General features: G+C 40.1%; 48 protein-coding genes (2 of these 48 running past the window's edge). 39 read left to right on the top strand and 9 right to left on the bottom strand.

Annotated features, from left to right (window positions below; genetic code table 11):
• The 15 genes from JYB65_RS00885 to JYB65_RS00955 form a co-directional block, all read left to right on the top strand.
• A protein-coding gene (locus JYB65_RS00885) for a polysaccharide deacetylase family protein (protein ID WP_206580699.1) crosses the window boundary here: on the top strand, positions 1 to 533 show its 3' portion. The gene continues 220 nt to the left of window position 1, outside the view; only the last 533 of its 753 coding nucleotides appear in the window; the start codon falls outside the window, past its left edge; its stop codon occupies positions 531 to 533.
• A gap of 177 nt (positions 534 to 710) precedes the next feature.
• On the top strand, positions 711 to 1,496 hold the full coding sequence (locus tag JYB65_RS00890; protein ID WP_206580700.1) for a basic amino acid ABC transporter substrate-binding protein: 786 nt from the start codon (positions 711 to 713) through the stop codon (positions 1,494 to 1,496).
• A gap of 215 nt (positions 1,497 to 1,711) precedes the next feature.
• The gene (locus tag JYB65_RS00895) at positions 1,712 to 2,386 is read left to right on the top strand and encodes an amino acid ABC transporter permease (protein ID WP_206580701.1); all 675 of its coding nucleotides are present in this window, start codon (positions 1,712 to 1,714) and stop codon (positions 2,384 to 2,386) included.
• Positions 2,370 to 3,092, top strand: coding sequence for an ATP-binding cassette domain-containing protein (locus tag JYB65_RS00900; RefSeq protein WP_206580702.1), 723 nt, complete (start codon positions 2,370 to 2,372; stop codon positions 3,090 to 3,092). The genes JYB65_RS00895 and JYB65_RS00900 overlap by 17 nt, the downstream gene beginning before the upstream one ends.
• A gap of 153 nt (positions 3,093 to 3,245) precedes the next feature.
• Positions 3,246 to 3,884, top strand: a complete 639-nt coding sequence (locus tag JYB65_RS00905) for a single-stranded DNA-binding protein (RefSeq protein WP_245156551.1) — start codon at positions 3,246 to 3,248, stop codon at positions 3,882 to 3,884.
• A gap of 168 nt (positions 3,885 to 4,052) precedes the next feature.
• Positions 4,053 to 5,066 carry a phosphate acyltransferase PlsX gene (gene plsX, locus JYB65_RS00910; protein ID WP_206580703.1) on the top strand — a complete coding sequence of 338 codons (1,014 nt, stop codon included), beginning with the start codon at positions 4,053 to 4,055 and terminating at the stop codon, positions 5,064 to 5,066.
• The gene (gene rnc / locus JYB65_RS00915; protein WP_206580704.1) at positions 5,059 to 5,754 is read left to right on the top strand and encodes a ribonuclease III; all 696 of its coding nucleotides are present in this window, start codon (positions 5,059 to 5,061) and stop codon (positions 5,752 to 5,754) included. The genes plsX and rnc overlap by 8 nt, the downstream gene beginning before the upstream one ends.
• Positions 5,744 to 9,295 carry a chromosome segregation protein SMC gene (smc, locus tag JYB65_RS00920; protein ID WP_206580705.1) on the top strand — a complete coding sequence of 1,184 codons (3,552 nt, stop codon included), beginning with the start codon at positions 5,744 to 5,746 and terminating at the stop codon, positions 9,293 to 9,295. Before rnc ends, smc begins: the two co-directional genes overlap by 11 nt.
• A 36-nt stretch (positions 9,296 to 9,331) precedes the next feature.
• The gene (ftsY, locus tag JYB65_RS00925) at positions 9,332 to 10,228 is read left to right on the top strand and encodes a signal recognition particle-docking protein FtsY (protein ID WP_206580706.1); all 897 of its coding nucleotides are present in this window, start codon (positions 9,332 to 9,334) and stop codon (positions 10,226 to 10,228) included.
• On the top strand, positions 10,221 to 11,549 hold the full coding sequence (der, locus tag JYB65_RS00930; RefSeq protein ID WP_206580707.1) for a ribosome biogenesis GTPase Der: 1,329 nt from the start codon (positions 10,221 to 10,223) through the stop codon (positions 11,547 to 11,549). The genes ftsY and der overlap by 8 nt, the downstream gene beginning before the upstream one ends.
• 1 nt (position 11,550) lies before the next feature.
• On the top strand, positions 11,551 to 12,183 hold the full coding sequence (gene plsY / locus JYB65_RS00935) for a glycerol-3-phosphate 1-O-acyltransferase PlsY (protein ID WP_206580708.1): 633 nt from the start codon (positions 11,551 to 11,553) through the stop codon (positions 12,181 to 12,183).
• 10 nt (positions 12,184 to 12,193) lie between these two features.
• Positions 12,194 to 13,201 (top strand): NAD(P)H-dependent glycerol-3-phosphate dehydrogenase, encoded by a 1,008-nt coding sequence (locus JYB65_RS00940; RefSeq protein WP_206580709.1) that lies wholly within the window; start codon positions 12,194 to 12,196, stop codon positions 13,199 to 13,201.
• Positions 13,202 to 13,885: 684 nt separating this feature from the next.
• Positions 13,886 to 15,262: a tRNA (N6-isopentenyl adenosine(37)-C2)-methylthiotransferase MiaB gene (gene miaB / locus JYB65_RS00945; RefSeq protein WP_280634473.1), complete on the top strand. Its 1,377-nt coding sequence runs from the start codon at positions 13,886 to 13,888 to the stop codon at positions 15,260 to 15,262.
• 57 nt (positions 15,263 to 15,319) lie between these two features.
• Positions 15,320 to 16,798, top strand: a complete 1,479-nt coding sequence (gene spoIVA / locus JYB65_RS00950; protein ID WP_206580710.1) for a stage IV sporulation protein A — start codon at positions 15,320 to 15,322, stop codon at positions 16,796 to 16,798.
• Between the two features lie 287 nt (positions 16,799 to 17,085).
• On the top strand, positions 17,086 to 17,709 hold the full coding sequence (locus JYB65_RS00955) for a hypothetical protein (protein ID WP_206580711.1): 624 nt from the start codon (positions 17,086 to 17,088) through the stop codon (positions 17,707 to 17,709).
• A 122-nt stretch (positions 17,710 to 17,831) separates the two neighbouring features.
• Here JYB65_RS00955 and JYB65_RS00960 read toward each other — a convergent pair whose 3' ends face one another.
• Positions 17,832 to 18,863 carry a hypothetical protein gene (locus JYB65_RS00960; RefSeq protein ID WP_245156552.1) on the bottom strand — a complete coding sequence of 344 codons (1,032 nt, stop codon included), beginning with the start codon at positions 18,861 to 18,863 and terminating at the stop codon, positions 17,832 to 17,834.
• A gap of 319 nt (positions 18,864 to 19,182) precedes the next feature.
• On the opposite strand from JYB65_RS00960, the gene JYB65_RS00965 reads away from it, so the two are divergent.
• The 5 genes from JYB65_RS00965 to JYB65_RS00985 all read left to right on the top strand — a co-directional run bounded on the left by JYB65_RS00965 (position 19,183) and on the right by JYB65_RS00985 (position 25,215).
• A complete protein-coding gene (locus JYB65_RS00965; protein WP_206580713.1) occupies positions 19,183 to 20,469 on the top strand; it encodes a sialate O-acetylesterase in 1,287 nt (428 codons plus the stop codon).
• Positions 20,470 to 20,520: 51 nt separating this feature from the next.
• Positions 20,521 to 21,894, top strand: a complete 1,374-nt coding sequence (locus JYB65_RS00970; protein WP_206580714.1) for an MFS transporter — start codon at positions 20,521 to 20,523, stop codon at positions 21,892 to 21,894.
• Positions 21,895 to 21,909: 15 nt separating this feature from the next.
• Positions 21,910 to 22,215, top strand: coding sequence for a DUF6506 family protein (locus tag JYB65_RS00975; RefSeq protein WP_206580715.1), 306 nt, complete (start codon positions 21,910 to 21,912; stop codon positions 22,213 to 22,215).
• A 219-nt stretch (positions 22,216 to 22,434) separates the two neighbouring features.
• Entirely contained in the window at positions 22,435 to 23,907 is a 1,473-nt protein-coding gene (cls, locus tag JYB65_RS00980; protein WP_206580716.1) for a cardiolipin synthase, read from the top strand.
• Between the two features lie 66 nt (positions 23,908 to 23,973).
• Positions 23,974 to 25,215, top strand: a complete 1,242-nt coding sequence (locus JYB65_RS00985) for a serine hydroxymethyltransferase (RefSeq protein ID WP_206580717.1) — start codon at positions 23,974 to 23,976, stop codon at positions 25,213 to 25,215.
• Positions 25,216 to 25,308: 93 nt separating this feature from the next.
• Here the strand turns inward: JYB65_RS00985 and JYB65_RS00990 are convergent, their stop codons facing one another.
• A complete protein-coding gene (locus tag JYB65_RS00990; protein WP_206580718.1) occupies positions 25,309 to 26,025 on the bottom strand; it encodes a site-2 protease family protein in 717 nt (238 codons plus the stop codon).
• A gap of 164 nt (positions 26,026 to 26,189) precedes the next feature.
• On the opposite strand from JYB65_RS00990, the gene JYB65_RS00995 reads away from it, so the two are divergent.
• Both JYB65_RS00995 and clpB read left to right on the top strand, forming a co-directional pair.
• The gene (locus tag JYB65_RS00995; protein WP_206580719.1) at positions 26,190 to 26,549 is read left to right on the top strand and encodes a LysM peptidoglycan-binding domain-containing protein; all 360 of its coding nucleotides are present in this window, start codon (positions 26,190 to 26,192) and stop codon (positions 26,547 to 26,549) included.
• Between the two features lie 253 nt (positions 26,550 to 26,802).
• Positions 26,803 to 29,394 (top strand): ATP-dependent chaperone ClpB, encoded by a 2,592-nt coding sequence (gene clpB / locus JYB65_RS01000; RefSeq protein WP_206581741.1) that lies wholly within the window; start codon positions 26,803 to 26,805, stop codon positions 29,392 to 29,394.
• Between the two features lie 86 nt (positions 29,395 to 29,480).
• Here clpB and JYB65_RS01005 read toward each other — a convergent pair whose 3' ends face one another.
• On the bottom strand, positions 29,481 to 31,511 hold the full coding sequence (locus tag JYB65_RS01005; protein WP_206580720.1) for a GGDEF domain-containing protein: 2,031 nt from the start codon (positions 31,509 to 31,511) through the stop codon (positions 29,481 to 29,483).
• 229 nt (positions 31,512 to 31,740) lie between these two features.
• Between JYB65_RS01005 and JYB65_RS01010 the strand changes: the two genes are divergently transcribed.
• Positions 31,741 to 33,246: a DEAD/DEAH box helicase gene (locus JYB65_RS01010; RefSeq protein WP_206580721.1), complete on the top strand. Its 1,506-nt coding sequence runs from the start codon at positions 31,741 to 31,743 to the stop codon at positions 33,244 to 33,246.
• A gap of 90 nt (positions 33,247 to 33,336) precedes the next feature.
• Here JYB65_RS01010 and JYB65_RS01015 read toward each other — a convergent pair whose 3' ends face one another.
• Positions 33,337 to 33,801 carry a pyridoxamine 5'-phosphate oxidase family protein gene (locus JYB65_RS01015; protein WP_206580722.1) on the bottom strand — a complete coding sequence of 155 codons (465 nt, stop codon included), beginning with the start codon at positions 33,799 to 33,801 and terminating at the stop codon, positions 33,337 to 33,339.
• A 330-nt stretch (positions 33,802 to 34,131) separates the two neighbouring features.
• On the opposite strand from JYB65_RS01015, the gene nirJ1 reads away from it, so the two are divergent.
• The 6 genes from nirJ1 to JYB65_RS01045 all read left to right on the top strand — a co-directional run bounded on the left by nirJ1 (position 34,132) and on the right by JYB65_RS01045 (position 38,277).
• Positions 34,132 to 35,316 carry a putative heme d1 biosynthesis radical SAM protein NirJ1 gene (nirJ1, locus tag JYB65_RS01020; RefSeq protein WP_206580723.1) on the top strand — a complete coding sequence of 395 codons (1,185 nt, stop codon included), beginning with the start codon at positions 34,132 to 34,134 and terminating at the stop codon, positions 35,314 to 35,316.
• Positions 35,317 to 35,352: 36 nt separating this feature from the next.
• The gene (gene nirJ2, locus JYB65_RS01025) at positions 35,353 to 36,348 is read left to right on the top strand and encodes a putative heme d1 biosynthesis radical SAM protein NirJ2 (RefSeq protein ID WP_206580724.1); all 996 of its coding nucleotides are present in this window, start codon (positions 35,353 to 35,355) and stop codon (positions 36,346 to 36,348) included.
• 6 nt (positions 36,349 to 36,354) lie between these two features.
• On the top strand, positions 36,355 to 36,813 hold the full coding sequence (gene ahbA / locus JYB65_RS01030) for a siroheme decarboxylase subunit alpha (protein WP_206580725.1): 459 nt from the start codon (positions 36,355 to 36,357) through the stop codon (positions 36,811 to 36,813).
• Positions 36,814 to 36,889: 76 nt separating this feature from the next.
• Positions 36,890 to 37,354 (top strand): siroheme decarboxylase subunit beta, encoded by a 465-nt coding sequence (gene ahbB / locus JYB65_RS01035; protein ID WP_342366607.1) that lies wholly within the window; start codon positions 36,890 to 36,892, stop codon positions 37,352 to 37,354.
• Between the two features lie 216 nt (positions 37,355 to 37,570).
• Positions 37,571 to 38,158 (top strand): accessory gene regulator ArgB-like protein, encoded by a 588-nt coding sequence (locus JYB65_RS01040; protein WP_206580726.1) that lies wholly within the window; start codon positions 37,571 to 37,573, stop codon positions 38,156 to 38,158.
• Positions 38,143 to 38,277, top strand: a complete 135-nt coding sequence (locus JYB65_RS01045) for an AgrD family cyclic lactone autoinducer peptide (protein ID WP_206580727.1) — start codon at positions 38,143 to 38,145, stop codon at positions 38,275 to 38,277. Before JYB65_RS01040 ends, JYB65_RS01045 begins: the two co-directional genes overlap by 16 nt.
• On the opposite strand, the gene JYB65_RS01050 is transcribed toward JYB65_RS01045, so the two are convergent.
• The 3 genes from JYB65_RS01050 to dinB all read right to left on the bottom strand — a co-directional run bounded on the left by JYB65_RS01050 (position 38,269) and on the right by dinB (position 41,688).
• Positions 38,269 to 39,528, bottom strand: coding sequence for a sensor histidine kinase (locus JYB65_RS01050; RefSeq protein WP_206580728.1), 1,260 nt, complete (start codon positions 39,526 to 39,528; stop codon positions 38,269 to 38,271). The two genes, JYB65_RS01045 and JYB65_RS01050, sit on opposite strands and share 9 nt — an antisense overlap.
• A 4-nt stretch (positions 39,529 to 39,532) precedes the next feature.
• Complete coding sequence (locus tag JYB65_RS01055) at positions 39,533 to 40,285, bottom strand: LytR/AlgR family response regulator transcription factor (RefSeq protein ID WP_206580729.1); 753 nt, start codon at positions 40,283 to 40,285, stop codon at positions 39,533 to 39,535.
• A 164-nt stretch (positions 40,286 to 40,449) separates the two neighbouring features.
• On the bottom strand, positions 40,450 to 41,688 hold the full coding sequence (dinB, locus tag JYB65_RS01060; protein WP_206580730.1) for a DNA polymerase IV: 1,239 nt from the start codon (positions 41,686 to 41,688) through the stop codon (positions 40,450 to 40,452).
• A gap of 95 nt (positions 41,689 to 41,783) precedes the next feature.
• Between dinB and JYB65_RS01065 the strand changes: the two genes are divergently transcribed.
• From JYB65_RS01065 to JYB65_RS01075, 3 genes are all read left to right on the top strand, one after another.
• Positions 41,784 to 42,164, top strand: a complete 381-nt coding sequence (locus tag JYB65_RS01065; protein ID WP_206580731.1) for a universal stress protein — start codon at positions 41,784 to 41,786, stop codon at positions 42,162 to 42,164.
• Between the two features lie 44 nt (positions 42,165 to 42,208).
• Positions 42,209 to 42,745, top strand: coding sequence for an HdeD family acid-resistance protein (locus tag JYB65_RS01070; protein ID WP_206580732.1), 537 nt, complete (start codon positions 42,209 to 42,211; stop codon positions 42,743 to 42,745).
• Between the two features lie 145 nt (positions 42,746 to 42,890).
• Complete coding sequence (locus JYB65_RS01075) at positions 42,891 to 44,531, top strand: SulP family inorganic anion transporter (RefSeq protein ID WP_206580733.1); 1,641 nt, start codon at positions 42,891 to 42,893, stop codon at positions 44,529 to 44,531.
• 60 nt (positions 44,532 to 44,591) lie between these two features.
• On the opposite strand, the gene JYB65_RS01080 is transcribed toward JYB65_RS01075, so the two are convergent.
• Positions 44,592 to 45,431 (bottom strand): metallophosphoesterase, encoded by an 840-nt coding sequence (locus JYB65_RS01080; RefSeq protein WP_206580734.1) that lies wholly within the window; start codon positions 45,429 to 45,431, stop codon positions 44,592 to 44,594.
• A 330-nt stretch (positions 45,432 to 45,761) separates the two neighbouring features.
• Between JYB65_RS01080 and JYB65_RS01085 the strand changes: the two genes are divergently transcribed.
• The 5 genes from JYB65_RS01085 (at position 45,762) to JYB65_RS01105 (ending at position 51,234) form a co-directional block, all read left to right on the top strand.
• Positions 45,762 to 46,145 (top strand): BMC domain-containing protein, encoded by a 384-nt coding sequence (locus tag JYB65_RS01085; RefSeq protein ID WP_206580735.1) that lies wholly within the window; start codon positions 45,762 to 45,764, stop codon positions 46,143 to 46,145.
• A gap of 7 nt (positions 46,146 to 46,152) precedes the next feature.
• Positions 46,153 to 46,632, top strand: coding sequence for a EutP/PduV family microcompartment system protein (locus tag JYB65_RS01090; RefSeq protein ID WP_206580736.1), 480 nt, complete (start codon positions 46,153 to 46,155; stop codon positions 46,630 to 46,632).
• Between the two features lie 92 nt (positions 46,633 to 46,724).
• Positions 46,725 to 48,086 (top strand): aminoacetone oxidase family FAD-binding enzyme, encoded by a 1,362-nt coding sequence (locus JYB65_RS01095; RefSeq protein WP_206580737.1) that lies wholly within the window; start codon positions 46,725 to 46,727, stop codon positions 48,084 to 48,086.
• Entirely contained in the window at positions 48,079 to 49,608 is a 1,530-nt protein-coding gene (locus JYB65_RS01100) for an NAD(P)/FAD-dependent oxidoreductase (protein ID WP_206580738.1), read from the top strand. The genes JYB65_RS01095 and JYB65_RS01100 overlap by 8 nt, the downstream gene beginning before the upstream one ends.
• Before the next feature lie 78 nt (positions 49,609 to 49,686).
• On the top strand, positions 49,687 to 51,234 hold the full coding sequence (locus tag JYB65_RS01105) for a glycoside hydrolase family 26 protein (RefSeq protein WP_206580739.1): 1,548 nt from the start codon (positions 49,687 to 49,689) through the stop codon (positions 51,232 to 51,234).
• A gap of 118 nt (positions 51,235 to 51,352) precedes the next feature.
• On the opposite strand, the gene gpmI is transcribed toward JYB65_RS01105, so the two are convergent.
• Positions 51,353 to 52,879, bottom strand: coding sequence for a 2,3-bisphosphoglycerate-independent phosphoglycerate mutase (gene gpmI, locus JYB65_RS01110; protein ID WP_206580740.1), 1,527 nt, complete (start codon positions 52,877 to 52,879; stop codon positions 51,353 to 51,355).
• Positions 52,880 to 53,233: 354 nt separating this feature from the next.
• Between gpmI and JYB65_RS01115 the strand changes: the two genes are divergently transcribed.
• Together JYB65_RS01115 and addA are read left to right on the top strand one after the other, a co-directional pair.
• Positions 53,234 to 54,832 carry a putative polysaccharide biosynthesis protein gene (locus JYB65_RS01115; protein ID WP_206580741.1) on the top strand — a complete coding sequence of 533 codons (1,599 nt, stop codon included), beginning with the start codon at positions 53,234 to 53,236 and terminating at the stop codon, positions 54,830 to 54,832.
• Positions 54,833 to 54,883: 51 nt separating this feature from the next.
• Positions 54,884 to 57,671, top strand: partial view of a helicase-exonuclease AddAB subunit AddA gene (gene addA / locus JYB65_RS01120; protein ID WP_206580742.1) — the 5' portion only. It continues 788 nt past the right edge of the window; 2,788 of the gene's 3,576 nt are visible here — the first part of the coding sequence; its start codon is at positions 54,884 to 54,886; the stop codon falls past the right edge of the window.

Raw genomic sequence — 57,671 nt, forward strand, 5'->3', positions numbered from 1 at the left:
AATACAATGTAAAAACAACATTCTTCTTGGTAAAGTTCTGGGCGGAAACCTATCCTGCTGATGTAGCGGAGATTCATGCAAGAGGTCACGAGATCGGAAACCATTCGGCAACCCATCCGAAGATGACCGAGCTTTCGGAAGATAAGATGATTGCAGAACTTTCCGAGACTTCGCAGGCAATTGAAAAGATTACCGGGGAGAAAACCACCTTGTTCAGGCCGCCGTTCGGTGATTACAATAATACCGTAATTTCCACCTGTGAAGCGCAAGGCTATAAGGTCATACAGTGGTCTGTCGACAGCTTGGATTGGAAAAACATCTCTACGGAACAGATTGTTGATCGAGTAACCAGAGAGGTGAAACCGGGAGATATCATTTTATTCCATAACAATGCGGAAAAAGTAACGGAATATTTGCCTTTGGTTCTTGAGAATCTTCAAAAGCAGGGATTCAAAATTGTTCCGATCGGGGAATTGATTTACTATAAGGACTATAAAATGGATCATACCGGAAAGCAGTGTAAAACGAAATAAATGAAAGTTTTTATGCATACCATCCAAAAAAGATGGTATGTTTTTTTATACATATTTAAAGAAACAGTGAAAATATACAAAAAATAGTTGAAATTTTGTCCCTTAAGATGTATAGTTAGCCGTGTGACATAAATAATAATGCATATTATGAATAAAATAATAAGAGAGGTACATAAGATGAAAATGAATATGAAAAAAATAGTAGCGCTTGCTCTAGTGATGATAGTGGCGTTTACTTTTGGAGCTTGCGGCGGAGCTGATACAAACAAAGATGCAGATCAAAAACCTGTTTATAAGGTAGCGATGGAACCGACCTTCCCTCCTTTTGATACAACCGATAAGCAAACCGGCGAGCTTACAGGATTTGATGTAGATATGATGGAAGCCATTGCAGAAGATCAGGGCTTTGAATTAAAATGGGAAAATATGAGCTTTGATGGACTGATCCCTGCATTGCAGGCGGGAAATATTGATATTATTGCTTCCGGTATGAATGCAAGTGACGATAGAAGAGAGCAGGTTGATTTTTCCGATACATACTATGACTCAGGGCTAGTGGTAGCGGTAAAGAAAGGCAATACAACCATTACTTCTTTAGGGGCGATTACTGCTGATATGAAGGTAGGCGGCCAGATCGGAACAACCGGTGCAGACCTTTGCCAGAAGCTTCAAACAGAAGGCAAAGTAAAAGAAGCGAAGATCTATAACGGATTGGATGTAGCAGTTATGGATTTACAGAACGGAACAATCGATGCACTGATCAATGACCTTCCGGTGACAAAAGCATATATTGATGCACAGCCTGGCACAATCCAGATCGTTGGAGACGTGTTAAATGCTGAAGCCTATGGAATTGCAGTGAAAAAAGGAAACCAAGAGCTTCTTGATAAGATTAACGCCGGTATGAAGAACATTAAGGACAGCGGCAAATTTGACGAATTATATGCAAAGTGGTTTGAATAATTACTATTTAAAAATTTGACACGAGTATATTAAAAGGTTTGCTTTTTTAAGCAAACCTTTTATTACGCACCTAACATCATTTGCGCAAGCAAAGGTCTGGTAGGTGCTATACGGGAATTCCCCAGCTCAAAGGGCGGCTCATTTACACCTAAGTTCTAGCGGTAAGTGGCTAAAAGGCATAGCATTCACTCGAAATCTACAAGGAGGAATTAGTTTTGAGTAACTATATTGATGGAATAAAAATAGCATATAGTGGATTGGGTGTGACATTACAGATTACGCTTGTTGCGGTATTATTAGGTGTTTCGATCGGTTTGATCGTAGCGATATGTAAAATGTCTAAAAATCTAGTCTTAAGGGCAATAGCAAACGTTTATATTGAAATACTCAGAGGTACGCCGTTGCTTGTACAAGCTTTAATCATTTATAACGGTGTTCCTATGATTTTACAATCCAATGGGATTATGTTTAAATGGGAATATCCGGTTGTAGCGGGTATGATCGCTTGCGGAATTAACAGCTCTGCTTATGTGGCAGAAATTATTCGATCCGGTCTTCAAGCAATCGATAAGGGGCAGATGGAGGCGGCGCGATCTCTTGGAATGGGACATTTTCAGTCCATGCGGTTTATCATTATACCGCAGGCATTTCGAATCATTTTGCCTGCGTTGGGAAATGAATTTATTACCCTAATTAAAGAGAGTGCGGTGCTGTCCGTCATTTCAATTGTTGAAATCACCCGAAAAAGTATGCTGTGGTCATCCGCAACATTTTTGGCGTGGCCGGCTTATTTAGGTACGGCATTTGTTTATTTGACCTTGACAATTCCATTGTCAAGGGGGGTAAGCTTCTTAGAGAGGAGGATGGCACAAAGTGATCGAAGTAAATAATTTAACAAAATCTTACGGAGCCCTACAGGTTCTCAAGGGGATTACTGAAAGAGTGGAAGATGGAGAAGTGGTTTGTGTTATCGGACCTTCCGGTTCCGGAAAAAGTACTTTTCTAAGATGCCTCAACCTACTGGAAGAACCAACGAGCGGAGAAATCTTTATTGACGGAGAGCAGATCAATACGAAGAATGCAAATTTGAATCAAATGAGGCAAAAATTGGGCATGGTGTTCCAAAACTTTAATCTGTTTCCTCATATGACCACTCTTGAGAATATTACCTTGGCTCCGATTCGCGTCAAGAAAATGTCAAAGGAAGAGGCAGATAAAACAGCGAGGCAACTGCTGGACAAAGTCGGATTAGAGGATAAAGCGAATGTCTATCCAAGTTCTCTTTCCGGCGGTCAAAAACAACGTGCGGCAATAGCACGTGCCTTGGCAATGAATCCTGAATTTATGCTTTTTGACGAACCAACTTCTGCACTTGATCCGGAGATGGTAGGAGAAGTGTTAGCTGTTATGAGAGACCTTGCTGAAAAGGGAATGACCATGGTCATTGTAACCCATGAAATGGGATTTGCACGAGAAGTGGCCGATCGCATTTTATTTATGGATGAAGGCGTTATCATGGAACAGGGCACCCCTCAAGAGATTTTCAATGAGACCAAAAACGAACGAACAAAGAGCTTTTTAAGCAAAATATTATAAAATATCAACGACCCTGATGTTCCTAATATAGGAATCAAGGGTTGTTTTTTTCCCTTAGCCAAGATTTCCGCCGGAATCCATAAGAATATGAATAAATCAATTTCTTCTTAATACAATATAGAATACCAGAGAAATCAAGAGGGGGAAAAACGGATGGAAAACGGGCAGGTTAGTGTAGTAGATGAAATGAGGGGAGAAAGCAATCGAGCAGTACTGGTCGGAATTGTTTTAACTGATTTGATGTTCAGCCATAAATCCTATGGCGAAAGTTTTTACATCATCCAATTAGGTATAGACAGGAAAAGCGGATATCGAGATGAAATCAAAGTCATTATCTCTGAAAGACTGATTTGGGATTTATACATAAATATAGGGGATTGTTTGCAAGTGGAAGGACAGGTTCGTACGTATAACGAAGAAACGGAAGGACACAGCAAGCTTAATATTGTAGTTTTTGCAAGAACAATTACTTATTTGGAAGAAGAATTGCCTCATGAAAATAATATCTCACTGACAGGTTTTCTATGCAAATTGCCGATTCGAAGAACTTCTCCTCTGGGACGAGAGCTTTGTGATTTGATGCTTGCAGTGAACAGGATGTATAACAAGTCGGATTATATACCTTGTATCGCGTGGGGCCGGAATGCGACCTATGCAGGCAGTTTGGAAGTCGGAACGAGATTGTCTATTGTAGGAAGAATCCAGAGCAGGGAATATAAAAAAAGAGATGCTGACGGAAATGTGATCAGCAAAATAGCGTATGAGGTTTCCATCCTTAAAATTGAAGAATAATGCCTTATTTGTTGAAAAACACATGGTAATTGCTATATAATGGCTTCTTTTCTTGAATTTTATGCATGTTTATGATATATTATATGTTGCATAATTTTAATGATTTTTAGGTAAAACATATATATAAAAGAGGTTCCGTTAAAACGGAAGATCATACGAGGTAAAACGATGAAGATAATTTTAGATGGAATGGGTGGAGATAACGCACCTGCTGAGATAGTGAACGGAGCAATACAGGCAATCAAGGACATGCCGCATACCATTGTGATCGTTGGGGATGAAACAAAAATTCATGCAGAACTGAAAAAACATAAGTACGATCAAAATCAGATTATAGTAAAACACGCAAGTGATGTCATTACCAATGAGGATACTCCGGTAAAGGCAGTTCGTACGAAAAAAGAGTCTTCCATGGTTGTAGGAATCAACATGGTGAAGAACGGAGAGGGCGATTTATTTATTTCCGCCGGAAATTCGGGCGCCTTGATGGCAGGCGGATTATTTATATTGGGAAGAATTCAAGGGATAGATAGGCCGGCATTGGCAACTATTTATCCGATTCTTGGAGGACAGGCTTCTCTATTAGTGGATGCCGGTGCAAATTCAGAATGTAAGCCGGAAAATCTATTGGAATTTGCTACAATGGGCAGCATTTACATGGAAAAAGTATTAGGAAGAACGAACCCTTCCGTAGGCTTAGTTAACATCGGAGCGGAAGAAACAAAGGGAACGACTGTGACGAAAGCAGCCCATGAATTATTGGAAAAGAGCAACCTAAACTTTAGAGGAAATGTGGAAGCGAGAGAAATTCCTTTCGGTGCAAGTGACGTGATTGTATGCGACGGTTTTGTAGGCAATGTTATTTTAAAATTGACGGAAGGGATGGCGCTTAGCATTTATGGTTTGCTTAAAAAGAGGTTAACAGCAGGCTTGATGGCTAAAATGGGCGCAGTACTTCTTTACGATAAATTGAAGGGATTAAAGAAGGAGTTTGATTACTCTGAATACGGCGGAGCACCGATTTTAGGTGTCAAAGGACCGCTTGTAAAGATGCATGGTTCATCCAATGCAAACGCTGTAAAAAATACGATTTTGAAAGCCATACCATATGCCGAGCAAAATGTTGTACAGACCATTCAAAATTCAGTACTTGAACTGGAGGAAATTAAGATAAGTGAATAAGCTTGAATTTCAGAAAAACTTAAACTATGAATTCAAAAACACAAAATATCTCGAAAAGGCACTGACACACAGTTCTTTTGTGAAGGAGAAAAGTGAACGATGCAGTAAAAACAATGAACGGCTTGAGTTTCTTGGCGATGCTTTTTTTGATGCCATCATCAGTGAAGAACTCTATAATCGCTTAGAAGATGTGAGTGAAGGAAAACTGACTAAGTTAAGAGCATTCATTGTATGTGAGAAATCCCTAGCAGAACAGGCGAGAAATTTGCAGCTTGGACAATATCTTTTCATGGGTAAAGGCGAAGAACGCATGGGAGGACGAAATCGGGAGTCGATTTTAGCAGATGCTTTAGAGGCCGTCGTGGCAGCTATCTTTCTCGATGGAGGCTATGAAGCAACAAAAAAATTTGTTTTGGAAACCTTTGAGAAGACGATCGAAAATGCCTTGTGCGGCAAAATGAAGAAGGACTATAAAACGGAGCTTCAGGAAACCTTGCAAGCGAATGGGGATGTAAAGATTGAATATCAAATCGACAAAGAAGAAGGCCCGGATCATGATAAAACCTTCTATATGTTGCTTTTTTGCAATGGCAGTATCATCGGAAAAGGTGTAGGAAAGAGTAAAAAGGCAGCGGAGCAGAATGCTGCGAAAGATGCGTTAGAAAGTGGGGAGACAAATGTATTTTAAAAGAATAGATATGCACGGCTTTAAATCATTTGCAGAACCGGTTTCTATAGAATTTAATCATGGTATTACTTGTATCGTAGGCCCAAACGGGAGCGGTAAAAGTAATATCAGCGATGCCATACGATGGGTACTGGGAGAACAGAGTCCAAAGACGCTGCGAGGCGGTAAGATGGAAGATGTTATTTTTGCAGGTACCGCCAGCCGAAAATCAAGAGGAATGGCAGAGGTCGTTCTTGTTATTGATAATTCTACCGGCATATTGCCCATTGACTACAGTGAAGTAGCCATCACGAGGCGTGTCTTTCGATCCGGTGAGAGCGAGTATTATATCAACAATAATCAATGCAGGTTGAAGGATATTCGGGAACTCATCATGGATACAGGTATCGGGGTTGACGGATATTCTTTAATCGGACAAGGTAAGATCGCAGATATAGTAAGCAATAAGACCGAAAGCCGAAGAGAAATTTTTGAAGAGGCTGCCGGCATTGTAAAATATAGCAGCAAGAAGGCGGAAGCAGAGAGAAAACTGGAGGCCGCTAATGCGAATTTGGAGCGTGTTAATGACATCGTCGGAGAAATTGAATCCAGAATCGGCGGGTTGAAGGAAGACAGCCAAAAGGCAACCGAATATTTAGCCTTTCGGGATCAATATAAAGAGCTTGAAATCAATGTTACGTTAAAGAGCATTGAGAATATCGAACTGAGCAATGAATACTTAAAAGACGATATTGCAGAGCTTTCTTTTGAAATTGATGAATTAAAAGAAAAAAAAGTCGTATTAGATAAAGAAATTACAGAGAGCAGATCGAGAAGCGAGGCGCTTGAAACATTGAGCAATGAAGCGAGGGACAAGCTCGTTAAAAGCATGGAGGAAATCAATCTGCTGGTTCATGACGGTAAATTGAAAGAAGAAAAAATTGCTTCTATGGAAAAAGAAGAGCTGCGATTAAACAGTGAAAAGGAAGTGTTTGCTCACAAACTTGAGAAAGAAGAGCAGAACCTTCAGGAGCTGACAAAATCAAAAACTCAAATTGATCTAAAAATGGCTGAGTTGGATCAACAGTTAAAAGCGAGGGTAAAAGTTTACACAGGGCTGTTATCAAAGCAAAGCCAAGTATCAGCTCGGATCGATGAAGATAAGAATTCGTTGTTCCAAGTACATAATAATAGCAGCACAAAGAAAGCGGAAATTAACAGTTTAGAGAATCTGAAGAGCAATTTGGACAGACGAAAAGAGCAGCTGCTTCAAGAAAAAGATTCTGCAGAAAATCAGAATAATGACATCTTGGAAGTCCAGCAATCGGCGGTGAAAAACCGGGATGATTTAAAGTCATCCCTTGCCGAAATTACGGATGAAATCAAAGAGTTGAGGCAAAAGCATCAAACTGCAGTATTGAATGAAAAAGATTTAACCAAGAAGACAGAAGATAGTCGAATTTCCATCAGTCAGCTCTCTGCAAGAAAAAAGACGATTGAAGAGATGGAGAGCAATTATGAGGGGTATAATTACGCTGTTAAATATGTGATGAAAAACAGCTTTAAAGGAGTGCATGGCGTCGTTGCAGATTTGATTACCGTACCCCAAGGGTTTGAATTGGCTATTGAGACTGCGCTGGGGGCTTCGATGCAGAACATTATCTGCCAGTCGGACAATGATGCACAGCATATTATCGCTTCATTGAAAGCGAATAAAGCAGGAAGACTAACGCTGCTGCCTATCGATTCAATCAGAAGCAATCCATATGTTTGTGACAGCCAAATAAAAAATACAGTAGGCTTTAAAGGACTTGGTGTCGATTGCATTGATTTCGACCGCAGGTTCAAAGGAGTTATGGAATATCTTTTAGGAAGAGTGATTATTGTAGATACTCTTTCCAATGCCGTGAAACTTTCAAAACAAGTTTCCGGAGGTCTTCGCTTCGTAACGATGGAAGGAGAAGTCATCAACTCAGGCGGTGCGATAACGGGAGGAGCCTTTAAAAACAATACGGCAAATCTGTTAGAAAGAAAGGCAGAGATTGCTGCGCTTCAGGAGCGGCTTGAGAACTATTCTTCCGAAAAGGACAAGCTTTCTTTGGAGCTTACAGCGTTAAGAGACCAGATTGAAAACCAGTACAATAGGCTTCAAGAACTTGAAAAAGAACACAGGGAAAAGGAATTGAAGCTGCTCTCTGCTGAGAATAGTATTTCAGTATATGAAAACAGCATGAAAGAATTGACGGATGGTAAAAATAAACGTCAAAGAGAGTTTGATAATATCCAGCAGGAAAAGGATTCTGCCGATCAGATGATTGCCAAGCTCACCGATGAGCTTGAGTCCGATCAAGCGAAAATTGAAGAATTGGAAGCAAGAATTGATGAGAACCTTACTGCCTATGATCAGATAAAAGATGAAATTGAAGAGGCAAATGAGGCGATTACCAAGGCAAGAATTGATGTGACCTCTTGTGAAAGTGAGAAACGAAATGTCGATACCATTGTAGGACGAATTAATCTTACTGTTCAGGAAATAAAAGCGGATATGGAGGAAAGAGAGCACGCTTTGGACAAACTGAAAGCGGATCGTGAACTATTGAATGCTTCCGGTGATGGCGGCGAGACGCTGATAAAGGAAAAAGAAGCGGCACGGGAGAACCTGGAAAGGTATATTGAAGAGATCACCGAAGAGCGTACAAATCTTACGCATCAGCTGAATGAAAAGACAGTCTCCAGAGAGTCTATGGAAGGAAAGATCACGTCCAGTCAGGACAAAAAATATGAGCTGGAGATAAAAAAGGCGAGGAATGAAACTCAGCTGGATACGTATAAGAATAAATTGTGGGAAGAATTCGAAGTTTCCTATTTGCAGGCTATTGATTTTAAGAAAAAAGAATTCAATATGAATGCAGCAGTAAAAGAGATTCGTGAATTGAAGACGAAGATTAAAGCGCTAGGTGAAGTGAATATCGGTGCAATTAAGGAATATGAATCGGTTCGTGAACGCTATGAATTCTTATCCGGTCAGAGAAGCGATATATTGCAAGCCATGGATTCACTAAAGCAGATTATTGAGGATATGGATAAAACCATTCGAATCAAATTTAAAGAGAGCTTTGATGATATTGTAGTGAATTTTGAACATGTCTTTCAAGAATTATTTGGCGGCGGACAGGCTATGCTAAGGCTGGAGGATGAAACGAGGCCGTTGGAATGCGGCATAGAGATTATCGCACAACCTCCTGGGAAAAAGCTCCAGAATCTAAACCTTATGTCCGGAGGTGAAAAAACGATGACAGCGATAGCCTTGATGTTTGCTGTCCTTCGCTCAAAGCCAACGCCTTTCTGTATTTTGGATGAGGTGGAGGCGGCTCTGGATGATGCAAATATTGAACGATTTGCAAGGTATCTGAAGAATTTTGACAATATACAGTTTACTTTAGTTACCCATCAAAAAACAACCATGGAGCATGCGGACGTATTATATGGAGTTACAATGCCGGAGCAAGGCATTTCAAAGGTTCTGTCTCTTAAGCTCGGGGATAAAATCGATTTGAATTAAAATCGTTAAATAGGAAAACTAATAAAGGAGAAATCAATGCTTTTTGAAAAACCAAAAAAATCGTTTTTCGGTAAGCTGTCTGAGAAAATTTCTGAGGTTTTTTTAGGCCGCACAGTGGATGAATCCATGCTGGAAGAATTGGAAGAAGTGTTAATCACTTCGGATATAGGCATGGAAACCACGATGAAAATTATCGAACAACTGAGAGAAGATATTCGAAAAATGGGTATTACCACGGAAGAGCAAGTAAAAGCTCAGATTGCCAGCATCGTAAGAGAGCTGATCGATAAGGGGGAGGCCCATCAGATATGTGAGGATACGCCGCTGGTCATTCTTGTAATCGGTGTGAATGGAGGCGGTAAGACTACTTCCATTGCTAAAATGGCTAGTCGCTTTAAAAATGAAGGAAAATCAGTTCTTCTTGCTGCAGCGGATACCTTTCGGGCAGCTGCGGGAGAACAGCTTGAAATTTGGGGCGATCGCATCGGTGTGAATGTCATAAGCCATCATGAAGGCGCCGACCCTTCAGCCGTTATATTTGATGCGATTCAATCTGCAAAAGCGAAGAATATTGATGTGCTGATTTGCGACACAGCCGGAAGAATTCAGACCAAGAAGAATCTGATGACCGAGCTGGAGAAAATGAATAAAATTATTGGAAGAGAATACCCTGAAGCTGCAAGAGAGACACTATTGGTGCTTGATTCAACAACAGGGAAAAATGCCGTATCACAGGCAAGAGAATTTGGCGAAATAACGGATATCACCGGTATTGTTTTAACAAAACTGGATGGAACCGCGAAGGGTGGTATTGTAATAACCATCGCAGATGAATTCAACATGCCTGTAAAGTTCATTGGTGTTGGCGAAGGAATGAACGATTTGAAAGAATTTGATCCGGCGGAATTTGCAGGAGGACTATTTAATGAGTAAACCGTTAGTTGCCGTGGTTGGGAGACCAAACGTAGGTAAATCAACATTTTTCAATCGAGTGGTTGGAAGAAGAGTCTCGATTGTAGAGGACACACCGGGCGTAACTCGTGATCGAATTTATGCAGAGGCGGAATGGTGCGGAACTCATTTTGCCCTTATCGATACAGGTGGTATTGAAGCTAATACCAGTGATGTGATTTTGTCTCAAATGAGAGAGCAGGCTGAAATTGCCATGGATACGTCTGATATCATTTTATTTATGGTAGACGGAAAAGATGGATTAACACATGCCGATACGGAAGTAGCGACCATGCTCAGGAGAACCGGAAAACCCGTGATTGTGGTGGCAAATAAAATCGATGCACCCAAAAATCTGCCCCTCCATTTTTATGATTTTTATGAGCTTGGATTAGGAGAACCACTGGCCATTTCTTCTGCTAATATGATGGGAATTGGTGAGGTGCTTGATAAAATCGTAGAAAGTTTTCCGGAAGGTGAGAAAACGGATGATGAAGATACCACAAAGATTGCCGTTATCGGAAAACCGAATGTGGGAAAATCCTCCCTTGTCAATAAATTGGTAGGAGAGAACCGAGTCATTGTTTCGGATATTGCAGGAACGACAAGAGATTCGATTGACACTCCGTTCACTTGGGACGGTGAAGAATTTATCTTGATTGATACGGCTGGGATAAGAAGAAAAAGCAAGGTAAATGAAGATATTGAAAAGTTTAGTGTGATCAGAGCGGTTGCGGCTGTAGAACGCTGCGATGTGTGTTTATTAATGATTGACGCCGTAGAAGGAATCACGGAGCAGGATAAGAAGATTGCGGGAGTGGCTCATGAAGCAGGGAAGGGACTGATTGTTGTTGTAAACAAATGGGATCTTCTTGAAAAAGACACCCATACGATGAAGAATTTTGAGAAAGAAATTGCCAAGGAATTAGCGTTTATGTCTTATGCACCTTCGGTATTCATCTCCGTATTAAAGGGCCAGCGGGTAGACAATGTGATGTCTATGGCAAAGACCGTTGCAGAAAACAGAAGTATGAGGGTGCCGACCGGACAGCTAAACAGCTTGATTACAGATGCGACGATGATTAATCCGCCTCCGTCCGACAAGGGTAAGCACCTCAAGATTTATTATGCAACGCAGGTGGGTGTAAAACCTCCGCTATTCTCATTTAAAGTAAACTCAAGAGACTTGATGCATTTTTCTTATGCTCGATATCTTGAAAATAAAATTAGGGATAGCTATGGCTTTATTGGTACTTCTCTAAAGTTTGTATTTAGAGAAAAAGGAGAAAAAGAGGAGATGTAGTATGTCATTTGCTTCAATTGGGTGGGGTGGAATAGCAGCCGGTATTGCGGTAGTGATCCTATCATACTGTATGGGCAATATTTCGCCGGCGATTATCATTGGAAAAATGCATGGCTTGGACATAAAGAAAGAAGGCAGCGGAAATGCAGGAACCACAAATGTTCTTCGCGTGCTTGGCAAAAAAGCGGCAGTCACAACCTTATTGATCGATATATTGAAAGGAGTTTTCGCGGTATTATTGGGGAAAGTTGTAGGGGCCTATGTTGCTCCGGAGGTTGCTCATTATATCGCGATGGCCTGCGGTTTAGCCGTATTTTGCGGACATATATGGCCTATAGTCTTTGGATTTAAAGGAGGCAAAGGAGTTGCCACTGCTTTTGGTGTATTGATGGCGATATCCCCGGTGATGGGCTTATCAGCCTTGCTGATTGTTGTGGTAGCAGTTGCTATCAGCAGAATGGTTTCATTGGGTTCGATATTAGCTGCAGTAGCCTTTCCCTTTATTGCTTATTTTTATAATCCGGACTATTTACTATGGGGAGCAATCATGGCCTTGATCGTCTTGTGGAAACATAGAGCCAACATTGGGCGGCTCATCAAAGGGGAAGAATCTAAGATAAGCTTAAAAAAGTAGGAGAGTAAAAATGAGTGACTTTAAAAAAATTGGTGTAATCGGTGCAGGAAGTTGGGGGACCGCTCTTGCCATTACGTTAAGCAATAAAGGACATAATGTCAAGATATGGGATATTGATACGCAGCACGTTCAAGCTTTAAAAGCAAATCGAGAAAACAGGAAGTATTTGCCGGGTGTGCAATTCAGCGAACATCTTCAGGTTGCGGAAGCTTTAAAGGATGCGGTAGACGGTGCTGAGATGATTCTTTTCTCTGCTCCGGCTCAGCATTTCAGAAGTGCGCTGGAAGGGGCAGCACCTTATATGCCGAAGGATATAATCGCAGTGAATGTAGCGAAGGGGATTGAGCAAAAAACCTTAAAGCGTATGTCCGAAATTGCCTATGAGAAGATGCCGGCCATAAAATATGTTGCGCTGTCCGGACCTTCCCATGCGGAAGAAGTTGGCGTCGGACAACCTACTACGGTGGTTGCAGCCTCCAATGACGTTGAACTGGCGGAGGTTGTTCAGGAAATTTTTATGACGGATAAATTCAGAGTATATACCAGCCGGGACGTCATTGGTGTAGAACTCGGCGGAGCTCTGAAAAACATCATTGCACTGGGTGCCGGAATATCAGACGGAATGGGCTATGGAGATAATGCAAAGGCAGCCATGATGACAAGAGGGATGGTCGAGATAGCAAGATTAGGCGTGAAGCTTGGTGCCGATATTCATACGTTCTCCGGGCTTACCGGAATTGGTGATTTGATCGTAACTTGTACCAGTATGCATTCCAGAAACAGGCGCTGCGGTATCATGATCGGCGAGGGTATGAAACCATCCGAAGCGGTTGAAAAGGTAGGCATGGTCGTAGAAGGGATGTTTACTACAGAGGCAGCCTATGAGCTTGCAAAACGTGAAGGTGTTGAGATGCCGATTACAGAGGGAATTTATGCAGTAATCAACGATAAAATCGATGCACGAGATGCAGTAAACATGCTGATGACCAGAGATAAAAAGAGTGAAACCGTAGTGTAAATGGTTTTTATACGGCTCCCGTCATTTTTATAAGAAAGATACAAATAGTCTAGTCTGCAGGTATTTATACAGGCTAGACTATTTTTGTCATTATATAAAAAATTCCTCTTCGAGGAGCTTTTAGCTCCCATTCGGTCGCATTTTATCCGTAGACTTTTTTGATATTCCGTCAATATCGCAAGCGATATTTCCTACATAATAAAAAAGCGCCCACTTTAGATGGGCGCGTGAATTTCACACTAGGACCAAGTTCCGCAGCAGCAAATACAACGACAGCAACAACTAAAAGAATTCGTGTTAGTTCCTAAAACACCATTATTACATCTGTTACTAACGCCAAGTACATTATTACATTCGTTTGTAGTGCCTAAAACATTATTACGGCATTCGTTAGAAGTTCCAAGCACATTACCGCAACTGTTTGTAGTTCCTAAAACGCCATTATTGCGACTACATCTGTGGTTGCTATTGTTAGCGGATAAAACACTATTACACATAAGGTTAGACCTCCTTTGGTCACTTACATTATATTATGTTTCATTAAATATGTGACTGGATGGGTGCACATTTAAACTGAAAGTGAAAGCCTCCTTTCTCCATCTATCTGTGCACTTGAAAATTTGCGGTTTTATGGTATAATGAACGCTATGGATTAAATCCGATTAATGCTATGGAGGACAAACGTTGAATAAGGATACAGTAAAAAGACGTGATATAAGAAGCTATTTTATACAAACCTTTGGATGTCAGATGAATGAACATGATTCTGAGACTATGGCAGGAATGATGTCTGAGAAGGGTATGATAGCAGAAGAAAATAGAGATGATGCGGATATTGTCATCATTAATACATGCAGTGTTCGTGAAAATGCCGACAATCGGTTTTTTGGGACATTGGGTCAATTGAAAAAGATAAAAGAAAAGAGGCCGGATTTTATTGCCTGTGTTTGTGGCTGTATGATGCAGCAGCAGCATATTATTGATGAGATAAAAAGTAAATATCCATGGGTGGATTTGGTGTTTGGCACACATAATATTCATCAGTTCACGGAACTTTTAGACAATGTAATCAATGAAAGACGAAAATTGGTGGACGTTTGGGAAAGCGGCGGAGCTATTGTAGAAGGATTGCCGACGAAGAGGCTTTATGCCTTTAAAGCGTTGGTGAATATCATGTATGGCTGCAACAATTTTTGTACATATTGCATTGTTCCTTATACAAGAGGCAGAGAAAGAAGCAGAAGACCGGAAGAGATTATCAATGAGGTAAAGGGTTTGGTCGCCACCGGAGCAAAGGAAATCGTGCTTCTCGGTCAAAATGTTAACTCGTACGGTGTAAGCAGCCACGAAGGAGCTTATTGTGCCGCAGAAGAAAACGGCATGGATTTTGCGGATTTGATTTATACACTAAATGATATGGAAGGGCTGGAACGAATTCGATTTATGACTTCTCATCCGAAAGACTTATCGGACAAACTGATTCAAGCCTTCGCCGACTGTGATAAACTTTGTAATCACATTCATTTACCGGTACAATCCGGAAGCAGTGAAGTGCTGAAAAGGATGAACAGGAAATATACGAAGGAAGACTATTTACTTTTAATTGAAAAGCTGAGAAGGGCTGTTCCTAATATGGCCATCACAACGGACATTATTGTAGGCTTTCCGGGAGAAACAGAGGAAGATTTTCTTGAAACCATGGATTTGATTGAGACAGTTCGTTACGATTCTGCTTTCACATTCATTTACTCTATCCGAAAAGATACGCCTGCTGAGAATTTTGAAAATCAGATTCCGGAAGACGTCAAGCATGAACGGTTTAACCGACTATTAAAAAGAATCAACGAGATTTCAGGTGAAATCAATAAAACTTATGAGGACACGGTTCAACAGGTTTTAGTAGAAGGACCAAGTAAAAGCGGCAGCGATACTTATGCAGGGAGGACGGAAACTTCAAAACTGGTGAACTTTGATGGAAGTGAAGAGCTGATCGGAAAAATTGTTTCGGTTCGGATTACGGAAGGCAAACAATTTAACTTAAAAGGCAGACAAGAAATATAGAATAAAGCGAAAACCTCTTTCATATATTGTAACAGTATTTATGGAAGGGGTATTTTTATGGGAAATGCAAATATATATGAAAGTATTTGGGAAAGGACACAGGGAGATATTTACGTGGGGGTGGTAGGACCTGTAAGAACCGGTAAGTCTACATTTATTAAGAGATTTATGGATTTGCTAGTGGTTCCAAACATTGATAATACCTATGTGAAAGAAAGACTCCAAGACGAATTGCCGCAGAGTGGTGCAGGTCGGACGATAACTACTACAGAACCAAAATTTGTACCTGCAGAGGCTGTGCCATTTCGGCTATCCGACAATATGAATTTTAGGCTTAGAATGGTTGACTGCGTGGGCTATATGGTGCCGGGTGCACTTGGACATTTAGAAGAGGGAAAGGCACGCATGGTAAGTACCCCTTGGCATGAAAACAAAATTCCATTTGAGGATGCCGCCGAAATTGGGACACAACGGGTAATTAAAGAGCATTCGACTATTGGGATAGCAATTACGACAGATGGAAGCATAGGAGACATTGACCGAAATGATTATGTTGCAGCAGAAGAGCGAGTTATCCGCGAATTAAAGGAGTTAAAGAAGCCTTTTGTTGTGATTGTCAATGCACTTGACCCGAAGAGCGATCAGGCCATTCATGTGGCAAACGAGCTGAAAGAAAAGTTCGGTATCCCTGTTACGGCTTTAAACTGTGCAAAAATGAGCGAAACAGCGTTAAAGCAAGTATTGGAGGATGCCTTATTACAATTTCCTGCGTCTCAAATTAACTTTTATTTCCCTGGTTTTGTGGAAGGTCTTTCAACGGATCACTGGATTAAGGCCTCCGTTATTGCAAGTATTAAGGAATGGATTAAAAAACTGGATAATATCGATCAGGTAAAGCAATCCATTACTACGTTAAAGGATGATGAGATCATTTCTGCTATTAACATCTCAAATATGGATTTGGGTACAGGTGATATTGATGTTCAAGTAGAAATGGTAAGCGGTCTTTTCTATAAAGTAGTAGAAGAATTGATGGATCAAGAAGTGAAGAATGATTACGAGTTCTTTGAACTACTGAAAGAATTTTCTGCTTCAAAGAAAGCCTATGATAAGTTAAAAACCGCCATGGTGCAAGTGGAAGCAGAGGGTTACGGTATTGTACAGCCAAAACTCAGTGAAATGGTATTAGAGGAACCTGAGATCTTTAAACAGGGTAACAAATACGGAGTTTGCTTGCGTGCGAAAGCACCATCTCTACATATCATAAGAACGAATATTACCACCGAAGTATCGCCGATTGTTGGAACGGAAAAACAATCCGAAGATCTGGTGAAATACTTACTGACCGAATTCCAGAGCGATCCATCAAAGATTTGGGAAACTAACATCTTTGGTAAATCATTATACGAAATGGTAACCGAACAGATGGAAAACAAACTGTCCAACGTACCTGACCAGATTCGTACAAAGGTTCAACGTTCCTTACAGAAGATCAGCGATGAAGGCAAAGATTATTTTATTTGTATCATTATTTAATGAAAATGGAAAATATGAAATAGAGTGCGCGCCTCTTGCAAAATGTTTGAACAGAATTCATGCTTTTTTGCTTGGTATTTAACATAACAAGTCGCATTATAAAATCAAAAAATCCACCTTTTTTATGTAAGAATTTATATAAAGACGGCGGGTTTTTTTAGTCTCAGACATATTTTTTCAGAAGTGCTTATTCCGCTTCCTCAGAAAGTAAATGAAAGGTTCATAAGAACTTTATTTGAGCAAACCAATATAATGGTAGTAAAAATAGTATTTGGGGGAGAAAAAGCATGGATATATCAAACGACAATGATGCCTCGAAGTTGTCAGGTAATAAGAGCGTGGAAGCTTTACGAAGAGAAATAACGGCGGAAAATGCGTTGATAGAGAAAATACTTACAAGAAATCAAACAGGTTTTGTCACGATTTCTTATGGTGTAATGGGTCGCAATAAGATGGTACAGATGCAAGTAGTTACTCTTGTAGTTGGAGGGAATACAAGAATACAAGATCAATTTGGAAACCGAATAGGCTTTAGAGATTTAAGAGAAGGTATGGTTGTGAATGCCAGATTTTCTGCGGATATGACAAGAAGCAAGCCGCCACAGGCAAGAGCATCAAGAATAGTGATAGTCAAAGAGAACAAATCTTCTCTAATAGAAGAGGGAAGAGTCATAAGGGTTGATGACAGTGGCACGTTCGGATACATTTTAACCGGAGTTCGAAATAACCCTAATCGTCAGATGCGGTATGTAGTTAGTAATGCAACCAAACTACGAGACCGGCGGGGTAATCGAATCAATTTACGAGCAATACGGCCTGGTCAAATAGTGAGAATAGAACGAGAATTATTCCAGACAATGAGTATCCCTCCGCAGACCAGTGCCCTTTCAGTACAAATCATTTCAGGTTAAATCATAGAGAACCTTCTAGATGAAGGAGGGTAAACAACTTTGTGCTGATAATCAAATAAATCCTTCCAGATTGATGTTAGAATAGATATTAATATGGGAGGATTTTTTATTTAACGATAGTGTCAATGATTTCGTATGATCCGAAGTACGTCACTAAATATCCCATATCCTGTCTGAAGCAAATCAGGATCATGTTCAATGATAGTAAGCTTACCCATTAAATCTGTCGTGATTTGAATAACAGAGGAAGTTCCCTCAATAGCAGCCAGCAGGCTTCCTTGCTCTACTAAAGTAGGTGTTACTGCTGCCATCACTTTCCCATTGTCTAAAGTGCCTTTGCAAAGAAGTTTTATCACCTTGCCTTGCACCTCTGCTTCCCGTATATCCACCATCGTTATTTGTTCAATTCCCGTTCTATCCACGTCCATTGGGGTTATTCCGGCATCCATCAGTACATTCAAAAGTGCGGTTACTTTTGCAGCAGCGTCCCATCCTTCTATATCCATAGCAGGATTTGCCTCGACAAATCCTTTTTTCTTTCCCTCCGCTATGATATCCTCATAATCCTTTCCTTTTGCCAGTTCTTCTAAAACATAATTTGTCGTTGTATTTAAGATACCATTTACCTCAATTACTTTACAAAGTTGTAGCGTTTCATCTTTTAAATTAAATAGAGGGGTACCATCCATAACCGTAGTTTCATAATAAAATTGCACATTCATTTTTTCGGACAGTTTCTTCAAGTCATGATAATACCATGCAATAGGACCTTTATTAGCAGTAATAGCGTGCTTCTTTCTTTCCATCGCTTTTCTTAAATGATCCGCAGCAGGCTGACCTGTAAATATCTCCAGCGGGGTCATTTCAATGATGACATCATATTCACCCGTTTCAACGAATTCCATCGAAGTCATCGACCTATAGTCTGCCCCGGAGCTATCAAAGCACCCTTTCTGTTCGATTTCTGAGCATGCTTTTTTTAAGTCAATACCGTCAAGGTTATATAAATTTCCTCTTGAGCCGGTGGTTATTCCGGTGACTATAATGTCGAACCCCATGCTTTCCATGATTTCCTTCTTCTTCTCTTCCAATATCTTTGAAAAAGCTCTTGCTGCATTTCCAAAACCTAAAAGTCCAAGTTTTAATGTTTTCATTATCATACCTCATAACAAATGAATAAACTAACGTCCGCTTATCTGAAAACTACAATATATGAAGAACGGAATAGGTGTCAATGGTGTTTTATAAATTACTATAAAATAATAATTTATTTTGTATGATAGTTAACGTTCACCCTCCTTTTTAACGGATTGTAGTATTTTCAATTATAGGAATAATTTTGAAATATGGAGCTGCATACAAAGCAATGAATATATTCACATGATCTCGTTCCTTTTTATCAAATGAGCTTTACTGAATTCGTAAAAATTGGTATAATGAGCTTGGCTCAAACGCGAAAAAAGGAATAAAGTGATGAAAAATATCAAAAGCAGGAGAATATTAAATTTAATAGGTTTTTTAGTGGTAGCGGCAGGTGTAATGGGGGGAATTGCCCTCTATACAGGCAGCAATTCCTACGCCAATGAGATCAATCGGTTAATTTCTTTGGATGATTCCAGTTATAAGATTGAAGTGGATGCAGGAGAGCATTTAATCGTAAAATTGCCTGATGGCAGACCGAGGATACCACAAATAAGCTGTGAAAACGGGAGTGTTTTTCAGGCGTATTTTACAGATGGATACAAACAGGCTATCGCAAGAATATATGTGAAAGATGATTTGTATCAGATAAAATTTGTAAAAGATCCTGAGCTCGGCTTTGAACTGCAATATGATGATCGATATAAGTTTATTCCTAAAACGATAGTTGCGAAGCGTTTCAGCAGCAGCAACCCGGATATTGCAGCAGTAGATAATCTCGGTAATGTTAAAATTGTCGGTGTGAGTGATGAAGGAGCCGTTATTACGGCAACCGATGGCGCAAAATCAGAAGAACTGGTTATCACGAAAACAATACGGGCACCGTTAGAAATCTATATAATTACCGGACAAAGCAACGCTTCTTACTATTATGCGGAACCGCAGCTGGCTACGGCTACAAAGCCGGGAACGGCATATCACTATAGTGAATTGGTGGGGGGAGAGCAAATCCGCTCCATGAATAATAAAGACGGCTCCATGGCACGTGGCAATATCGAGGCTGCCCTAGGCAAAACCCTATATGAATTGACCGGCGAAAAGCTATTGATGGTTAATGCAGGCGTAAGCGGCAGAAAAGTGGACACGTTTATTCCAAAGACTGGAGAATCTTACCAGCATATTGAATATGTTTGGGGCGTCATACAGAAACATTTGCACGAAGAAGAATTCCTAAAGCACTTTGAACCAAGGATAAGAAGCTATATTTGGGTGCAAGGTGAATCGGACGGAAACACAGATGTTAATTCTTATAAAGAAAACTATATGCTGATGCATCAAACTTTAACTGGTGATGGGTATGGCTTCCAAAATGGCTTTATCATTTTAACGAAGCCAAAGTTTGCAGGCTCTTACAATGCACAGCTGCAATTGGCTGACGAAAATAGTGACATTGCGATTGCTACGAGATCAGCTGGATCTTTCACCGTCGAAAATGGGAAAATGAGATTTGACGATCTTCATTACTCCCAAGTCGGTGACAATTTATTAGGGGAGGAAACGGCGAAGTCTATTTTTAAAGCGTACACAGAAGGAATTGATTCTGTCACTGGAGACTATTGACTGAAAAAATAATTTAATGATTATTTTTTATCAAAAGCGTATAATAACAACATGAATACTAATTTTGAAAAAAAACAAAAAGCTACACTTTTAGTAGTGATAATTACAGCATTTATTACAACATTTACGGGCAGTGCATTGAACCTATCCGTACCTACGGTTGGAGAAGAATTTAACGCCAGCGCTAGTTTGGTAGGTTGGATTGTAACCGCATATATGTTGACATCTGCAGGTTTCTCTGTTCCATTTGGAAGGGTGTCGGATATAGCGTCCCGAAAGAAAATTTTGGTATGCGGGATCTTGATTTTTTCGCTGAGTTCTTTGCTTGCAGCATTTGCATGGAATATTCAGATTTTGCTTGCCATAAGAGCACTTCAAGGCTTTGGAGCTGCCATGATTTTCAGTACAAACATTGCGGTTCTGGTGAGTTCGTTTCCGGGCGAAGATAGGGGACGTGTTTTAGGATATTCAACAGCATCTACCTATATAGGACTTTCAGCAGGACCGGTGATTGGCGGATTTTTTAATCATTACCTGGGGTGGCGGTCCATATTTTTAGTAACCTTTGCGGTCAGTGCGGTGGTATTTTTTATAGCATGGAGAAAACTGCCGAAAGACGAGCGGCAACTTGAAAAAACAAATTTGGATTTACTAGGAAACATCTTATATATTTTGATGATACCTACCGTATTATATGGTTTATCTGCCTTTTCTACGAGCAATTTAGCCAAAATATTATTGCCGGTAGGGTTAGTACTGCTTGTACTGTTTGGAAGGCATGAACTGAAAGTTGATAACCCAATTGTTGAGCTTCGCCTATTTGCGAATAATTTATCCTATTCGTTTTCCAACATAGCTGCATTGCTGAACTATGGGGCTACGTTCGCCATAGGATATTTACTTTCGATCTATCTGCAAGTGGTGATGGGATATACTTCGCAGATTGCAGGAATTATTTTGATTGCACAGCCGGTAGTAATGGCATTGCTATCCCCGCTTGCAGGGAGATTGTCTGATAAAGTTTCACCGTTTAAATTGGCCTCTTTTGGGATGGCCTTGTGTGCGGTCAGCTTATTTGCATTATCCTTTATTTCAGAAGCCTATCCTCTTTGGACAATTGTAGCGGCTCTTGTGGTTGCGGGTGTGGGTTTTGCTTTTTTCTCTTCGCCGAATACAAATGCCATCATGGCTTGTGTAGAGAAAACGGAATATGGAGTAGCTTCTTCCTTGCTTGCTACCATGAGAAATATCGGTCATACCTCAAGCATGGCGGTGGTAACCGTTGTTGTCGGTATCTATATGGGAAACAAGGCATTAGCAGAAGCTGAGCCACAGTTATTGATAAGCACGATGCATGCATCGTTTTTGATATTTACAGGAATCTGTGCCGTAGGTACGATATTTTCCTTAAAGCGTAAAGCATAAAGAGAGGTAGTTGCTATGAAAAGAAAGATTGTATTTTTATTTGTAAACGGAGCTATAACAGAACCCCAGAGAATGGTAATGGATGTTGGTGAGCAAGGTGAGATGATTACAGTAGGAGTGGCTAATTATGAAATGGCTTGTTCCGAAGCAAAAAAATTAGTAGATGAAGGTGCGCTTGTTATAGAGCTTTGCGGTGGATTCGGTACGATCGGACATGCGAAAGTGACAGAAGCAGTGGAAGGGAAATGCCAAGTCGGTGTGGTTCGATTTGACAACCATCCCGGGTATGAAGGACTATCCGGAGATACAAAGTGGATGTAAACAGCATGAAGAGCGGAGCGCGTAAATCTAGCTTTTTTTTAATAGAAAAGAATAGGTGAATATTGCCAATAATAGAACCCCTTAGTAAAACATATTGCTGAGGGGTTTTGTGTAAAATATTAAAAGTTTCTTGGCATCACCGCAAGAAAAATGGTATACTATATTCTAAAATATGAAAAAAAGTAAAGGTCTTGGATAGTTATACTGATGGAGGTAAAGATGCATTTGGTTTATGATATTTTCAATCGAGTACCTTACTTTGTAACGATATTGTTTGTTACAAATCTTTTTATTGCTTTTACTATCATATTTTTGGAACGAAAAAATCCCTCTGCCACATTGGCTTGGATTATGATTTTATTTTTAATCCCTATAGTAGGTATTTTTTTCTATTTTCTTTTTTCTCAGAACCTCTCGAGAAAAAAGATTTTTAAAATGACCCGATTCGAAGAAGAAACCATTCATACGGCATTGCATGAACAAATCAAGGAAATGAAAACAGGGGAATATTCTTTTACTACTTTTGCTGCAAGAAACTGGAGCGATATGATCCGGCTTCACCAAGTATACAGCAATGCTTTTTTTACAGAAGATAACAGTGTGTCAATTTTTACTGACGGACATGAATTTTTTGACAGCCTTATCCGAGATATTGAAGCAGCGGAATGTACGATTAATATCCAATATTTCATTATCAAAAATGATTTGGTGGGCCGCAAAATCCTTGATGTACTGACAGATAAAGCAAAGTCTGGCATTGAAGTGAGGTTGCTGATTGATGCGATGGGAAGCAGACAGCTGTCGTATTCGACTTTAAGTATAAAAAAATTATTGGAAGCAGGCGGAAAGGTCGCTTTTTTCTTCCCGCCAAAGTTTAAATATCTTAACTTGAAGTTGAATTACAGAAACCATCGTAAAATGGTTGTCATTGATGGACGGATTGGATATATCGGGGGCTTCAATATCGGAAAAGAGTATCTGGGCTTGAAAAAGAAGTTTGGCTACTGGCGAGATACGCATTTAAGAATCTTAGGCAGCAGTGTTCAGGATATTAATGCCCGTTTTTTGATGGACTGGCGGTTTGCATCCAAAGAAGAGATCGTATTATCAGAAGCCTATTACAGTAAAGTGATTCAAGAAGGCTGTACCGGAATTCAAATAGTTTCGTGTGGGCCGGATGAACAGAAAGCACAGATAAAGCGCGGCTATATGAAAATGATCACTTCCGCCCATAAAAATATCTATATTCAGACTCCGTATTTTGTACCCGATAGCAGCATTTTGGAATCGTTAAAGATGGCCGCACAGTCCGGAGTAGATGTGAGAGTGATGATTCCTTGTATGCCGGATCACATGTTTGTATACTGGGCGACTTATTCTTATGTAGGAGAACTGATTCGATCCGGAGCCAGGGTTTTTATTTATGACAATGGATTCATGCATGCAAAAACTATCGTAGTGGATGGGGAAGTTGCTTCGGTAGGTTCCGCTAATTTTGATATGAGAAGCTTTAAGCTAAATTTTGAATCAAATGCGTTTATCTTTGATGAGAAGTTAGCCCGTAAGCTAGAAACGATCTTTGAACAAGATATATCAAACTCCCATGAATTGACTAAGGAAATATATAACAGCAGAGGCATGATGATTCAATTTAAAGAATCCGTATCCAGGCTGCTTTCTGATTTATTATAACGTAGAAAATGTATTTCGTCATCAGCATGAAACCTGTTGACTACATAAAGAAAAAGGAGAAGAGAAATGTATTTTAATTATTTAGACCAAGTAGATGCAGAAGTAAGCGCAATGATAAAGCGCGAGATGAGCCGGCAAGAAAACAAAATCGAAATGATCGCTTCTGAGAATTTTACAAGCAGAGCAGTAATGGAAGCTTGCGGCAGTGCGTTGACCAATAAGTATGCCGAAGGTTATCCCGGCAAAAGATATTATGGCGGATGTGAGCATGTAGATGAAGTAGAACTGATAGCCATCGAAAGAGCAAAAAAATTATTTGGTGCAGAATATGTAAATGTGCAGCCTCATTCCGGTTCAAGTGCTAATATTGCAGTATATTTCGCATTATTAAAGCCAGGTGACACTGTGCTTGGTATGAGTCTCCCAAATGGCGGACATTTAACACATGGTTCCCCGGTAAATATGTCAGGACAGTACTTTAATTTTGTTTCTTATGGATTGAAGGAAGATACGGAAACCATTGACTTTGAAGAAGTAAGAAGGCTGGCTCATGAGCATAAGCCAAAGATGATTGTTGCCGGTGCAAGTGCTTATCCGAGAATCATTGACGCCGCTAAGTTTAGAGAAATTGCAGACGAAGTGGGTGCCTTATTGATGGTAGATATGGCACATTTTGCAGGACTGGTAGCTGCCGGACTTCATCCAAATCCAATCGAACATGCACATGTTGTAACAACCACGACACATAAGACTTTAAGAGGACCGAGAGGCGGAGCAATATTTGCAAAGGAAGAATTTGGCCCTGCATTAAACAAGGCCATTTTTCCAGGTATTCAGGGAGGTCCATTGATGCACGTCATTGCCGGAAAGGCAGTTTGCTTCCATGAAGCACTTACTCCTGAATTCAATGAATATCAAAAGCAGATTGTAGCGAACGCAAAAGTTCTTGCGAGTGAATTGATGGCGAGAGACTTTAAGTTGATTTCCGGCGGAACAGACAATCATTTAGTGCTTGTAAACGTAATCAATAAGGGAATTACCGGCAAAGAAGCAGAAAAATATTTAGATGAAGCAAATATCACAACGAATAAGAATGCTGTGCCAAATGATCCGTATGGCCCGTTTACAACCGGAGGTATCCGATTAGGTACGCCTGCGATGACAACAAGAGGCTTTAAAGAAGCAGATGTCGTAAAAGTAGCGGAAGCAATCAGCCTGGTATTGGACAATCCGGGAAATGCAGAAAAGGCAGAGGAAGCGAAGAAAATTGTAAAAGCGCTTTGTGATGCACATCCACTCTATAGATAATAGAAAATCAGTAGATGATAAAAGCCCTTTGCTTGAAACATGCAAAGGGCTTTTTATACGTAAAATTCCATTGGAAGAAGTCGCAATAATGAGCTAAAAGAACAAACCCAGCAAGAAGGTATAGAAAAAGTTTACCGTTGGTGACAATATTTTTTCTGTTACATTCAGCAGGATAAGAACCATCAGAATAAGAAAACCTTTATCATAAATTTGATAGTAAAACGAAGTATTTCTCAAATTGAAAAGTTCTGTAATGATTCCAAAACCGTCAAGCGGCGGAATCGGCAGTAAATTGAATATCATTAAGACTAAATTGATAAGGATGAGGTAGCTGATGATTTGCTGAACGATGCCCCCCATATACGTCATAGCGATAAAGGTATAATTAAATTTAAAAAACAGAGCAAGGATGCCGGCTGATACAAGAGCGATCAGGAAATTAACGGCGACTCCCGCTACTGAAACAATCAATTCATCCCTTCGGGGCTTCTTAAAATTATCTGGATTAACCTGCACGGGTACGCCCCATCCAAACCCTGCTACCATTAAGCATAAAAAACCAAACGGATCGATGTGAGACAGCGGATTCAGGGTTACTCTTCCTTGATATTTAGGGGTCATATCGCCGAGCTTATAAGCGGCAAAGGCGTGTCCGAACTCATGAAAAGATAAACCGATAACGATAGCCGGAAGCATGAGTGCCATGTTCATGAGCCAGTCAAGCGGATTGGCAAATCTTCCATTTAAAAAGGCCATAGCAGCCATAACAACAATCAGAACCAAAAAAGTTGGGTTATAAAGTCTCTTCAAAAAATCATTCCTTTCTTTTTTCAGACTTGTTATTCTCCAGATGATCCCGGCAAAAGGCATCGAGCATAAAAGTCAATGATTTATTTTATCACAAAACCACGTTCATGAAAATAGTATATATTAGTTACTTATATATCTGAATTGCGAGAGGTGAAATAAATTATATGAGACGAAAAAGTTATTGTATTGCGGTTTATACAGTACAAGAGGGTGATACGCTTTACTCTATAGGGAAATCATACAGTGTCCCTGTATGTGATCTCATGATGGCAAATCAAATATCCAATCCTTATAACCTTCAAATCGGAATGAAAATCTGTATTCCGGGGGAGATGGAAGAGGTGGAACCGAATGAGCCTGCAGAAGCGGAGTGCAGAGGCGTGATGCATACCATCGTAAAAGGAGATACCTTGTATATGATAGCAAAAAACTACAGGGTGTCATTGAACGCTATTATGGATTCAAACCCTAATCTTGATCCATACAACTTAAGAATTGGAATGAAAATCTGTATTCCATCATAAACTATACTTATATAAACCTGATTCGATCGTTTTCGGTTGAAAATCAGGTTTTATACTTTTTTGGATAATAAAATGCTTAAAATTCAACAATCATTAGCACACTGTTAGCACTCTTGTTGAGTGAGTGCTAAAAAAGTTGTTTACTTTTTGTAAAATTAGGTATAAGATAAAATTGTAGTCAGAAAATAGGAATAATTAGGGACGAAAAAGATTTTTGTAGTCAATCCAAAAAATAAAAGCAGGGGGTGGAATGATGACTTTTGATAAATACACACAAAATGCTCAAGGCGCAATAGTAGAATGCCAAAATATTGCCATACAGGAAGGACATCAGCAATTAGATGGAGAACATCTTCATTTAGCTCTGATGATGCAGCAAGATGGATTAATTCCAAAGCTGCTAAACTATATGGGCGTTTCATCGACAGAGATTATTGGGGAACTTCAGGCCGAAATGGAGAAGCTTCCAAAAGTGATCGGTGCAAGCGACAATATGTATTCTACGAAGCGATTGAACAAGCTTCTTATAGAAGCGGAAAAAAATGCTGAAAATTTTAAAGATGAGTATGTAAGCGTAGAGCATATGTATATGGCTTTACTGGATGAGAAGAGTACACCTTCTTCAAAAATCTTTAGAAAGCATGATATTACAAAAGAAAAATTTTTACAGACATTAACAAAAGTAAGAGGAAATCAGAGGATAACCAGTCAGAATCCGGAAGATAATTACGAAGCTTTAAATAAATACGGCCGCGATCTAGTTGAAATGGCCAGAGACGGAAAGCTGGATCCGGTCATAGGCCGAGATGCGGAAATCCGGCATACGATTCAAATCTTATCCAGAAGGACAAAGAATAATCCCGTATTGATTGGGGAACCGGGGGTTGGTAAAACAGCGGTAGTAGAGGGACTTGCCCAGAGAATCTTAAATGGAGATGTCCCGGAAGGATTAAAAGATAAGACTATCTTTGCGTTGGACATGGGTGCGCTGATAGCAGGAGCGAAATTCAGAGGTGAATTTGAAGAACGTCTGAAATCGGTCTTAAATGAAATTGAAAAATCCGATGGACGTATCATCTTGTTCATTGACGAAATTCACAATATCGTGGGGGCGGGCAGGACAGAAGGTTCCATGGACGCAGGGAATCTGCTCAAACCGAAACTGGCAAGAGGCGAATTGCATTGCATCGGTGCTACCACGCTGGATGAATATCGAAAGTATATTGAAAAAGATGCTGCACTGGAAAGACGTTTTCAAAAGGTTCTGGTGGATCAGCCTACGCTGGAGGATACGATTTCCATATTGCGGGGACTCAAAGAACGTTTTGAGATTCATCACGGCGTACGAATTACGGATGGCGCTTTAATCGCTTGTGCGACGCTTTCCGACCGATATATCAGTGACCGGTTTCTTCCGGATAAAGCCATCGACTTAATGGATGAGGCAGCTTCTAAAATTCGTACGGAAATTGACAGCCTGCCGGCAGAACTAGATGAAATATCGAGAAAAATTATGCAGTTGGAGATTGAAAAACAGGCGTTATCCAAGGAAAAGGATTCGGCTTCTAAACATCGGTTAGATATTCTGGATAAGGAATTGTCCGAATTAAAGGCTGAGAATGCGAGCATGCGGGCTCAATGGGAGATGGAAAAGAAATCTATTACCGATTTGAAGTCTGTTAAACTTCAAGTGGAGGAAGTAAAACATCAGATTGAAGAGGCAGAAAGACAGTATGATCTTGAATTGCTTGCTAAATTGAAATACGGGGCACTTCCGGAACTGGAGAAAAAGCTGAATGAAGCGGAGGAAGCACAGAAAGCAGAAGCGGAAAGAAAGCTGTTGAAAGAAGAAGTAACGGAGGAAGAAATCGCTGAAATTGTATCCGCTTGGACTGGCATACCGGTAAGCCGATTGGTGGAAACCGAAAGGGAAAAATTGCTGAAATTACCGGAGATTCTTCACAAGCGGGTGATTGGGCAAGAGGATGCCGTTACGGCCGTATCTGAGTCTGTTTTGAGGGCCAGAGCGGGGCTGAAGGATATCAATAAGCCAATCGGATCTTTCATCTTCCTAGGACCTACCGGTGTAGGTAAGACTGAATTAGCGAAAGCACTATCCGAATCTCTATTTGACAGTGAAAAGAGTATGGTTCGAATTGATATGTCTGAGTATATGGAGAAGCATTCTGTGTCCAGATTGGTAGGAGCGCCTCCGGGTTATGTAGGCTATGATGAAGGCGGACAATTGACGGAAGCCGTTCGAAGAAGACCATACAGTGTCATCTTATTTGATGAAATTGAAAAGGCGCATCCGGACGTATTTAATATCTTGCTTCAATTGCTTGATGACGGGAGATTGACGGATAACCAGGGAAGAACTGTTGACTTTAAAAATACCATTATCATCATGACTTCAAATATAGGAAGTCCTTATCTGATCGATCATATCAAACAGGACGGAACGATTGATGAAAACGTGAAGAAACAGGTTTCCGAAGAAATGAAAAAGTACTTCAAACCTGAATTTTTAAATAGAATTGATGATATTGTCGTATTCTCACCGCTGACAGAAAGCCAGATAACCAGAATTATTGATTTAAGTATGATTGGTATCCAGTCAAGATTAGCGGATAGAAATATGACCATTACGCTATCGGAGGCGGCGAAACAGTTTATTGCCAGAGAAAGCTATTCTCCATCTTATGGAGCAAGACCGGTTAAACGGTATTTGCAAAAACATGTGGAGACCGAAATCGCCGGCATGATTATCAAGGGCGAAATCAGAGATGGTGATCAAATTAAATTGGATTCAGATGGAGAAAAGTTACACTTCAGTATAAACTAGCTCAATCTGTAACTTGAAATCAACGTTAACGATAATGAGTCGGTAAAAAATAATGCATAGTTATCACTCTCTAGGAGTCTTGATGACTATGCATTTTCGTTCGTTGTCTTCAACGCTTGCTGTCTTTTATAATTGGTTATCTGTGACTTAATAATAGTAAAGTCCAGCGGTGGTTTTTTGGACGGTTTGCAAATATAGAATCCTTGCAAGTAATCGACTCCGATATCAATCAGTGCAAACATGTCTTCTTGGCGCTCAACGCCTTCGGCTATGACGAAAGCATTCCGCTGATGCGCATAAGTAACAATACTTTTAATCAGTTTGCGTTTATTTTCATCTCTGGTAAGATTTTGAGTAATGGAAAGATCTATTTTAATGTATTTCGGTGCGATATCTTTCATCATATCTTCATTATAGGAGCCGGTACCGTAGTCTCCTAATGCTATTTCGCCGCCCCAATTTCGAATGAAGTCTTGCTTTGCCTTTGTATACTTTGCGTTCGCCCCTCCGCCGTAGTCCAGTTCTACTATTACTCGGTTCAGCATATGACAATAAGTTCGTTCAAGCGCACTGGTATCCGATACGGAAAGCTGTTGTTCCGGGATGGAATTAATAAATAATTTACTGGACGGAGCGACGTTTAAATCGTTAAATGCTTTGATCCCGGCAAACCATGTGATTTTCTCAATCTCATACAACTGGGATGGAGAAGCCGCAAGCTCCAGCAACTGACGCGGTGTTTTGATAACCGAATGATTCGACCGCAGCAAGGCTTCATAGCCAAAAATATTTCCTGTATTTGCGTCCAAAATCGGCTGAAAGTGATATTCATACGTTTTATGCTTGATAAACTCTTCAAAGTGCTCGGACATTTCTGTAAAATGAGAGTCTTTTTCGTAATCTTTTAAGTTAAATTCTGCAAAGACACCCTTTGTTGTTTTCTTGACGGAATACATGGCAAAATCGGAGTATTTAATGAGCTGAAGATAGGAAGTAGAGTCGTCAGGATACCAAGCAACTCCGGCAGAGGCCCTCAACTCAGTACTGGTTTCGTCGGGCAGATTGAACGAGTGGTTATGAATGGCAATACTTAATCGCACAATTTCACTTCGTATTTCTTCCTTTGAAGAAAAACCATGCATAAATAATGCAAATTCATCCCCGCCGAGTCGGGAGATGATGGTATTTTTTCTGCAAGTTACGTTTAACACATTGGATAGAGCACGTATGTATTCGTCCCCATAGTGGTGTCCATAGGTATCATTCATCTTTTTTAAATTATCTAAGTCCAGTGAAAACATAGCACCGATGCCTATTTGTTCAGGCGAGGAGAATAGCTTTTCCACATTAGCAAAAAATGCACGGCGATTCAGAAGACCCGTGAGAATATCGTAATCCCGCTCAAATTCCATTTTATTTTTAGCTAACATTTCATCGGTGATATCTTCCAGTACACCGAGTATTTGATTTTCACTGTGGATGGTAATCATCCGAATCCATTTAGATGTAGAGAACGGTTTATCCAGATGAAATACCAAGTTGTTTTTGGTGGATTGACTGGGTACTAAGAATTTTTCGAGTTTGGCCATCTTTGCGTCAAATACATTGGAGGGAATGAAGCCTGTAATGTGCAGCGACAAATCCGGCTCTTCCAGCAGTAAAAATAAATGCTTTGTAATGTAGACTTGAGAAGAGGCCTGATAATATTCATAAATAGCCATTCTTTTCCCGGCTACGTCCAGTATATTCGACATTTTGGAAGAAGAATCCGCTACATTGGCAGACAGTGACTCAATGGTTCCTGCGAGCAAATCCAGTTCAGTTATGTTGGTTCGTCCTAATGATGCAAGTTTCATCGGGTCCCGTTCACGTACATTGTTACTGAGGGTTTTCACAGGCCGAATGAAGAGTAGACCTGTCATCAATAAACTTACGGTAAAGCTGATTAGAGTGACAGCAGCTATAGCAATGCAGATGTTGACCGAAGAATTAGAATGACTGAAAGACAGGTCGAATTTTGACAAAAGGACAGCAAATAGCAAAGCCTCTGTTATGACTTGTATGCTTATTAAAAAAATAAATCTCGTTGTAATAGATTGTGAGAGTTTTTGCCTCATGATTTCACCCTATAAATTAATTTATTTAAAAATGCTATGTTTTTCATAAATAATAGGACTAATATTTCAACCAGCTTTAGCAATAATACTATAGTATATACTAAATAGAACTTTTTTTCAATCAAGTGAAAGAAAACCTATTGAAATAGTTTGACAGAAAGAGAATTTAAAAATATAATAATACGATACGAGTACTACAATCATAGTAGTAAATGAAATGAGGAAATGAATGGATAATTTAAATTTTAAAGAACTAAACCTATCTGATGCGATAATAAAAGCTTTGGATTTTATGGGGTTTGAAGAAGCGACCCCAATTCAGTCAAAAGCGATTCCGTTAGTCATGAGCGGTTTAGATGTCATTGGACAGGCGCAAACAGGAACAGGGAAAACCTGTGCTTTTGGTATCCCTGCCATTGAAATGGTTGACATAAAGCAGGCAGGAACCCAAGTTCTGGTATTATGCCCGACGAGAGAACTGGCGATTCAGGTTTCAGAAGAATTCAGAAACCTTTGCAAATATAAAAAAGGCGTTCGGTCGTTAGCCATCTATGGTGGACAATCTATTGACCGTCAGATTATTTCTTTGAAGAGTAAACCACAGATCATCATCGGTACACCGGGCAGAGTGATGGACCATATGAGAAGACGCACGCTGAAACTGGAATTGCTGAAAATGATTATTTTGGATGAAGCGGATGAGATGCTCAATATGGGATTCAGAGAAGACATTGATACGATTTTGCAGGATGTTCCTGCAGAGAGACAGATGATGCTTTTTTCTGCAACTATGCCAAAGGGAATACTGGAGATTGCCAACACCTATATGAAAAATCCGGAGCATGTTGTGACCCAACATAAGGAAGTGACTATAGACACGATAGAGCAATATTATATTGAGGTTCGTGAAAGCTCCAAGCTGGAGTTGCTTTGCCGATTAGTTGATGCGAAGAATATCAAATTGGGAATTGTATTTTGTAATACAAAGCGCAAGGTGGATGAACTTTGTACTTCCTTGCAGGCAAGAGGCTATTCTGCGGAAGCACTTCATGGGGACATGAAGCAAAGAGAACGAGATCGTGTCATGAGTAAATTTCGTAAAGGACTTGTTGATATATTAATAGCAACCGACGTAGCAGCAAGAGGCATTGACGTAAATGATGTAGAGGCGGTATTTAACTATGATCTCCCAAGTGATGAAGAATATTACGTACATCGAATCGGAAGAACGGGAAGAGCCGGAAAGAAAGGCGTTTCCTATTCCTTCGTGTTTGGGAGGGATATCTATAAATTAAAAGATATTGAACGTTATACCAAATCGAAAATTATACAAACGAATCCTCCGACCATCTCCAGCATTGAAACCATAAAACTGCATTCTGCGATTCAGGAAGTGATGGCTATGCTGGATAAAGGCGGGTATTCAAAATACACGACAGCCATTGAGCAGATATTGGAAGACTCTGATGATATCACGACACTGGATATTGCGGCGGCACTCTTTAAAATGAAGTTTAATGAGTTGGATGAACGGAATTATGAAGAATCCGAATTGGACAATGATTTCACTGTAAATAGACGGGATAAATTCGGTTATTTTGCGAAAAAAAGCGGCGAAGGGAATCGTCAGAAAAATAGGGGCGGATACCGCGGAGACCGAAGCAAAAGCAGAGACGGCGGACGGGAACGAAGTAAAACGAGAGACGGTGGAAAACCAACTTCAAAATATAAATAAAGCAGGATAGAAAAAAGCAGGGGTTTATGCGCGACATGCGCAACTCCTGCTTTTATTTAGTAGAAATGTCCATTTGATTGACGGAATCGGTTATTTTTTGCCTTTTGCCGTTATGTGCTTTACTTCTATTTCATACACTTTTGCTTGTTCACCGGCTTTTTTAATATATTCCATTCCGGCTTCCATATAGTCGTTCGAGAATTTTTTTAGGATCAGAACATAGATTTCTTGCTTTCTTTCTGCCGCCACTTCTTTTATATCGCCAAAAGCAATAACGCTTTTAAATTTTGTGTTAAAGTCGTCCGGAATTAACTCGACGTCTTTCACTACACAAAAAGAAACCTTATTGTTCGATTGTATATTATCGAGTTTATGACCTGTTAAGGCAGAATGAAAATAAATATTACCGCCATCAAATATAAAATTTACCGGGACACCGTAAGGAACTCCGTCTTCCCCCACTGTTGATAAAATACCGTATTCAGCAGTATTCATAATGTCGGTCATTTCCTCGTTTGTCAGCATTTTATCGCTTCTTCTCATTTCTCTGAACATAAAAATTCCTCCTTTTTTGAACTTAATAGGAAATTGTACTGGTTTTAATGTTATTATATAGGTTGATTGTATCAATGGAAAGAGCCAATTCATATAATCTGGATGGATACAATGAAAACTGCCCCTATTAATTTTGTCTAAATTGGAACTACTAATAGACCAATTAACATTATATAATTATTTTATAACGCAGGAAATATCGTTTACGATATTGACGGAGTTTCATAAAAGGCTACGACTACAATGCGACCGAATGGGAGTTATAAGCGCCTCGCAGAGGCTTTTTTTACAAGATATGGAGATAAGAGAATACAAGGATGGAAAAAATAGATGATAGGTGTAACTAAATTATTGTGCGGCGGGGAACATTTTGGGGATAAGCTGAGATATACCCATACCGCAAGCAGTCAGAAAAATGGTGTCAGTACGGGAAATGGTCCGGTGGTTGTATGGAACTGCACGAGAACCTGCAACTTGAAGTGCAAACATTGCTATTCAAACTCAGATAGCAGAATCTACTCCGGAGAGCTCACAACCCAAGAAGCGAAAAGAATGATTGACAATTTTGGGAAGTTTCATGTCCCGGTATTGCTGTTATCAGGTGGAGAGCCCCTGATGAGAGAGGACTTGATGGAATTGATCCGATACAGCCAACAGTACCATATCCGAACAACCATTTCAACGAATGGGACCTTAATCGATAAAGAAGTGGCTAACAATTTAAAGAAAAATAATGTGGGATATGTAGGAATCAGCATTGACGGGATCGGACAACAACACGATACCTTTAGAGGCTCACAGGGAAGTTTTGAAATGGCCGTAAGGGGGATACGAAACTGTTTGGATGTAGGGCAAAAGGTCGGACTTCGCTTTACAATCAGCCGTGATACCGTGGATCAGCTAGAAGATATATTCCATTTTATTTCACAAGAGAAGATTCCGAGAGTCTGTTTTTATCATTTGGTTTATTCAGGACGAGGCAATACGCTCATGAATGGGGATATTTCTCATGAGGAGACACGTCATGTGATGGATTTAATTATGCGTAAAGCCAAGGAACTTGGCAGTCAAACTGAAATATTGACAGTGGATAACCATGCGGATGCAGTCTATATGGCTTTAAAAATGAAAGAGCGGGATCCCAAACAAGCAGAAAGAATCCTTGAACTTCTTCGTATGAATGGCGGAAATCGATCAGGAATCGCTATCGGCAGTGTAGATTATCAGGGATATGTCCATCCCGATCAGTTTACACCGCAGCATGTATTAGGAAATGTGCGAGAAAAGGATTTTGATAAAATATGGACGGATACATCCAATCCGATTATGGTGGGACTGAAAGACAGAAAACAGCTGTTAAAAGGCCGCTGTGGATACTGCAACTGGAAAGAGGTCTGTAACGGAAATTTCAGATCAAGAGCAGAGGCTGTCACAGGGGACTTTTGGGCATCCGATCCCGCCTGTTATTTGACGAACGCTGAAATTGGAGTGAATGAAAATGCAGGCCTTGTATAAAGAAGGACAGAAGGATTTTATAATGGAGGAGCCAGTATGATTGTTTCGTGGAATACAACCAATCAGTGCAATATGTATTGTAAGCACTGTTACCGTGATTCAGGGTGTTTAGAAAATTCTGAGCTGACAACGCAGCAGGGAAAAGAACTTTTAAATGAAATGGCGAAAGCCGGGTTTAAAATGATTATTTTTTCAGGCGGGGAGCCTCTGATGAGACCAGATATTTTTGAACTGGTAGAACATGCTGTACAGCTTAAATTAAGGCCGGTCTTTGGTACAAACGGTTCTCTGATCGATTACAATACGGCATTGAAATTAAAAGAAAAAGGTGCTATGGCTATGGGGATAAGCCTGGATAGTTTAAATGCAGAGAAACATAATGATTTCCGTGGATATCCAAACGCATGGGAAGAGGCTGTAGAAGGGATGGAAAACTGTCGAAAAGCTGGACTGCCGTTTCAGATACATACGACCGTCATGAACTGGAATCAAAAAGAAATCCTTGACATAACGGACTTCGCAGTCAAAATAGGAGCAAAGGGTCATCATATATTCTTTATGGTACCGACCGGAAGAGCTCAAAACATGGAAGAAGAATCCCTTCGCGCAATGGAATATGAAGATTTGATTACTAATATAATGAAAAAGCAGCAGGAAGTACCTATTGAATTAAAGCCGACTTGTGCCCCGCAATTCATGCGCATTGCCAAAGAGCTTGGTGTAGCAGTACGTTATTCAAGAGGCTGCTTAGCTGGAATTAGTTACTGCATTATAAGTCCTAAAGGGGATGTGCAGCCGTGCGCATACATAAAAAATTATATAGGAAATGTAAAAGAGATCCCATTCAGTGAAATATGGTTGAACAATCCGATTTTAAAGGAGCTGCGAACCTTACAGTATAACGGAAGCTGCGGGAGCTGCGGGTATAAAGATCTATGCGGAGGTTGCAGAGCGAGAGCGGCCGTATATAACAAAGGGGACTTTATGGCAGAAGAACCATGGTGCGCCATAAGCGCAGGAAGGGAAGCGTGACGGTTTATGGACGAGAAAGATAAAGAACTGTTAAATTTAATACAACGAAACTTTCCGGTTCATTCAAGACCCTATATGATTTTAGCTGAACGGTTGCAGATAACAGAGGATGAGGTAATTGACCGAGTTAAGAAGTTGAAAGCAAACGGGCATATCAGAAAGCTCGGAGGGGTTTTTAATTCAAAAAAACTGGGATACCATAGTACGTTATGTGCACTAAAAGCACCTGCTGATCGAATCCCGGAAATTTCGAAAGTCATTAATTCTTATAAAGGGGTTACGCATAATTATATCCGTGACCATACCTATAATATGTGGTTTACGCTGATGGAATCTTCCCAAGAAGCGTTGGAATCAACGATAAACGAAATCAAAGAAAAGACAAGAGTAGATGAGATTTTGAGTTTACAAGCCGAAAATGTTTTTAAGATCAATGTAAACTTTCAATTGACTGATTCGATATAATGCTGCATGATAACAAACCTCCCTAAGGAACGTTAGATGGAGGCTGTTTCAAAAAAGGAGAGAAAGGAAGAAAATTGTGGACGAACTGGATAAGTCAATTATCCGCTGTATTCAGACGGAATTGCCCATTACCCAAAAACCGTATCAATTCATTGCAGACCAATTGGAAATAGATGAAACAGAGTTGCTGAAAAGAATAGAAATCATGTTGGAAAAAGGGATTATCCGCCGGATCGGAGCAGTTTTAAATCATCGGAATGTTGGATTTCAAGCCAATGCGATGGTTGTTTGGGCGATTCCGGAAGATCAGGTCCAAGAGTCGGGTAAAAAGCTGATCCTGCACAGTGAAATTAGCCATTGTTATCAGAGAAAAGTCTGTCCGAACTGGCCGTATAACGTATATACAATGATCCATGCCCGAACGAAAGAAGAATGCGAAACGGTTATTAAAAAAGTTGCGAATAGCATTGAAGTCTACGATTATGAAGTACTATACAGCACGACAGAGCTCAAGAAAACGTCTTTCTTATATTTTGAGTAAAGACTCAAAAGCTGTATATCTGCTATTTGCTGCCTATATCTTATAAATCAACTTTGAGTACGTTGTTGTCTGCGTGATATCAAATCTGAAATTTGCACATTTCAGGTTGTCCAGACAACAACTCGTGCTTAACTTGTTGATTTTTTTTTGGAAAGAAATATGATTGTCTTAAAAGCACATATCATAAAAAAGTTGGTAATATAAAAAGGTAGGTATATGAAAAGCATTTCTGAAGCTTATATTTCAAAATTGCAAGAAGAAAACATCGCAAACGGATTAGACATCGTAAAAATACGATATGCGCTGGCTGTCTTAAAAGATGAGCTGATCAAAACGATTCTTTTAATCTGTATTTTCGCTTTGCTGGGACAATTAAAGCCGTTTTTGATGGTTATGTTGTTAATTCTTCCAATCCGACTCAGCACTGGCGGAATTCATTTTCAAAGGAATATTCCCTGTTTTTTATTCAGCTTAGGTTATTTTTTGGTTGCCGTATGTTTGCTTCCTTTGTTAAAAGTAGAATTGACTTTTTTATACTCTGTTTTAGGGCTTAGCATTTTAACGATTGCTGTTTGCCCCTTAGCGCCTTCTGAGAAACGACCTATCATAAGCAGAAAAAAGTATCTGCAGAACAAATACTTTTCGCTTATCTACCTTGTTATATTTACTTTTATCTTGCTGTCTTCTATAGAAAATCAAGCAATTATCGGCATGTGCATATGGGCTTTAGCGTTACACGCTACGGAGTTATTGTTTATAAGGGTACACAAAAGAAAGGGTGGTTTAACATGTTTCAAAAACTGAAAAGAGCATTCATGAGTTCAACGGCATTATTTTTAATTGGTGTAGCGACGACGACGATTTCCGCCGCATCTATTTCTCATCATGGGGAGCCGGATTGTCCGAAAGAATTACTAAAATAACACCTCAACCACAAATTCGTTTTCTTCTTGGAAAATATTTAATTTTCCGTGGTATTTGGAGGCGATGGCCCGGACGTTTTTTAACCCGTAGCCTCGTCTTTCACCGAGCTTAGCAGTTTGAGAAATACTTATTGTCCGGTTTTTTTCCTCACAATAAGTATTTCTCACTTCAATTTGTTTTTGATTTTCCTGCTCTCCGATGAACAGTACGACGATACGCTGTTCCTTTTCCAATCCCTCCACGTATTCAAAGGCATTGTCCAATAGATTTCCGATGATTTGAACCAATTCATACTGCTCGCAGGGAAATACCGGGAATATCCCGCTTGGGAAATGAAATAATTGCACTTCGCGCTTTTCTGCCTCCTTTGCTTTCGAATAAAGCAGGGCATTGACCACACCGTTGCCGGTGTTGAAAGAAACGGCGCTTTTTTTCTTGTTGGAGGATTTTTCTTGCAGGGCTTCAATGTAGCGCTGGATTTCTTTGACGGCCTCTTCGGACTGTTGAAATTGACACATCCCTAAGATAGCCTGCAGGTGCTTGTTAAAATCATGTTTGTCACTATATAAGCTATCCAAAAGATTTTCTGTGGTCTCCATATACTGCTCATGCAGATGGATATTTTCTTTCTGTCGTCGGTTTTCAATTAATTTTTTTAACAAATATATACATAGAGCAAACCAAATCGCTGTGTAGGCTGAAATTATGGCAGATTGGCCCAAAACCATCTCATTATTGCTTTTCCACAAAAATACCTCAATCATACTGAAGCAAAACAAGGTTGACCCTATTAAGTAACATTCATCTTTATAGTTCTCATAAAGTAGCTGGAATTTTATTTGCAATTTACTGTTAAAGCCTAATGATGCGCATATTGTGAATGTGATAACAAGCTGAATACATACACTAATAAAAGTTAAAGATTCAATACCTTGTATTTTATAAAATATCACCGCTAAAATATATTCGATGAAAGTCAGAAATGCAGAGGCGAAGACTAACTCAAATAGAATCTGAAATGTATTTCGGTTTATTGCAATACTTAAGATCGTAATCATTATGACATAATATAATAACGATAGAGAAGGTGTCTCTAATAAATCTAATATAGCTACTATTACAGAGATAACGATACAAGCAGATATTAGTCTGATTTTATTTCTTAAATATTCTTGGTTAAATAAATTCATTAGTGTGACGGTACTTATCATTTCAACAAACGATCCAAAAATATCTTGCGTAAACGTCATTTTACTACTCCTTTCTTTGCCTAATCCATTCTTTAAACTGTTTTTCAACTACACCATAGTACTTATTGCTGACATATAATTTATTTGAAGTGTTTAGAAGCGTGATTTGCCAGAGCCTATAATTCAGCTGTTCAATTTCTCGGATTTTTTTTACATTAACGGCAAAAGCTTTATGGCATTGGATAAAATATGGGTCATCGACCTCTAGCAGGAGTTCTTTTAATGTTATATTACTGCTCTCAAAGGGAGCATCCTGTAGATCCGTATAAAGGTAACAGCGTCTATGTAAAACTTCTGCATATTTCAGCTGATGAATGGGAATTAACAAATCTTTATTTTTCGACGGGTATAAGAGCATTTTTATTCTCGCTACTTTGTGTTTTGCTAATGAAAGCTGTTTGATCAGTGTTATTATTTTTGTTTCAAAATCATTTACGCCAAAGGGCTTGAGAATATAATCATAACAATGAAATTGCTTGAACGCCTCCAATTGATTTTTTTCTGAGCCTGTTATAAATAAAATAAGGGTTAAAGCGTAATGAGGCAAAGAGCGTATTTCTCTCGCCAAGTCAAGTCCATTTATTCCGGGCAGTTCAATATCTAAAATGAAAATATCAATTTCCTCCTGCTTTGCAATAGACAGCGCTTCCTCTCCGGACAAAGCATAAAGGACCTGCACTCCTTCCAGTTTTTGAAATACATTTTTATAAAGCAAAATATCGTTTTCGGAATCTTCAACAACTAAAATTATAACCATTTTTATCCTCTGCTTCTTAATATTCCTACTAATCCCATTATATTGTGCCATAAATATCGGCCGTATAAAACCCCAATAATCGACAATATACGTGAAAAGAACAATTAATAGGAAAAAACAGTGATAAAATGATTCTTTAGTGAACTTTTAGACGAATAGGGATATCATTCCGAATCGGATTCTTCCGATTCTTCATTGTCGTGAATATCCAATCCCAAATCATTGTTAATCATTCCGCCGAATGTGATGGATTGCCCGCCGAACTTGCTTCGAATGGCATCCATCGCTCGATCAAGGGATTCGCCTTTTTTTCTGATTTCCTCTCTTTCATGAAAGAAGCTGAGCTGTTCCTGTTCATTTTCATCGACCAAATTGATTCCGGTAATCGTTAATAAGCGGATCGGATTTCCGATGGACCAAGAAACCGCTATCAATTCTAAAGCTGCTGCGTAGATCTCTTCTGTGATATTAGTGGAGGCATCCAGTTGTTTTTGTCTTGAAATCGTTTTAAAATAGGGATCTTTGATATCCACTTTTACTCCGGTCGCTTTCATCTGATACTTTCGCAGCCTTGCTGAAACAGTAGAGCAAAGTGCCATTAATGCAGTTTGAATATCATTCATCGTCGTTAAATTGCGTTTAAAAGTGATCCCATTTCCGACGGATTTTATTTTTTGCTTTTCATAACAGTGAGAAACCGGGCTATCATCAAGACCATTGGCATAATCATACAGCATGTCGCCATGTTTTCCTAAGAGAGCGCGAAGCAAGGATTTGTCAGACTGTGCGAGTTCTCCTATCGTGCGTATTCCGGTTTTTCGAAGTTTCTCTGCGGTGGCGGTACCGACAAAAAACATCTGATTCACATCCTGAGGCCAAAGGATAGCTTGATAGTTTTCGCGCGAGATGACGGTAGTTGCATCCGGTTTTTTATATTCACTGCCCATTTTAGCAAATATTTTATTGTAGGAAACACCGGCAGAGAGTGTTAAACCAAGTTCTGATTTTACTGTTTTGCGTATTGTATCCGCAATCTCTTTTCCTGACCCGAATAGTTTTAGGCTTGCGGTGACATCCAGCCAAGACTCATCAATACTAAAAGGCTCGACCATATCCGTAAAGCGATAATAGATTTCGTTAATGAGTTTGGAATATCTTTTATATTGCTCGTGATGAGGAGGAACCAGTTTAAGGTCAGGACATTTTTTCTTCGCTGACCAGATGGTTTCGGCAGTGACAATGCCATACTGCTTTGCCAGCTCATTTTTTGCAAGAATAATACCATGTCTGTTTTCGGGGGAACCGCTCACAGCCATTGGTACATGTTTTAATTCGGGATGTGAAAGAAGTTCTACCGAAGCAAAAAAACTATTCATATCGCAATGTAAAATCGTTCTGTCCATATTTCCTCCTTGATCGTTGCTTTATACGGTTTATATTTTATACTAGAAAAAAGACGAATTCTAGTATATAATAAAATGGCTAAAGGGGGATTTTTATGAAGAATGTTATGGTTTGCGTTACGCAGCAAAAAACGTGCGAACGCCTTATCAAGTATGGACATGAATTTCTTGGAAACGATGAAGGGGAACTGTTTATCATACATGTAGCGCATGATCAGTTGAAGTTTTTAGGGAAGAATAAAGAGGGCGAAGCCCTTGAATATTTATATGAGAAAGCCTTGGAATACGGTGCAAATTTAACGGTAGTCCGGTCAAATCATGTTCTTGATACGTTAGTGGATTTAGTGAAGAAAAATAAGATTTCACATGTGATATTAGGAGAATCCGGCGAGGTAAAAACTCAAAATAGCTTGCTGGAAATGTTTGGAAATAGAATACAGAATGTGGCAGAATTGATGGTTGTACCGGCTCGCTAGGACAAGCAGCAGGTCAGCAGACATAAAGGGACTTGGAGGGAAAAATGAGAATTATTACAATTATTTCAGGAATATTATTTGTTTTAAGCGGATTATGGTGCATTATTAATCAAGGAGTAACGTTTGCAGCACTGGCGTTCATCGTTGGACTAGTTATGGTTATTGCCGGACTAATGGCTGGACTAAGTGTCTTTTCGATTCGAGAGAAGGATTCGAATCTGAGATGGGCACTCGTAGAGGCCGGGATTACCGTTATCCTTGGTGCGGTCGTATTATCCAATCAGCTGGTAACAGATTTAATTGTAGTAATGTTCTTCGGAATGTGGGTACTATTCTCGGGGTGCAATCGACTGGTAGCCTCTTGGGATTTAAAAAAAGTAGAACATAAAGGCTGGAGATGGGTGTTTATGTTAGCTGTAATCAGCTTATTTGCAGGGATTTACTCTTTCTTTAATGCGACACTGGAAGGTTTGCCGATGGGGATGCTCGTCGGACTATTCTTTTTGATCCAAGGGGTAAATACATTGACCCTCGGAATAATCATGCCGCGCAGCAAGAAAACAAACAGAAGAGTAAGTTAGTTAGAAGTACATTATATTATAAACGTTATAAACGAATAGAATACAGAAAGTCTACAGGTGCAAAGAAAAATCATGGATTTTATCTTTTGCACTTTTTTACTGTTTTTAAATGAAGAACTATAGTGAAAGGGTAAAGAAAAACGAAATGAATCTAATAACGATATTTGCAGAAGATCTGAAAAATGAATTTAAAGGGTACAACTTAAACGGATTTAGCAAAGACTTGATGGCAGGCATGACCGTTGCAGCAGTTGCCCTGCCTTTAGCTATTGCGTTTGGTGTGGGTTCCGGAGCGACAGCCGCAGCGGGACTGGTTACGGCTATTATTGGAGGCATCGTGATCGGTACTTTTTCAGGAGCTTCCTTTCAAATATCCGGCCCGACAGGAGCGATGACTGCTATTTTAGTTACATTATCGGCAAAATACGGAATGCAAGGGATTCTGATAGCTTGCTTCTTAGCGGGAGTTATGCTTGTTGCCGCGGGCATACTTCGCTTAGGCCGAATGATTTATTTTATTCCGGCTTCAGTGATTACCGGATTTACTTCCGGAATTGCTATTATTATTGCCTTAGGCCAATTGGATAACTTGTTTCGAGTAAAATCAACAGGCGATTTAGCCATTACTAAAGTCTTATCTTATTTTACAGAAGGATTTAGCCCCGACCTACCGACGGCGTTTATCGGCTTCTTAGTGATGATACTTATGATAATATGGCCTAAAAAATGGAACGAGAAGATCCCTTCCTCCTTGGCAGCACTAGTAATCATACTGATTCTTAATTATTACTTAAAGCTGGATGTAGCGGTGGTGGGGGATATTCCAAAGACCATATTATTGGACGACCGACTGACCTTTGATTCCTTAAAATCCGGACAAATTTGGGACTTTTTTATCCCAGCCTTGTCGATTGCTGCTTTAGCCATGATAGAAAGCTTGCTTTGCGGTGCTTCTGCGGGGAAGATGAAGAATGAGAAGCTCAACGGCGACAGGGAGCTGATTGCGCAAGGCATCGGAAATATGGTGATTCCGTTGTTTGGAGGAGTACCGGCGACTGCCGCTATCGCTCGAACCAGTGTCGGCATAAAAGCCGGAGCCGGAACGAGGGTAACCAGCATTATTCATTCTGTCATTTTGCTTCTGTCCATGTTTATCTTAGCACCGGTGATGTCTGCCATTCCTCTTTCTGCGTTATCAGGCGTATTGATAGTTACTGCTTGGAGAATGAATGACTGGGAAAATATCCATTTTATATTTGATCATAAATTCAAATCAGGTATTGCGAAGTTCTTTATCACCATGGGAGCGACTGTCGTATTGGATTTGACGCAGGCTATTATTATTGGAGTTGCCTTCTCTTCCATTCTGATCATGGTAAGATTGACCGACATTGATATTAATTTAAGTGACATTGATAATAAGCGTTTGGAAGAAATCGGAATTTTTATACCCAAAATCTCCAGTAAAGTGCGGATTGCCTACTTGACCGGAACGATTTTCTTCGCCGTAGTAGACAAAATAGTAAATCAACTATCTGAACTGGAGAATACCAAAGTGTTAATTTTATCGATGAGGGGAGTACCCGTTATTGATGTAACAGGGGTTCAAGGTCTGATCGAACTCATTAAAACACTTCGAGAACATGGGATAGAAGTCATGTTCACCAGTGTTCAGCCGAAAGTGTTGAAAAAAATGCAGCGGGGAGGAATCGTGGAATTAGTTGGCGAAGCAAATATTTTTAGAAGTGCGGAGGAAGCGATAATCATTGCGCATACCCATATATAAAAAGAGCCTCTGAGAGGCTCTTTTAACTCGTATTCGCTTCGCGTTTCAGCGATAGCTTTTTTACGGTCGCAATGTAATAAAAGTAACATCTGGAGGTGCCATGAATCGGAAAGGCAGTTTGGTCATACCAACTCCGGAAGTAACGTAGAGCTGTGTGGAAGCCTTGTTGTCAAACTCAAATAAACCTTTTACATAATGCTCGCCGTATGGCGGAAGGAATTTGTCCGTATAGCCTGGGAGATTAATCTGTCCGCCGTGGGTGTGACCGGAAATCATCAGGTTGGTGTTATAATCAAGCATCTGATCGACCACATCCGGTTCATGACATAAGATAATATTATAATAGTCTTCACGTCCCCAACTAGCCATCTCGGGATTGCCGCTTCCGATAACAATATCGTCAATACCGATCAGTGCAAGATGCAGCTGGTCAAAGGGAACATACTCATCTTTTAAAACCGTGAAACCTGCTTGCGTCATAATTCCTTCGTATTTCCATTCTGCACCGCCGCCGTAATCATGATTTCCATATACGGCAAATTTTCCGAGAGGTGCTTTTAACCCGGACAGACTGTTTATGATCTCATCAATATCTCCGGTATATTGATCGTAATAATCAATTAAATCGCCGGCAAAAAAGATCATATCCGGGGAACTGCCGTCAATGATTGAAACGACGTTCTGGAAATCATCAACTGTATACCAATCACTAAAGTGTGTATCCGAAAAAATGGCAATTTTTAAGCCGGATTCATTTGATGTTAGTTGTTTTGCATCCAACGTCAGATTAATCGTCTTTAAGTGATAGGGCTCCACATACCGAGCATAGGCCACCCCTATACCGATCAGGATAATGAATAGTATGAGAAGATTAAAGAAATATTTTATAAATTTAAACATTTGATATGTTATCTCCTAATATAACTTGAAAGTCTTTGATAAGAATTTTAGGTCAAATTTAATGCTATCATTCTATTATATAGCATCATTAGCTTAAACATGATAACATGAAAATGTTGGAATGGCAAAATAATTTTTTCTGTTATGTGAATAACTAATATAGGCAGTTATTGAATCCGTAAAGCGGTAAGAATTTGCATTTTTATAATGTATCATTTTATGATATAATGAACGCAATGGATTAAATTCAGCGTTGCTGTAAGGAAGCGTAAAAAGGATTTTACCCTTTTAGATCATATATATGACTGGCAAAAAGATGGAGGAAAAAAGATGGACATCAGAGATTTACTACCGGAAGATTCAGAAGGAAGACTTCGTATTATACAGGAAAGCGTGCCCGGAAAACAGATTTCTTTAGCGCACATTATAGGAGGCCCAAGACCGATTGTTTATAAAAAATTAGGTTTGAATCCAGATATTGACTTTGATAATTCGGCTATTGGAATCTTAAATGTAACACCGCCGGAATCGGCAGTTATTGCGAGCGATATCGCTATTAAAGCAGGTGACGTCTATTTAGGTTTTGTGGATCGATTCAGCGGTACATTGATTATAACCGGAAGACTTTCGGAAGTGGAAACAGCCATGGAAGAGATCGTTTCCTATTTTAAAAATGAATTAGAATTTGCTGTGTGCAGAATAACAAGAAGGTAAAAGCATTATGAAAAAAATTATGCTTGTTGGCCGCAGTGAGTCTGGGAAGACCACATTAACACAAGCTTTAAAGGGAGAAAAAATTACTTATCATAAAACACAATATGTCAATCATTATGATGTGATTATAGATACGCCGGGAGAATATGCAGAAACGAATACATTGGCGGGAGCATTGGAAATTTATTCTTATGAAGCAGACATCATTGGTCTGCTGCTGAGTGCTATTGAGCCTTATTCTCTGTATCCGCCTTGTGTGTGTGCGATTGCAACAAGGGAAGTAATCGGTATCGTAACTAAAATAGATCATAAAGAAGCAAATGCAAAACAGGCAGAAGAGTGGCTTCGCCTGGCGGGCTGTGAAAAAATCTTCTGGGTCAGCTCTTATATGGGAGAAGGCATTTCAGATCTTTTGGAATATTTGAAAGAAGAGGGTGACGTGCTCCCTTGGGAAGAAGCGAAAGCACAAGATGATATATTAACGTAGCGGCATGAAATCGTTTCAACGATCGCTCTTATGTGAGCTTTAAATATAAAAGAGCTTTTGAAATTTTTGTGAAGGGTAGAGTATAAAAAACAATGGAATCGACGAGACCAAAACGAAATAAAGACAAAAGGCAGAACGATTATAATGCACCCCTTTCGCAGATAAGAGCAAGCTATGATATTTGTATCATTGGAGGAGGAGTTTCGGGAATGACGGCCGCAATTGTCGCGGCAGAAACCCACCCGAAGGCTTCCGTTTGCATTTTGGAAAAAAAAGAAACATTGGGGAAAAAGCTATTGGCCACCGGTAACGGGCGGTGCAATATCACGAACAATCAATGTGAAGATTTTGAGCTTACGGAACAATTTTTATATCAGCATGGCATATGGATAAAACACGAAGCAGAAGGCCGTATGTATCCGAAAAGTGAACAAGCGGCTTCGGTTTTAGAGCTTCTGGAATCTCAGCTTAAATTGCTCGGCATTGAAGTGATTGTGGGAGCCAACGTGATTTCAGCAGTAAAAGCACCGAAACATCTCCATTTTGCTGGTGCAAAAGAACTTGAAACAGAATTTATTTTGACGGTTGAGCAGTCTGAAAAGCAACGAACGACAACTTGCAAAAAGCTGTTGATCGCGTCAGGAGGAAAAGCTGCACCTCAATTTGGTACAACAGGGGATGGCTACGGTTTTGCGAGGAATTTAGGCCACGAGGTCGTAAAGATAGCCCCTGCCTTAATGCCTATTTGTTGTGAAGGAATTAAAAAAGACCTGAAGGGTGTAAGGGCAAAGGGTAAGGTCACTTTATTAAAAAACGGACAACATGTTGTGGAAGAACTTGGAGAAGTGCAATTTACCGAAGACGGACTTTCGGGAATTTGCATTTTTAATGTAAGCAGATACTTAAAACTGGAAGAGCAGGAATTGACAGGAATGAATGGTTCTCTTGAACAGGCTTTTCGGCAATATGAAATAGAGCTTGATTTTGCTTCGGAGACGGAGCACGAGGAACTTGAAAAGCTATTGCTGGACAGAAAAAAAATAATGGCGGGATTACCGGCAATGGGCATACTTCTTTCCTTGGTGCCTGCGGCTTTGGCTGAAACTATTCTAAGTAAAGCAGGAGTTCAAAATCAGGAAGAGTTGACTATAGAGTACCTTTCGGAGTCTCAGATTAAAAAACTGACAGAAGAATTGAAAAAAAGCAGATATACCGTCATCGGAGGGAAAGGCTGGAAATTCGCTCAATGTACTTCGGGCGGGGTATCTCTTCAGGAAATACATCTTGAATCAATGGAGTCCAAGCTTGTGCAGGGCTTATTCTTTGCAGGTGAGGTCGTAGACTATGACGGACCTTGCGGAGGATATAATTTGCAGCATGCATGGATGACAGGAATCAAGGCTGGTAGGGGAATGGCGCAAGAGATTCATAAGAATGGGGGATTAGATGTATAGAATCAGTCAAATTAAGTTAGATGTCGGAGAAAAGACCTCCGCACTTCCTCAAAAAATCTTAAAAAAGATTGGGAGCAGTGCAGGTCAGATTACCGAGTATCGAATTGTAAAAGAATCCATTGATGCAAGAGACAAGGGTGACATCAAATTGGTTTATACAGTGGATTTTGAGGTGTCGGGAGATGGCTCAGCGCTCAAATTGGAATCGGCACCAAAAACCGAATATCAGTATGTGGAGTCAGGAAACCGTACGTTGAATCATCGGCCGGTTATAGTAGGGTTTGGTCCCTGCGGAATGTTTGCTGCGTTGATATTGTCGGAAATGGGTTATAAACCTCTGGTCATAGAAAGAGGAAATCCGGTAGAAAAGCGAGTCCAAGATGTGGAACGCTTTTGGAAAGAGGGACTTCTCAATGAAGAATCCAATGTCCAATTCGGAGAAGGAGGAGCAGGAACTTTTTCCGACGGGAAATTGACTACGCAGATAAAGGATAGTCGAATTCGCAAAGTACTGGAAGAATTGGTGGCTGCCGGCGGCGGAGAAGAGATTTTATATAAACAAAAACCGCATATTGGAACAGATGTATTAAGAACAGTGGTACTCCATATCCGAAAGAAGATTCTTGAAAGGGGCGGGGAAATCCGATTTGCTTCGAAACTTACCAATATTAAATTGATAGACGGCGCAGTAGCAGGAGTAGAAATCAACGGTCAGGAATGGATTGAAACAGAAAATCTTGTGTTGGCCATAGGACATAGTGCCCGAGACACGTTTAGAGTATTGAATGAGCTTGGGTTTGAAATGGTTCAAAAGCCGTTTTCAATAGGCGTTCGAATTGAACATCCTCAAGAACAAATCAATAAAGCACAGTATGGTAAAGCCTTTGAAAAGTTAGGGGCGGCCGATTATAAACTTTCTCACCGATGTGGAAACGGCAGAGGTGTCTATACTTTTTGCATGTGCCCGGGGGGAGAGGTTATTATTGCGTCTTCACAAGATGGGCGGGTGGTTACCAATGGCATGAGTTATCATGACCGAGATGGAAAATACGCCAACAGTGCATTACTGGTTGATGTAAGGACAGAGGACTTTGGCTCCTCTCATCCGCTTGCCGGGGTAGAATTTCAAGAGAAATATGAAAAAAAAGCTTTTGAAGAGGGCGGAAGAAATTATAAAGCGCCAAAGGCACTTTGGAGAGATTTTGTTCAAGAATCGGAAGAAGGAAAACATGTGAGAAACAGTTTGCCTGAATTCGCGGTAGAAGCGTTGTTGGAAGCGATGCCTTATCTGGGGCGGAAGCTGAAAGGATTTGATGCAGAGAATGCCATATTGACTGCGGTGGAGACCAGAAGCTCCTCTCCGGTTCGGATCATTCGAGATGAACAGATGCAGAGTAAATATAAAGGCATTTATCCGGCAGGAGAAGGCGCAGGCTACGCAGGTGGTATTACTTCGGCCGCTGTTGACGGAATTAGGATAGCGGAACAAATCGTTTCGCGTTACAAACCTTTTGATGAGTAAAGGGATTTCATATTTATATAAACCATTAGGGGTTACAAATGAAACTAGAGAAATATGCTTGAGAGGAGAAGAGGAAATTTGAAAAAAATAATAGCAGTTATGATTGGGCTAGTAATGATGTTTAGTACAGCTGCAACAGTTTTCGCAGCAGAGGGCACCCCGGCACAATATAGTCTGACCGATACGGGGACCTATGACTACTTTACGAATTACGTAGACGGATATAGTTTGTATATCGACAAAAATATGAAGGTTGATATGAGCTATTCCAGTGTAGGAACTATGCTAGAAAATAGCAATAAAAGAATTGAAATCTATAAACAAAGTTTAAGCGGTACAAGTAAGACAGGATATATTAATTATTCGAATAAATTTTTATCAAACACAGCGGATCACCATCTGGAATACGAAGGCGTGCAGACCATGAATGGTTATAATGCCAATATTGTTGTTTGGAATAGAGACAAGCTGTCAAGGGTAGATAATGATATGAATTATTACCTTTGCATGGATGTTCAGATAGGCAGTTATTGTTATACATTTTTTATAAAGTCGACTGACCCGATTGGCATGATGGGCGGTTATACATACTTGCTGGATGCTTTCTCAACGTTTACTCCGACGATGGCTCCTTATACGCGGGTATCACAAGCAGTCGATGTAGATGATAAGAATTGGAACGATGAAACGAAAGAATTTTATAATAAATACTTTGGTTTAGATTCCGAATTGACTTGGGGAATTTTTGAACCACAGACCGCAGGCTATGATTACACCATGTTGGACTATTATGAGAATTATTTCGAATATGAATTCCCGATCTTATTGAATTACAGTGAATTCACCAATAAGACCGCGCATCCGGATTTAAAGCAACGGCTAGACACGGCATATGCGAATGGAAAGGCGTTGGAGCTGACTTTACAGACTAATTGGCAGGCAGACGGAAACATGGTATACGACATCTTAGACGGTGAATACGATGATTTTCTATCCAATTATGCACAGGTGGTAGCGGAATTTGGGCATCCTGTTTTATTCCGATTAGGAAATGAGATGAATGGAGATTGGTGTCCGTATTCCAGTTATAATACCTCCAGAGATACGATGATCTATAAGGAATTTTATAAATATGTATACAGTTTCTTTGAACAAGAGGGTGCACAAAATGTAATATGGATTTGGAATCCAAACTGCGCTTCCTTTCCCGGCTTCAATTGGAATCATGAACTCATGTATTATCCGGGAGACGAATATGTGGATGTTATTGGTATGACGGCATATAATACGGGGACTTACTATGCTTCTTCCGGTGAAAAATGGCATGAATTTGACGAACTCTACAATAACTTGTATTATACCTATTCCAGCCGATATCAGCAGCCCCTTATGATTACGGAGTTTGCCTCGGCTAGCATGGGAGGAGATAAAAACCAATGGGTTATCGATATGTTTAATACCATCTCCCATTATAACCGAATTAAAGTAGCTGTTTGGTGGGACGGTTGTGATTGGGATAAAGATGGGAATGTCGCACGTTCTTATATAATGGACGAATCGGTTTCCTTACTGGATATCTTTAAAAAATACTTGAAAGAACCTTGGTATAGAGGTACGTATGCATAAAAAAGGTGGCTTTACCACTCCGCTAGGAAACGTTATTTCCTATTGAATAAAAAATAGCAAGCATGACTAATGAATTCATCAGTTGTGCTTGCTTTTTATATACAAAAATCGCTTTATATTATTTTATCAGACTCTTTCCAGTCATTTCTTTAGGAATTGGCAATCCCATCAAATCAAGTAAAGTAGGAGCTAAGTCTGCTAAAATACCGCCATCCTTAAGAGGGATGGGGTGTTTTGAAATATGAACCAGCGGAACTTGGTTTAAGGAATGAGCCGTAACGATACAACCATTTTCGTCCAGCATGCAGTCTGCATTTCCATGATCGGCAGTCAGAAGGACTTGTCCGTTTTTAGCAAGAATAGCATCTACCACTTGAGGCACACATTGATCCAATGCTTCAATCGCTTTTCTGGCGGCCTCAAACACACCAGTATGACCGACCATATCCGCGTTGGCGAAGTTTAAAATAATGACGTCATATTTATCGGTTTGAATCTGTTCAATCACTTTCTTTGTTAATTCATAGGCGCTCATCTCCGGTTGAAGATCGTAAGTTGCCACCTTCGGAGAAGGCACAAGGATTCGGTCTTCTCCTTTATTTGGTGCTTCGATACCTCCGTTAAAGAAGAAGGTGACGTGAGCATATTTTTCCGTTTCTGCAATTCGAAGCTGTTTAAGATTTAACTCAGACAAGTATTCACCCAATGTATTATCTAAGGACTGCGGAGGAAAGGCAACCAATACATTTGGCATTTCGGCATCGTACTGCGTCATGCAAACATAGCAAAGGTTTTGAATTGTTTTCTTCCTCTCGAATCCATCAAAATTCTCCGAAACAAAGGCGCGCGTAATTTCTCTGGCTCTGTCCGGCCTGAAATTAAACATGATGACCGCATCATTATCTTGTACGGGTCGGGTTTCAGCTATTACGGTAGGCGTGACGAATTCATCGTTTTCACCTCTTTGGTAAGCAGCTTGCACTGCCAGCGTAGCGGAATCTGCATAAAGCCCTTCTCCGAGTGCTATGGCGTCATAGGCCTTGACTACTCGTTCCCATCTATTATCTCTGTCCATACCATAATATCTGCCGGCAATGGTGGCAAGTTTGCCAAGTCCGAGCTGATTGATATGAGCTTCAAGCAGTGCAATGTATATGAGTGTGCACTGAGGGGGGACATCTCTGCCATCCAATAAACCGTGAATGTATACTTGTGTAATGCCTTTATTCTTCGCCATATCAAGTAGGGCAAGTAAATGTCCGATATGACTGTGAACACCACCATCTGATAAAAGTCCCAGCAAGTGCAGTGCGGAGCCGTGACTCAATGCATGATCCATTGCTTGATTTAATGCTGCATTCTCAAAAAAGCTCCCCTCTTTTATTGCTTTCGTTATTTTGGTAAGTTCTTGATAAACAATTCTTCCGGCACCGATATTAAGATGACCGACTTCAGAATTTCCCATTTGACCTTCAGGAAGCCCTACATCCAGACCGCAAGCCTTAAGGGTAGTATGGGGATACGTATCAAAAATCTTATCGAGGTGCGGCTTATGGGCGGCAGCAATGGCATTGCCGTGTGTGTTTTTATTAATACCGAAACCATCTAGAATCATCAGCATGGTTGGTCTTGCAAATTTATTCATGTTTAAGCCCTCGTACTAATTATTATTTAATAGTTTTATCTTTATATAAGGTTTAGTATAACAAATTTCACAAAGAAAACATATACACAAAAGTGTTTTTTTTGGTATAATAAATGCTGAAACAATTAAATAAGTACATATACTTATTTCACATAATGTCAAAGGTAATGAACTATTTCTTTAGGGACTGCTTGTATGGTATAATAATCGCATATTTAACAAACGGTGACTGTGATTATTATATATTTTGAGTGCCCTGCGATTTTTTCGGCTATTCTAATTTGGGCCGAAAACGCAGATAGCGAATTAGAAGTGACATACGACTTTTATGAACATACAGAAAGAGGCTATTGGATGAGTAAAAAATCATTTTTAAAAGGTGCGGCAATATTGGGGGTTGCCGGACTGATGGTGCAAGTAATGGGCGCCATTTTTAGAATTCCGCTTGGAAATATTATAGGGGACGAGGGTATGGGTTATTACCAGACAGCGTACCCTATTTATGTGTTTCTGCTCGTATTTTCCACGAATGGAGCGCCGGCTGCTATCTCCAAAATGACATCGGAGCGCATTGCAATCGGAAGGCATGATGAAGCTCATAGAGTGTTTAAACTTTCTTTTATTTTAATGTTTTTATTAGGCATTATCGCCTCCTCCATATTTTTCTTTGGAGCAAAACAGATTGTATCGTTACTGGGTAACCCGGGAGCGTATCTGGCGATGCTTTCCATCGCACCGGCACTTTTATTCGTGCCAATAATGGCGGTATTTAGAGGGTATTTCCAAGGGATGCAGGAAATGGGCCCTACCGCAACTTCTCAGTTAATCGAACAGGCCGTTCGCGTATCGATCGGATTGGTTTTAGCGGTGATTCTCTTACCAAAAGGTCTGGAATATGCGGCTGCGGGGGCAACGGTTGGGACAAGCATTGGCCCGATTGCAGGTGTGATAACGCTTGCCATTATCTACTTAATAAAAAAACACAAATTAAATTTAGCCAATAAGAGTGACGCTTCGGATCAAGAAAGTGCAAGAAGCATTTTAAAGACCCTGGCGGCGATTGCAATTCCCATTACGATAGGAGTTTCTATTCTTCCTATTATGAATATCGCGGATGTTGTGATCATCATGCGGAGACTTCAGGCGGTTGGATTCACAGCAAAAGAAGCCAATGCATTGTACGGTCAGCTGACCGGAATGGCAGGGCCTGTCATTAATATTCCAATGGCTTTGGCACTTTCTATGGCACTTTCTATGGTGCCGGCTATTGCCGCAGCAAAAAGCATCAATGATATCCCTTTCTTAAAAATGAATGTTCGCTTGGGACTTAGAACGGCCATGATTATCGGCGTTCCTTGCACATTTGGGTTAATGGCTTTGGCTGAACCAATTATGAAGCTGATTTATCCGCTGCAGGCAGAAAGTGCGGTGAGTTCTGCCGGATGTTTATTCTACCTTGCCATCGGTATTGTATTTCTTTGCATTGCTCAAACCATGGCCGGTACACTGCAAGGTCTAGGAAAGCCAGGGGTTGCTGTGTGGGGACTGTTCGTTGGATTTATTGTAAAATGTGTCTTTACCTATGTATTGACAGGAATACCGGAACTCAATGTAGAAGGGGCAGCGATTGCAAGTACATTAGCATATATTACGATTGGCATGATAAATTTTATCGCTGTGAAAAAAATCACCGGTATCAATTTTGATTTGAAACTGTCGGTGTTTAAACCGTTGATATGCGGCATCGTTATGTTTGTTTTAGTGATTGCGGCCTATAAGGGATCAGCGGGCTTCTTGGGAAATAGTTTATCAACAGTTGTTTCCATTGGTATAGGTGCTTGTGTTTATGGTGTTATGCTATTGAAAATCAGAGCGATTGAAGCGAGCGAAGTGGAATTGCTTCCAAAGGGAACTGTCCTTGTTAAAATTCTAAAAAAATGTAAATTAGTATAATAAATTAAAATGCATAAGTAGCTCGTATCTGTTATTTGAAGGGAAAAGAACATGAAGTGGACTGAAAAACAACAGGAAGCTATTGACTTGAGAGAAAAAAATATGCTGGTTGCAGCAGCGGCAGGCTCCGGGAAAACGGCTGTTTTGGTGGAACGAATAAAACAGCTCTTGATTTGTGATGGAGTTTCCATTGATGAAATGTTAGTGGTTACGTTCACCAATGCAGCAGCAGCAGAAATGCGCGAAAAGATCGTAAAGGCTGTTACTTTTGAATTGGAAAACAATTCAAAAGAAGCAGCTTTTTTGCGCAGACAACTGAATCTTTTATACAAAGCCAATATCAGTACCTTCCATTCCTTTGCGTTGGAAGTGATTCGACGTTTTTTCTATATTATCAATATCGATCCGAATTTTAAAATTTGTGATGAAGCCGAGCAAATTCTTCTTCAAAGTCAGGCGATGGATAATTTGTTTGAAGAGATGTTTGACTCTGAGGATGAAGCATTCATCGACTTTCTCAATCGGTATGCGACCAGCAAAAATGAAGATGCAGTCAAAGAGATGATTCTGGAAGTGTATTCCACCATCCAAAGTGTTCCGAATCCTTGGCAATGGCTGGAAGAGCATGTGCAGCTTTTTCAGCTTTCAAAAGATGAATTTATGCGCTCAGAAATTTATGCAGAGCTGAGAGAATCCATAGAAAATGACCTAAGCATTGCGTATGACTCCTATGAAAAATCCATTGACTTATTGGAAGAAGCCGGAGCGGTTGCATTGGCTCAAAAGTTCAGACCGGATTTGGAAAATATAGAGCAGGCATTGTCGGTGGCAAGAGAAAAAGGATTGGATGAGTTGGCCAGTATTCTTTCCGGAATTACTTATACGAGAATGGTGTCGACCAAAGCAGAAAAAGAGGCACTGGATTCCGTTAAAGAAACGGTGAATGGTTATCGAGAACGCTGTAAGGAGGCGATTAAGAAAATACAAGACCATTATTGTTCTCAACCTTTTGAAGATTTGATGGCGGATATGAATGAAGTGTACCCGCAAGCAGTAACTTTATCGAATTTGGTAAAACGGTTTCATGAATTATACCGTGAAGAAAAGCAAGAAAAGAAACTGATTGACTTTAACGACATCGAGCATTTTGCACTCGAAATCCTTTCGGATGAAAAAGCAGCGGCCGAATATCGGGATAAGTTTAACTATATTTTCATTGATGAATATCAGGACAGTAATGCTGTTCAAGATACCTTGATCGCATGCATAAAGCGAGAAAATAACGTTTTCATGGTCGGAGATGTAAAACAGAGTATTTATAAATTCCGATTGGCAGAGCCCGAAATTTTTATGGAGAAATACGAACTTTATAAAAATCCGGAACGTGTTCATGATGCGAAGATTGACTTAAACATTAATTTCAGAAGTAAAAGGAATGTGATAACAGCCGTCAATGATCTGTTTTCCAAATTAATGAACGGATATGATGATGCTGCATCGCTGCACAAAGGGGTGGCTTATGAAGGAGCGCTTGATTATCCGGTAGAGCTTCATCTGGTGGATCAAAAGATTCAAGAGGATATGGAGGTCGAAGAAGAGATAAAAGAGCTGAAAGCAGCGGAAATGGAGGCTCATGTAGCGGCTAGTCTTATCAAAGATGCGCTGGGAAAACCGATATTTGACGCGAAAATAGGAGCGGAACGACCGCTGACGAAGCGAGATATTGTTATCCTGATGCGAAGCCAGAAGAACTATGCAGATAAATTTCAGCAAGTTTTAACGGAGCAGGATATTCCTTCTCATATCAATGATAGCGACGGCTATTTTGACACCCTTGAAATAGAAATTATTTTAAATCTATTGCGTGTAATAGATAACAGAAAGCAGGATATTCCGTTGATTAGTGTGCTGCATTCTTCCATTATGGGATTTAGCACGAAAGAACTGACAAAAATTCGAATAGAAAGCAAAACCACCTCTTATTTTGAAGCTTTTGCAAGATATTGTGAAGCAGGTTCCGAAATTGAGCTGAGGCAAAAGTGTCAGGAAACGATGAATAAATTGCTGGAGTGGAAAAAACTGGCGGAGTTTATGCCGCTGGAAGACTTTATCTGGGCACTCATCCGAGATACTGGCTACTTCACGTTTATTGGAGCTTTGCCCTCCGGAAAGCAAAGACAGGCCAACGTACGGGCTTTAATCGACAAGGCCGTTCAATTTCAAACAGCTCAGATGAAGGGCCTTTATGCATTCATCAATTATGTGGATGCAATCAAAAATAAGAAAGTTCCTATGGGACAGGTTACCTTGGTAGGCGAAAATGACGATGTCGTACGCATTATGACCATACATAAAAGTAAGGGGCTGGAGTTCCCCATGGTTCTTGTAGCAGGTCTCGGAAAACGTTTTAACAATGCGAATTCCAGAAAAGCCATATCCCTTCATAAAAATATCGGATTAGGTCTGCGGGTGGTTGACAGAGAAAATCATTGCTACAGAAAAATTCTATTGCAATCAGCCATTGAAGACCGCTGCAAAGCGGAGGATATGGAAGAGGAAGTTCGAATCCTGTATGTTGCTTTTACCAGAGCGCAGGATAAATTAGTGCTGCTCGGCAATGTGAAAGACTTAAATAAATTTAAAGAGGCAAAAGAATGGGAGGAAGAACCTGACATCCTAAGGGCTTCTTGTTACTTAGATATGATTTTTCCTGCTCTGGCAGGCAGTGATATAACGGTTCACTGCCACGATGCGGCGGAACTTTCCGTTACCAGCAAGACAAATCATGACGCGGCGGGACAACTTCGCAAACTGTTTGAACAAAAGGAACCCCTTTCTA

Source organism: Clostridium aminobutyricum (genome assembly GCF_017255415.1).
Taxonomy (GTDB): domain Bacteria; phylum Bacillota; class Clostridia; order Peptostreptococcales; family Anaerovoracaceae; genus Aminipila; species Aminipila aminobutyrica.

What these genes read in the sequence shown, in the direction of transcription:
- JYB65_RS00890 (WP_206580700.1), top strand. Translation starts at nt 711, where the DNA reads ATGAAAATGAATATGAAAAAAATAGTAGCGCTTGCTCTAGTGATGATA.
- JYB65_RS00905 (WP_245156551.1), top strand. Translation starts at nt 3,246, where the DNA reads ATGGAAAACGGGCAGGTTAGTGTAGTAGATGAAATGAGGGGAGAAAGC.
- plsX (WP_206580703.1), top strand. Translation starts at nt 4,053, where the DNA reads ATGAAGATAATTTTAGATGGAATGGGTGGAGATAACGCACCTGCTGAG.
- smc (WP_206580705.1), top strand. Translation starts at nt 5,744, where the DNA reads ATGTATTTTAAAAGAATAGATATGCACGGCTTTAAATCATTTGCAGAA.
- ftsY (WP_206580706.1), top strand. Translation starts at nt 9,332, where the DNA reads ATGCTTTTTGAAAAACCAAAAAAATCGTTTTTCGGTAAGCTGTCTGAG.
- der (WP_206580707.1), top strand. Translation starts at nt 10,221, where the DNA reads ATGAGTAAACCGTTAGTTGCCGTGGTTGGGAGACCAAACGTAGGTAAA.
- plsY (WP_206580708.1), top strand. Translation starts at nt 11,551, where the DNA reads ATGTCATTTGCTTCAATTGGGTGGGGTGGAATAGCAGCCGGTATTGCG.
- JYB65_RS00940 (WP_206580709.1), top strand. Translation starts at nt 12,194, where the DNA reads ATGAGTGACTTTAAAAAAATTGGTGTAATCGGTGCAGGAAGTTGGGGG.
- spoIVA (WP_206580710.1), top strand. Translation starts at nt 15,320, where the DNA reads ATGGGAAATGCAAATATATATGAAAGTATTTGGGAAAGGACACAGGGA.
- JYB65_RS00955 (WP_206580711.1), top strand. Translation starts at nt 17,086, where the DNA reads ATGGATATATCAAACGACAATGATGCCTCGAAGTTGTCAGGTAATAAG.
- JYB65_RS00960 (WP_245156552.1), bottom strand. Translation starts at nt 18,863, where the DNA reads ATGAAAACATTAAAACTTGGACTTTTAGGTTTTGGAAATGCAGCAAGA.
- JYB65_RS00965 (WP_206580713.1), top strand. Translation starts at nt 19,183, where the DNA reads ATGAAAAATATCAAAAGCAGGAGAATATTAAATTTAATAGGTTTTTTA.
- JYB65_RS00970 (WP_206580714.1), top strand. Translation starts at nt 20,521, where the DNA reads ATGAATACTAATTTTGAAAAAAAACAAAAAGCTACACTTTTAGTAGTG.
- JYB65_RS00975 (WP_206580715.1), top strand. Translation starts at nt 21,910, where the DNA reads ATGAAAAGAAAGATTGTATTTTTATTTGTAAACGGAGCTATAACAGAA.
- cls (WP_206580716.1), top strand. Translation starts at nt 22,435, where the DNA reads ATGCATTTGGTTTATGATATTTTCAATCGAGTACCTTACTTTGTAACG.
- JYB65_RS00985 (WP_206580717.1), top strand. Translation starts at nt 23,974, where the DNA reads ATGTATTTTAATTATTTAGACCAAGTAGATGCAGAAGTAAGCGCAATG.
- JYB65_RS00995 (WP_206580719.1), top strand. Translation starts at nt 26,190, where the DNA reads ATGAGACGAAAAAGTTATTGTATTGCGGTTTATACAGTACAAGAGGGT.
- clpB (WP_206581741.1), top strand. Translation starts at nt 26,803, where the DNA reads ATGACTTTTGATAAATACACACAAAATGCTCAAGGCGCAATAGTAGAA.
- JYB65_RS01005 (WP_206580720.1), bottom strand. Translation starts at nt 31,511, where the DNA reads ATGAGGCAAAAACTCTCACAATCTATTACAACGAGATTTATTTTTTTA.
- JYB65_RS01010 (WP_206580721.1), top strand. Translation starts at nt 31,741, where the DNA reads ATGGATAATTTAAATTTTAAAGAACTAAACCTATCTGATGCGATAATA.
- JYB65_RS01015 (WP_206580722.1), bottom strand. Translation starts at nt 33,801, where the DNA reads ATGTTCAGAGAAATGAGAAGAAGCGATAAAATGCTGACAAACGAGGAA.
- nirJ1 (WP_206580723.1), top strand. Translation starts at nt 34,132, where the DNA reads ATGATAGGTGTAACTAAATTATTGTGCGGCGGGGAACATTTTGGGGAT.
- nirJ2 (WP_206580724.1), top strand. Translation starts at nt 35,353, where the DNA reads ATGATTGTTTCGTGGAATACAACCAATCAGTGCAATATGTATTGTAAG.
- ahbA (WP_206580725.1), top strand. Translation starts at nt 36,355, where the DNA reads ATGGACGAGAAAGATAAAGAACTGTTAAATTTAATACAACGAAACTTT.
- JYB65_RS01040 (WP_206580726.1), top strand. Translation starts at nt 37,571, where the DNA reads ATGAAAAGCATTTCTGAAGCTTATATTTCAAAATTGCAAGAAGAAAAC.
- JYB65_RS01045 (WP_206580727.1), top strand. Translation starts at nt 38,143, where the DNA reads ATGTTTCAAAAACTGAAAAGAGCATTCATGAGTTCAACGGCATTATTT.
- JYB65_RS01050 (WP_206580728.1), bottom strand. Translation starts at nt 39,528, where the DNA reads ATGACGTTTACGCAAGATATTTTTGGATCGTTTGTTGAAATGATAAGT.
- JYB65_RS01055 (WP_206580729.1), bottom strand. Translation starts at nt 40,285, where the DNA reads ATGGTTATAATTTTAGTTGTTGAAGATTCCGAAAACGATATTTTGCTT.
- dinB (WP_206580730.1), bottom strand. Translation starts at nt 41,688, where the DNA reads ATGGACAGAACGATTTTACATTGCGATATGAATAGTTTTTTTGCTTCG.
- JYB65_RS01065 (WP_206580731.1), top strand. Translation starts at nt 41,784, where the DNA reads ATGAAGAATGTTATGGTTTGCGTTACGCAGCAAAAAACGTGCGAACGC.
- JYB65_RS01070 (WP_206580732.1), top strand. Translation starts at nt 42,209, where the DNA reads ATGAGAATTATTACAATTATTTCAGGAATATTATTTGTTTTAAGCGGA.
- JYB65_RS01075 (WP_206580733.1), top strand. Translation starts at nt 42,891, where the DNA reads ATGAATCTAATAACGATATTTGCAGAAGATCTGAAAAATGAATTTAAA.
- JYB65_RS01080 (WP_206580734.1), bottom strand. Translation starts at nt 45,431, where the DNA reads ATGTTTAAATTTATAAAATATTTCTTTAATCTTCTCATACTATTCATT.
- JYB65_RS01085 (WP_206580735.1), top strand. Translation starts at nt 45,762, where the DNA reads ATGGACATCAGAGATTTACTACCGGAAGATTCAGAAGGAAGACTTCGT.
- JYB65_RS01090 (WP_206580736.1), top strand. Translation starts at nt 46,153, where the DNA reads ATGAAAAAAATTATGCTTGTTGGCCGCAGTGAGTCTGGGAAGACCACA.
- JYB65_RS01095 (WP_206580737.1), top strand. Translation starts at nt 46,725, where the DNA reads ATGGAATCGACGAGACCAAAACGAAATAAAGACAAAAGGCAGAACGAT.
- JYB65_RS01100 (WP_206580738.1), top strand. Translation starts at nt 48,079, where the DNA reads ATGTATAGAATCAGTCAAATTAAGTTAGATGTCGGAGAAAAGACCTCC.
- gpmI (WP_206580740.1), bottom strand. Translation starts at nt 52,879, where the DNA reads ATGAATAAATTTGCAAGACCAACCATGCTGATGATTCTAGATGGTTTC.
- JYB65_RS01115 (WP_206580741.1), top strand. Translation starts at nt 53,234, where the DNA reads ATGAGTAAAAAATCATTTTTAAAAGGTGCGGCAATATTGGGGGTTGCC.